A 43712-nucleotide genomic window follows, 5' to 3' on the forward strand; every position below is an offset into this window, starting at 1 on the left:
GCCACGGCCATTGTATCGCTAAGGGCTGTGATCTAAAAGGAATGATGGCAGAAATCTATGGAAAAGCCACAGGTCTTTGTAAAGGAAAAGGTGGATCCATGCACATTGCAGATTTTGATAAAGGAATGCTCGGTGCCAACGGAATTGTTGGAGGCGGCTTTCCACTTGCGTGCGGGGCAGCCCTCACGGCTAAATATAAAAAGACAAACAATGTAAGCGTTTGCTTTTTTGGGGATGGTGCAAACAATCAAGGGACTTTTCACGAAGGAATCAATCTCGCCGCCATCTGGAAACTGCCTGTCATTTTCATCGCAGAAAACAATGGTTACGGGGAAGCGACGCCATTTTCCTATGCTTCAAGCTGCAAATCGATCGTGGATCGAGCCGCCAGTTATGGCATTCCGGGTATTCAAGTAGATGGAAAAGATGTGACAGCCGTTTATCAAGCAGCAGAACAAGCGATAGAACGAGCAAAAAATGGAGAAGGTCCGACATTGATTGAATGCATGACATATCGGAATTATGGACATTTTGAAGGAGATGCCCAGCGCTACAAAACAAATCAAGAAAAAGCAGAACACCAAGAAGAGAAAGATGCCATCGCTCTTTTTAAAAATGAATTATTAAAGAAGCAGCTGCTGACGAATCAGGAGATATCAAGTATTGAAGCGGCTGTAGCAGAAGCGATAGATGAAGCCGTTAGATTCAGTGAAGAAAGTGAATATCCAGATCATACCGAATTACTGACCGATGTGTATGTTTCGTATCAATAAATCAGAAAGGGGAGAGGAAAATGACAAGAGAAATCAGCATGTCTAGTGCTTTGAATGAAGCGATTAAACTGGCAATGAGAAGAGACGAAGATGTCATTTTAATGGGGGAAGATGTTGCGGGAGGCGCTCATGTAGATCACTTACAGGATGATGAAGCATGGGGCGGAGTTCTTGGAGTAACAAAAGGAATCGTACAGGAGTTTGGACGTGAGCGTGTCCTAGACACACCGATTAGTGAAGCTGGCTATGTAGGCGCGGCCATGGCAGCTGCTTCAACAGGGCTAAGACCAATTGCGGAACTTATGTTTAATGATTTTATCGGTACTTGTCTGGACCAAGTGCTGAATCAAGGAGCAAAATTTCGATACATGTTTGGCGGAAAAGCAGAGGTGCCGATCACGATTAGAACGACACATGGGGCGGGTTTTAGAGCAGCAGCCCAGCATTCGCAAAGTTTGTATGCGTTATTTACAAGCATTCCTGGATTAAAAGTAGTTGTGCCTTCTTCACCTTATGATGCCAAAGGGCTGCTGCTGGCAGCCATCGAGGATCAGGACCCTGTCATCTTTTTTGAAGACAAGACGCTTTACAATATCACAGGAGATGTGCCGGAGAGGTATTACACATTGCCGCTTGGTAAAGCAGATGTGAAGAGAGAGGGTTCTGATGTAACCATCTTTGCAGTAGGCAAACAAGTGCATACAGCACTCGAAGCGGCAGAAGAGTTAGCTGCTCAAGGTATTGAAGCGGAAGTGATTGATCCAAGAAGCTTGTCGCCGCTCGATGAAGAGGCCATTCTGACTTCGGTAGAAAAAACAAATCGGCTTGTCATTGTGGATGAAGCAAATCCAAGGTGCGGAATTGCCGCAGATATCTCTTCTTTGATTGCAGATAAAGGATTCGATTTACTTGACGCTCCAATCAAAAAAGTGACGGCTCCTCATACACCAGTACCATTTTCACCACCTCTTGAAGATATATATCTGCCGACACCTGATAAGGTTGTGAACACCGTATTAGAGATGATTGGCAAGAGTCATGACAAGATCTTGAACTAAAGAAAGGAGAGAGGGAGATGGCTGTCGAAGTTGTGATGCCTAAATTGGGTATGTCGATGAAAGAAGGAACGGTATCTGTCTGGAATAAGGAGGTCGGTGAGACCGTAAATAAAGGGGAAAGCATTGCAAGCATCAACTCCGAAAAAATTGAAATGGAGATCGAATCACCTGCTGAAGGAACCATATTGGATATAAAAGTGTCTGAGGGAGAAGGTGTACCGCCTGGCACGGTCATTTGCTATATCGGTGAAGGAAATGAACAGGTGGAGGAAAAGAAAGAAAGAGACGTCCAGTCAAAACCAAAGAAAGAGAGAAAGAAAATCTCCCCTGTTGCTCGTAAAATTGCGAATAGCGCAAACCTAGACATTGATACGCTGGTGGGGACAGGACCGGGGGGAAGAATTACGAAAGCGGATGTGCTTCATGCGCTTCCTGAACGGGCAGAGAAAAAACAAAATGAGACAGAGCATCAACCTGTTAACACGATGCGGAAAACAATTGCCTCAAGAATGATGGAAAGCCTGCAAACAAGTGCACAATTAACCATTACGATGAAAGCGGACGTGACAAAACTTACAAACTTACAACAACAGCTGAATGAAACAGCCATAGCCCGTCACGAGACAAAATTGACCATGACCGATTTTGTAGCCAAAGCAACGATCCTTTCATTACTCAAACACCCTGCGATGAACAGTCAATATCAAAATGAAAGAGTGGAAACTTTTGAGTGTGTTCATCTTGGGATAGCTGCTGCTTTAGAAAACGGCTTAGCTGTGCCAGTTATTCGACATGCGGAGAGACTAGCGCTCATTGAGCTAGCGAAGACCATCAAATTGTATGGCAAAAAAGCACGTGAAGGCAAACTTCTTCACGATGAAATCGAAGGCTCTACCTTTACGATCACCAACCTAGGTGCATATGGTGTAGAGCATTTCACTCCGATTTTGAATCCGCCGGAAGCCGGTATCCTTGGCGTCGGAACAATGTATGAAACCCCTGTTTATCGAGAGGATGAATTGTGCAAAGGGACCATCCTGCCACTCAGTCTTACGTTTGATCACCGCGTGCTGGACGGAGCGCCGGCATCCGCATTTTTATCAACGGTCAAAGCATATTTAGAAGAACCAATATCCATTCTTTTATAGGAAGAAGGTGAACGTATCATGACACTGGTCATTATAGGAGGCGGACCAGCAGGTTATGTGGCGGCCATAACAGCCGCCCGTTTTGGCAGGGAGGTTGTGTTAATTGATCAAGGTCAGCTGGGGGGTACCTGCCTCAATGAAGGCTGTATTCCGACGAAAGCGCTTTTGCAAAGCGCCGATATGTTTGAGCATGTGAAATCGGCTGTACATTTTGGAATTGAGCTTCCAGAACATGAGCCTGTCATCCAATGGGATGTCGTTCAAAAACGGAAACAGTCTGTCGTCAAGCAACTAACTGATGGCGTTCGCTACTTGATGAATAAAAACAAAATCAGCGTGTTGAATGGGAAGGCGTCATTTCTATCGGCACACGAGCTATTGGTAGAAAGTGAAGGGAAGTCTGAAATCATTCAAGCAAAACAAATCATTATTGCATCAGGGGCAGCGCCTGCTGCTTTACCTTTTGCACCTTTTGATGGGGAATGGATCATTCACAGCAAGGATGCCATGTCACTTTCTTCGATACCAGATTCGCTTTGTATTATTGGGGGAGGGGTGATCGGCTGTGAGTTTGCAAGCATATTTAGCAGAATGGGGACAAAAGTTGTCATGGTTGAGCGAGCGGTGCACATCTTACCTGAAGAAGATCGTGATATAGCACAATGTCTTCACGAGCAACTTGAAGAAACGGGTGTAGACATTTTGACGTCCGCCGCAGTCAAACAGCTTGATTCTTCTTCAAGAAAAGTAGTGGTAGAGAAAAATCAAGGAGAGCAGTGTGAAATCCAGTCTGATCGTTGCTTAGTGGCAATTGGCAGAACTCCGCAGCTTGGAGAGTTGAATCTTGATCAGGTCGGCATTGAATTTGACAGAAACGGAATCTACGTCAATGAACATATGCAAACCAATCTCCCGCATATCTATGCGTGCGGTGATGTGACAGGTGGGGTCCAGCTTGCTCATACTGCTTTTCATGAAGGAACGGTTGCGGCATCCCATGCATCAGGTGAACATGTAAAAGTCAATGAACAAGTGATTCCAAGATGCCTCTACACCTCTCCAGAAATCGCCAGTGTTGGTTTAAATGAAGAGAGTGCTAGAAAACAATATGAGGAGATTCGGATAGGGACATGTGCATTTTCTGCAAATGGAAAAGCGTTAATATTAAATCAACCAGCCGGTCAAGTAAAGGTCATTGTAGAACCGCAATATCAAGAAATTTTAGGTGTATCAATCATTGGACCGAATGCAACAGAACTGATTGGACAAGCGGCGGTGATGATGCATACAGAGCTGACCGCTGATACATTAGAGCAGTTTATTGCGGCACATCCGACACTTTCAGAGGCGATACACGAAGCCTTGCTGCAAACAATGGGACGAGCGGTGCACTGCTGAAAAAGACTCTATTTCTATCCGATTGACTTCTTGGGTTAGCCAATGTTAATTGAAAGCGCTTTTATAATTATCTATAATGAATAAAAAGCCCCCAGAGGAGAGGATGGAATGAATCCGACGCCTTGTTATTTAAATACGTGGAAACGTTTTGTTCGTGAAGGTTTGCTTGATCAGTCTCGTCTGAATAAGAGAGTGATGGAATCATGGCACAGGTGTAAACAGGCAAATGTTAATCCGTATTTAGATAAAGGACAGTCGTTGTTAGAAAAGGAATTATTCAGTGCCCAAAAAAAGAAATACTCATTATTCCTCAATGCTGCTCTTCCTTACTTAAATAAAATCAGTCAGCAATTAAAAGAATCTGACATGCTGGCCTTACTTATCGATGCAGACGGTTATGTGCTAAGTCTGACAGGAAGCCAAAGAACGATGGTAGAAGCAAGAAAAATTAATTTTATGGAGGGGTCGCGCTGGACCGAAACAGATGTAGGCACGAACGCTATTGGAACGGCACTCGTCATCGGGGAAGCTGTGACGATCAACGGAACTGAGCATTTTTCTGTCGCCTCTCACCATTGGAGTTGTTCAGCCGCTCCTATTCGTGATGCAGACGGTACGATCATAGGGGTGATTGATATCTCCTGTATGGCGGATAACAAGCACCCTTTTATGCTTGGAATGGCTTCAACAGTTGCTTATGCCATAGAGAGAGAAATTCAAGTCCAGCAAAAAAGGAGAGAGATGGAGCTGATCACTCATTGTCTCCAGCAGGTGGAAGCAGACGAACCGTATGTGGTCTGTAATGAAAAAAAGCAAATTGTTTCTGCAAGCAGGTCGATTAGAGAACGATTTTCTGACTGGTACGGAATGGATGTCGAGCGGCTTAAGGGTCATCCATTTGTTATCCGGGGAACGCAGATCATTCAATCAGAGCAAGATGGAAAGATGCTGGGCATGTCCCTTTCCCTTGAAGAAGCAGCGAAAAGCAACATCACCGTTTCTTTTGCTCAATTTCCCGGGGAATCTGGAACAAGTAAGGTGTTTCAACAGACGCTCAGTGAGATGAAGAGAGCGGCACAAACAGATGCCAATGTATATATTTGGGGCGAAACAGGTACAGGGAAGGAACTGGCCGCTAGGGCCATTCACTCAGCCAGTGAAAGGCATAGAGGACCGTTTATTGCTGTTAATTGCGGAGCCATTCCTGAAAGCCTGTTAGAAAGCGAATTATTTGGCTATGCTGAAGGGGCTTTTACAGGAGCAAAACGTCACGGAGCTAAAGGGAAGTTTGAACAAGCTCATAAAGGAACACTCTTTTTAGACGAAATTGGCGAAATCCCATATGCGATGCAAGTAGCACTTCTTCGGGTGATAGAAGAAAGGAAAGTCGTACCGCTCGGCGGGACACACGAAATCCCTTTGGATATTCGAATCATTACAGCGACTCACCGTAATATGAATGAACTACTGAAGGAAGGAAAAATACGAGAAGACTTGTATTACCGTCTTCATGTCTATCCGATCAACATCCCGCCGCTTAGAGAAAGAAAAGAAGACATTCGTGATTTATATCGTTATTACCAAAAGAAGTACCACTGGAATGCGGCGTTTCCTGAATCATTTTTTCGTAAGCTAGAAGCGTATCATTGGCCAGGAAACATACGAGAGCTTTTTAATCTGTTTGAACATCTAAGGGTCCTCTTTCCTAAAGGCGGATGGATTGGTGAATCGCAATATGTTTCAGTATTAGAGACGATTGATCAGAAAAAGCAGAAGCTGCATCCAGCAGAGTGTACCGAGAGTCCAAAAGAACTCACGTTTAGGGAGCGCATTCAAAAGCAAACAGTGATAGAAGCACTGCATAAAACAAAAGGTCATGTGTCAGAAGCAGCGAAGTTAGCAGGGGTGCCAAGAAGTACTTTTTATAAGTGGATGCGAAAGTTTAAGCTGTCTTAATCTCCTGAGGAAGGCTGCATCAAGGCCCTTGGTCTACGTGAAGAGGTCGGGGGCTTTCTGCCAAGTTAAACAAATGGCATGGAAAAAGGCTTGACTGTTATATTAGTATATGTTAAATTATAAAAGCCGTCGCAAATGGGCCAGGAATGAAACGCTTAAAAATTCTTGACACATTTTTCTGGCATATATATAATGAAACATGTCTTATTATTCCGCAGTAGCTCAGTGGTAGAGCTATCGGCTGTTAACCGATCGGTCGTAGGTTCGAGTCCTACCTGCGGAGCCATAATGGAGAAGTACTCAAGTGGCTGAAGAGGCGCCCCTGCTAAGGGTGTAGGTCGCGTAAGCGGCGCGAGGGTTCAAATCCCTCCTTCTCCGCCATTATTGTATGGCCCGTTGGTCAAGCGGTTAAGACACCGCCCTTTCACGGCGGTAACACGGGTTCGAATCCCGTACGGGTCATGTTTTGTTTTTTGATTCGTTGGGCTATAGCCAAGCGGTAAGGCAACGGACTTTGACTCCGTCATGCGTTGGTTCGAATCCAGCTAGCCCAGCCATTTTTTATATATGTTTTTCTGCATAGCAGATGAGCCATTAGCTCAGTTGGTAGAGCATCTGACTTTTAATCAGAGGGTCGAAGGTTCGAGTCCTTCATGGCTCACCATTGTCACGCGGGTGTGGCGGAATTGGCAGACGCGCTAGACTTAGGATCTAGTGTCTTTATGACGTGGGGGTTCAAGTCCCTTCACCCGCATTGTTTTTCAAACAGTGCACTTATGAATATATGAGCACATCATACACGCGGTCGTGGCGGAATGGCAGACGCGCTAGGTTGAGGGCCTAGTGGGTGAATAACCCGTGGAGGTTCAAGTCCTCTCGGCCGCATCTAAGAAACCAAAGGTTGTAGACCTTTGGTTTTTTTGTGCTCTTTTTTATTAAGAAAGCTATCACAAATAACTCCTAAAATGTGAAAACATATTGATTTAAACTCTATTTTCTATTTAAGAACTGCTACTATAAAACCTTGTGTAAAACTAGAAAATTGGAAATATCGTAAAGTTTCAAAATTCAGATATTCGTTCGTTATATACTGTAGGAACAACAGTAACTATTGAAGGTCAATCTCTTATATCTTCAGCTAGTATAACTTCTGTTTAATCAACCTTCCTGTAAGCATCATCAGTGCAGATTTACGCAATAATTAACCTGTTGACCGATTGTAAATATGGATTTAAGATACTTTAAATATTGTATCTCGTCAAACAATTTTATGAGTTCTTCCAGGCAACATTAGACAATATATTTTTATAATTGTGGTTTGTTTAGAGGAACTACGTGATAATATATTGATCAAGATTATAGTCATAGTACAAATGGCGATTACATAAAGACGTTAGAAATATATACATATTCTATTGAAAAGAAATATACACATCTGGGTTTGAGGTATCATTTATCAAATGATATATTTTCTGGTTCTGGTTCATTAGGATAGTTAATCGTAATATAAAAAATACTAATTATATGGAGCTACCTGTGATGAACATTAATATATATGAGTCTAACTCTTAATTTTTTATTTATGACTTTTGATTGAAATGTAAGATAGATACTTTGTGGTGAATGTGGATAGTCTATAGCAGAAAGGATATTATTATGAAACCTAAAAATCCCTTATTCTTTTTATTACGTAAAATAAAACTGCCATTATTATTAATTTTATTTGCTATAACTATTTCATCTGTAGGGAGTATTAGTGGTTTGTTTATACCTCTATTTACTGGTAAAGTTGTTGATAAATTTTCTGAGAACACTTTTAATTTGGGATTTATAGCGCTTTTTTTATGTATGTTTCTAATAAATGCGGTCTTGAGTGGTATTGGTTTATATTTGCTCAGTAAAATTGGAGAAAAAATGATTATGGCAATTCGTTATATGCTGTGGGAGCATATAATAAAATTAAAAATCCCTTTCTTTGATAATAATGAGAGTGGTTCAATAATGAGTCGTATCACAGAAGATACTAATGTTATCAACGCTTTTGTATCTCAAAAATTACCGAATATAATCCCTTCTATAATAACTGTTTTAGGCTCTATTATTATCTTATTGAGAATGGATTGGCAAATGACTCTAATAACACTTATTATAGTGCCTATATTTTTAGCCATAATTATACCTTTAGGGGGAATGGTGAGAAAAATCTCAAAAGCAGCACAATCAGAAGCAGCTAGCTTTAGCGGATTATTAGGTCGTGTCTTAACCGAAATACGTTTAGTAAAGATATCGAATACTGAAAGTTTAGAATTAAAAAATGCTCATAGTAATCTTTTTGAAATATATAAATTAGGGTTAAAAGAAGCCAAAATCATTTCAATTATACAACCATTAACTAGCTTTATTCTTTTACTGACTATAGGAATTATTCTGGGATTTGGTGGTATAAGGGTTTCAACGGGGGCAATATCTGCAGGTACTCTAGTAGCTATGATTTTCTATGTAATACAATTATCTGGCCCTCTTACTAATTTTTCAACCCTACTTACGGATTACCAACGAGCGATAGGAGCTAGCCAGAGATTGAGCGAAATATTACTCGAACATAAAGAAGAACTAGATTCTAATAGACATGTTTCAAATATTGATTTCAGTAATAGAAATTTGAAATTTTCAAGCGTTAGTTTCAAGTTTGATGATAAACAGATTTTGAATAAAATAACTTTTGATATCCCAAGTAGAAAGGTTACTGCTTTTGTAGGTCCGTCTGGTTCTGGTAAAAGTACTATTTTCAATTTAATTGCACGATTATATGAATTGCCTTTGAGCAATGGGAGCATATCACTTGGAGGAATACCCATTAATGAATTTAATCTATCAGATTGGCGAAATAAAATTGGCTACGTAATGCAAACTAACGCGATGATAAATGGCACGATAAAAGATAATATAGTGTACGGCATTAAAAAAGAAATTAGTGAAGAAGAAATCATAAAATATTCTCAATTGTCTAATTGCCACGAATTTGTTACTTTGTTAGACAAAGGGTATGATACAATAATTGGAGAAAAAGGATTAAAGTTGTCAGGAGGTCAACGTCAACGAATTGACATTGCAAGAAACTTTATTAAAGACCCTGATATCCTATTATTGGATGAAGCAACAGCAAGTTTGGATAGTGAGAGTGAGAGGAAAATACAAGATTCACTAGAAGAATTAATGAAAAAAAGAACCACAGTAATAATAGCTCACAGATTAGCAACTATTAAAAAAGCAGATCAGATCATATTCTTAGACCAAGGAGTAATTACTGGTAAAGGAACTCATGACCAATTAATGCGTAACCATGATAAATACAGGCGATTTGTGTCAGCCCAAAAATTGGTTGACTAAATAAATTTTTGTATCTCTTTATGATTGATTTTAATTAACATTTGGATCATTTATGTTAAATGTATTAAGGAAGATAAAAAGTTTAGTGTAACCTTAAGATATAAAGTAATAAGATTATTTCTGCTAATTGACTGCATATACTTCAATTAAATAACATAAAATGGTTATGGTTTTTCAAGTATTTATCGAAAAAGGAGTTATGATAATGTTAAAAAGGTTTTTTTTGATTTTGCTCACATTAATTATGTCCATAGTATTAGTGCTAGTAGCTGCCAAAAATTCTCCTGGGGATAATGTCATTTCATTTGATGAACCTCGTATCTTAATGATATCAATGGGAATAGTTGCATTTTTATTCATTCCGCCGTTAATTATGTCTTTTTTTAGTAATTTTGTTGTAAGGGTTATATCTGGTGTATACCAATGTTTTATTGTTCTTTCCTTTCTGGGGCTCATTCCAATAGGGTTTTTTATTCCGAACGGCTTTTTGACTATTGTTGTTTCTATTGCAGGAACTTTAATTAGCATATTTAGCGTTATAGTAACCTTATCTATTGATAAAAATAAAGAAGTTAAATCTTAACTGAATAAATAAAAAACTTTAGAAAGCTCTATCCTTATTCGAGGAAAAGGGCTTTCTTTTTTAAGTTTTCTGTTGTGGATGACTAAATCTTTGATAACGTATTGTGCTTGTAGGGGTAGTTTTTCGAAAAGCAAAGTTTTAGAACGTAGCCATTAATACGCTGCAAAGTAGTAAAGAAGCGCTTAATATAATAACTATGTGTTAGTCATCCTCCTATCAATGCTCCAAGTATCAAGGACATCTTCATTAGCACAAGTTGGATAGTTATCTAAAAAAGAAGATATGTTAAACTCAAATTTTTTATAATACTTTTTATAATAGCTATTCTCAATTTTTTGACCTTACACATTTAAAAATTGCAATTATTTCCGATTCATGTTACAATAAGAATAATTATTTTTGTTCGGCGTAAAGGATAGCATGAAGAAAGACTTTTCGTCTTGAGGATACTTTGGGCAAGGATAGTATAATACATTGTGTGGTAAACGCACTAGGAGGCAACAAACATGGAACAAGGTACAGTAAAATGGTTTAACGCAGAAAAAGGTTTTGGATTTATCGAACGTGAAGAAGGCGACGATGTATTCGTACATTTCTCAGCTATCCAAGGTGACGGATTCAAATCTTTAGACGAAGGTCAAAAAGTAACATTTGACGTAGAGCAAGGTTCTCGTGGAGCTCAAGCTGCTAACGTTCAAAAAACTGCTTAATCTTCATTTTTAAAAACAGGTTCTCTGTAGAGAGCCTGTTTTTTTGTGTTTCCAATTATTTCTTCAATAAAAAACCCTACTCAGCGTACAAGTAGGGAGATGTTACAAGGTAATCGTAAAAAAATTCATGCTTCAAAGGTTTATCAACAGTATAGCATATTGGATTTACAATATGCGGAATTTGCCTAAATAAATTCTTTTTTCTTTCATAAGTTGAAGGGTGGATAGGTTCTTAGAGAACATGTATTCAAAAATGGTGAGGGATGCCCAAAAGAGCGGCAGAGTTCTTAACAGAAACTTTTTATTTGCTTTTCTGTAATCCCTTTGATGACTTCTAATTCACTTAGCAAAAATTCATGGGCATCATCTAGCATTTTCTTTTCACTTGCATTTAGTGCTTTCTCTTTCTTCATACGCATCAGGTCACGTACAACTTCAGCACCGTCTTGGATGCTACCCGTTTTTATTTTGTTTGTATTAATTGTATGCCGTTCTTTCCATGTCAGTATTTGATCTGATTTGCCATGCTGGAAAATGTGTATCACACTGTTTAATGCCAGTATATCTGTAACAGGTCTAATACGTGAACCCGACATTTTCCGTGTTGGTATCATCACTTTCATATGACTGATTGACATATTAATCACATAATACTGTTGTTTTTCATCAGAAAATTCTTTTTCTTCTATGGCTTCAATTATACCTGCTCCATGCATTGGATACACAATGTTATCACCAATTTGAAACATATCATCCACCTCCATATTAAGTACCTACTATAAGGGTACCACAAATCGATCCGAAATAATCAAATTTTTAATAATAACATGTTTATTTATTTTTTGTCAATAAATTTAGTTCTAAAAAAGAGAGATTATTTTGAAGAAATTTTGGGTGTGATTGTTTTTTTATTATCCATGATTTTTGAACATACCCTCTAGAATCCTCGCTATAAGAAAAACAGGATATCCACCATTAAAAAAGACCAGCCATTGAGCTAGTCTTTCAAAATAGAATCCGATCATAATGTCGAAATATCAATGACAAACCGATAACGCACATCACTTTTCAGCACACGTTCATACGCTTCATCAACTTGACTTGCGTTGATCACTTCAATTTGTGGTGCGATATTGTGAGCAGCTGCAAAATCGAGCATTTCTTGTGTTTCTTGTATGCCTCCAACGAGTGAACCGGCAATGCTGCGACGGCCAGTAATCAATGAAAAGACGTGGAATTGATCTGGCTCAGGTGGTGCACCGACGTTCACCAAGGTTCCATCCACACGAAGTAGGGACAAATAGGCGTCTATATTGATATTGGCAGAGACTGTGTTGAGAATGAGGTCATACTGACCGGCTAGTGTCTGAAAGGTATGAGGATCACTTGTAGCAAAATAATCCTTTGCACCAAATGACAGCGCCTCTTCTTTTTTATTCAAAGAGCGGCTCAATACCGTGACTTCAGCGCCAAGTGCACGGGCGAATTGAATGGCCACATGACCGAGTCCGCCCATCCCGACGATGGCAACTTTTTTACCTGGCCCTGCTTTCCAGTGCTTTAACGGTGAATAAGTTGTGATTCCAGCGCAGAGAAGAGGACTTGCGGCATCAAGGGATAGTTGATCTGGAATGCTGACGACAAAGCGCTCTGTCACGACAATCTTCTGACTATAGCCGCCGTAAGTCGGTTCCCCGTTATAATCGAGGTTATTATAAGTTTGGACGACCCCTTTCGTGCAATATTGCTCGTCTCCATTTTGGCAATATTCACAGGTGCCGCAGGAATCAACAAAGCAGCCAACACCTACACGGTCTCCGATCTGAAATTTCGTCACATCATCACCAACAGCGGCAACGACTCCAGTAATCTCATGACCCGGAACCATTGGGAAAATACCGCCGCCCCATTCATCAAAGGCACTGTGGATATCTGAATGACAGATCCCGCTAAATTGAATATCGATTAAAATATCATGTGGACGAAGCGCTCTTCGTTCAATGGTTGTCCGTTCAAAGCTCGCTTTTGCATGTGAAACACTTAAAACGTTTGAGTGGTGCGTCTGACACATTCTTGATCATCCTTTCAAGTAAGATTCTTTACTTCTATACTGTACGTCTTAAAGTGAACTCTAAGTCAATAGAGAACCCTCTTCAAGCTTTTCAACATCCTTAAATAAAGAATTGAGCCAAAAGCATCTTGCGTTCTCTATCAAATTGGAGATGATGAGAATAAGGAATTTCATAAGGTAAGAGAAGAAGAGAAGGGTGAAAACAATGAAAATAGCACAAGCCGCAAAGCAGCTCGATTTATCTACTGCTACGCTCAGATACTACGAGAATATTGGTTTAATTCGACCGATCCGGCGTGATGAAAACGGAGTTCGTGATTATGCTGAAGAGGATATTCAATGGATTGAATTTATCAAATGTATGAGAAATGCCGGTCTCTCAATTGATGCACTTCGAGAATATACGGCTTTATTTATCGAGGGCGAGGATCGTACCCTGTCCTCGCGGAAAAGTATTTTGGTCAATGAGAGAGAAAGACTTGTAGAAAAACAAAAGGAAATCGAAGAGACGATTAAGCGGTTAGATTACAAGATAGAAAGTTATGAAGATATTATCCACAGCTATGAACAAAAGCTGGTTCATCAACTAAAAACCAGCTCAATTTAAATGAAGAAAAACCTGTGACTTTTCACAGGTTTTGTGATGTGGTTATCTTTTTGTGTAACGCACCCAGTTATAATGTGCGTGGAGCGGTGTAACACCGTTATAGGAGCCGAGCCATTCATCGACACCTGCACCATTCCAGAGGTTCATCATAATCTTTCCTGGAGTTTGAGGGATTTGAGTAGTGGCAGTATGTTTTAATTGTCCATCTACATACCATTTAATCGAGTTAGGCTGCCAGTCAAATGCATACGTGTGGTAAGAGTTTGCTGCATCAAAACCAAGGTTGACGATCTTTTCATGATTTCCTACACCATTGGTATAGTAATTAAACTGAACCTTTGTCGTATCTTTTCCAAGAAATTCGATGTCAATTTCATCCCAAGGCGTACCATCAGTCGGTCCCGTATAAGTAAAGAACGAAGACACGATCCCAACATTTTTGGCTGGTTTCATGCTGACTTCATATAGACCGTAGCCATATGTTTGAGTGGAGCGGTTTTCTCCGCAGTCAAACTTATTATAGGAGGGACTTGTGAGCGATAATCGCATTTCACCTAATGACGTCATGGAGACATTATTTGCACGCCACGTACAGTTAAACATGTTTCCATTCGAGTACCCATCGGCTTTTTGCCATAACCCCGTATTATAGTTGTTAAAAGGCTCGTAAAACGACCCGCCTGTTTGTGCCGAGGCACCCGCAGTAAATGTGGACAAACTCAAGACTAATCCAGTGACAAGCAGCATCAACATTCGTTTCAAACGGTAAGACATGTAGGCATTCCCCTCTCCCTTTTTGAAAGCGTTTTCTTAATTGATCATACATGATTCTCTCAAAATGGAAAATCGGTCTAATATATGATATTAAAGAGGATTTTTTGCTAGATTCTTCTCTTATTTCATAGGAAGTTACTAAAGAAAATGGTATAAACAGCAAAAGATCATCAAAAACTCATTCGTTAAAATTGAGTTTTTGATCTTTTCATGCCATTTAATAAAGAATGATTGACAAAGCGGACAGTTGTCCGTAAGATAATATCGGGACAATTGTCCTAATGAGAATCAAAAGAGATGAGATTTAACACATAGAGATAAGTGCAATATGGATGAAGGTAAAGAAGGTGAGGCATCATGGAAAAGGATATTGGAAAGGAAATTGAAGAGGTCGCTTTTTCTTTGTTTCAGGAATTTGGCGTGGAAAATGTCAGCATGCATAAAATTGCCAAAACGGCTGGTGTTGGGCAGGGCACTCTTTACCGCCGCTATGCCAATAAAAGTGATTTGTGCCTTTCTATCCTTGGAGAAAGATTTGAACAGCTGATCCCTGCTTTGCATCTTTACTTGAGCAAAATCAGTGACCAGCCGGTTCGTGAACGTTTGCGTTATGTGCTCGAAGAAATTCATCTCATCGTCGGTCATCATTTAGACTGGATTCGGATGCTTACAATCTCTGGAAATTTAGAGCAGACAAGTAAAGTGTATGATTGTCATTACAGTCAATCGCTTAAACAAATCATTCGTGATTTGCTGGAGGAAGCAGAAGAAAAAGGGGAAGCGAACATACAGGATATTGAGCTGACGACATTATGTATGTCCTCTCCGATGACGCCTGAACTGATGTTTTATATTTGTGAATCTGGTTATTCAATCGAAAAAATCGCTCAATTCGCTGCAGAGAAACAGATTTTATCTGTTTTCAATAGACATTGAAGTGGCTCATTTCTCACCAGCCTGACTTCCTATGATTGATCTAAATTGAAAAAGAAAAGGAGCCAACCTACTATGAACAAACAGCAAGCAGCAGCTTCTCATATTCGAACGCTGCCCATTATTATCTCATTTATCACAGCTGGTTTTATTGGCCTGTTCAGTGAAACGGCACTAAATATGGCGCTGAGAAGCTTAACGTTAGACTTTGGTATTGAAGCAACGACAGCTCAGTGGCTGACAACAGGATATTTATTAACACTTGGTATTCTCGTACCAATTTCAGGACTCATTCTTCAATGGTTTACAACAAGACAGCTTTTCATTACGTCGCTCATCTTTTCGATCATTGGAACATTTATTGCGGCGGTTGCGCCAGTCTTTAGTATTTTAATGGTGGCACGTGTCGTACAGGCAGTCGGTACAGCATTGCTTCTTCCATTGATGTTCAATACGATTTTGGTGATCATCCCGCCTCATAAACGAGGCAGATCAATGGGGATTATAGGTCTTGTGATCATGTTTGCACCAGCTGTTGGTCCAACAGTCTCTGGTCTTATTTTGAAATCGCTGACTTGGCATTGGATTTTCTGGATTTCACTTCCGTTATTAATAGCTGCACTCGTCTTTGGTTTTATCTTTATGCAAAATATTACGGAGCCAACAAGACCAAAAATCGACATTTTATCGATTGTGCTTTCAACCATTGGTTTCGGAGGAATTGTGTATGGCTTTAGCAGTGCCGGTGAAGGCGGCGGCTGGAGCAGTATGCATGTGATCGTTGCAATTGTAGTAGGTGTCATTGGGATTCTTGTATTCTCTCTCAGACAGTTGAATATGAAGGAACCGATGTTGAACTTAAGTCCGTTTAAATATCCGATGTTTGTCATTGGGTTACTGCTGATCTTAGTGTGTATGATGGTGATGCTGTCTGCTATGATGATTTTGCCATTGTATCTGCAAACATCCTTGGCACTAACGACATTTACAGCAGGTTTAATGCTATTGCCTGGTGGAATTATCAACGGTCTGCTATCTCCAATCATGGGTGGGCTATTTGATAAGTTTGGACCAAAATGGCTTGTGATTCCAGGGCTTGTCATTGTCGCAGCGACGATGTTTGGCTTCACGAATTTAAGTGTGAATACATCGATTGGATACATTGTGACCCTTCATATTACGTTAATGGTCGGAATCGCGATGATCATGATGCCTGCACAAACAAATGGATTAAATCAGCTGCCGCCAGAGCTATATCCGCATGGTACAGCGATTATGAATACATTGCAGCAGGTGTCAGGAGCTATTGGTACTGCGGTCGGTATTTCGATCCTTTCATCAGGGACCCGCAGCTTTATGGAAAATGTGGCTGATCCCGCAAATCCGATGAACCAGCTGCTCGCCTTTACAAATGGCGTCCAGCATGCATTTATCTTTGCTGTGATCATGACCGTCATTGGTTTGATCATCGCTTTCTTCATTAAACGAGTGAAAGTAGAACAGCAAGTTTCATAAAATAGATGAAAAGCACTGAGGACCTAGCGCCGCAGTGCTTTTTTGATTTGCCCAATGCTTATTTCAAAGAGAGCGAAAATGGGGAGATAGATAAAAAGTGAACCAATGAGAATGTGCTGCTGATTCAGTAGAAGGAAAAGAGGAAAAAGGAACGAATGAGTTAGAAGAAATGAATAAGATAGGAGACTGAGATCATGAACTTAGAAGAACAAATCAAAATCGCTGCGTCATTACGTCAACCAGCTGAAGGTTCATTACCGAGTCAATCGGAACTAAAACCAGTCCATCCTCCTGAAGTAAACAAAATGGAATATGACATTCCAACAAGTGCTGGCGAAACAAAGGTATGGGTATTTAAGCCGGTCAACACATCAAAGCAGCCGCTTCCTGTTTTTGTGAATTTACATGGCGGAGGATTTATCCTAGGCAGTGCTGAAATGGATAACCACTGGTGTCCGGTCATTGCAGACCGAGCGCAATGTATCGTCGTCAATGTGGAGTATCAGCTTGCCCCAGAGCACCCTTTCCCGGCCGCTCTTCATGAATGCTACGATGTGCTGAAGTGGCTGTATGAACACCCTGATGAGCTTCAAATAGATCCCAAAGCAATAGCCATTGGCGGACATAGCGCAGGAGGAAACTTGGCAACGGCTGCTTGTCTCTTAAATATTCAAAAAGGGAACAAACTCCCGATTGTCTATCAAGTGCTTGATTATCCGCCGCTTGATTTAGCCACTGATCCAGCACAAAAACCAGCGTTTGAAGAAGCGATCCCAGTTGAAATGGCGAGACTCTTTAATGCCTTCTATCTGCAAGGCCAAGGTCCGCACAATCCGCTCGTTTCTCCGATCTTTGCCGATCGTTCATCCTTGGCACAAATGCCACCAGCTCTCGTTATCACAGCTGAAAGAGATTCGCTAGCTCAAGAAGCCGAACAATATGCGGAGAAGTTAAAAGAAGCAGGGGTAGATGTCACGTACAGACAGTTTAAAGGAGTCCCTCACGCCTTCACGCATGCCGGAGATTTAGCAATAGCTGAAGAGGCTTGGCATCTGATGAGTGATCAATTGAAGAAGGCATTTGAATAAGATAAGAACAGTGATGTAAAAGCACAGAACCCAGCGGGTCTGTGCTTTTATTGTTGTTAAGTGAATGAAAAAGATCAGATATCTGCCTTCATTGTCGATATAATAGAAAGAATAGAAGACGACTTAAAAAAGGAGCGAATCTAATGGAAAAAGAGAAACTACAGGCATTTTGTCTTTCTTTAAAAGGAGTAACCCATGATTATCAGCCAGAATGGCATGCAGATCGTTATCATATTGGTGGAAAGATGTTTGCTATGATGGGCGGAGATGCGAATCGAAAACCTGTCATCACTTTAAAATGTGACCCTCAACGAGCTGAAGAACTAAGAGAGGCGCATGAGGGGATTATTCCGGGCTATTATATGAATAAGACTCATTGGAATTCGATTTACCTTGATGCGGACATTCCATCTTCATTTGTAGAGGAGTTAATCGAACATTCCTACCAATTGGTTTTTCACAAATTAACAAAAAAATCTCAACATGACATCCTCCAACATGATGAATGAAGTGAGACAAGTTAATAAACCGTGTGATTCTCTTCAAAATTGACTAGAGCGAAGTGCTGTCGTTATAATTTAACCAGTTAGAAGACGTTAATAGGGGGATATAATTGAGCTATACAGTCATTACAGGAGCAAGTTCAGGTATTGGGTATGAGGCGGCGCTAGCCTTTGCAGCACGAGGCAAAAACCTTATTTTAGCTGCACGCCGGCTCGAGAAACTCCAAGAACTGAAGAAAGAGATTCTTGATCAATATCCCGAGATCAAAGTAAACATACAGCCTGTCGATTTAACCGACATGGAGCAAGTGTATTCATTTTATGAATCGTTGGCTGAATATGAGCTTGACACCTTCATTAATAATGCAGGGTTTGGCCATTTCGGTTCAATAGGAGAACAGGATGTAAGTAAAATTGGGGATATGCTTCATCTGAATATCGAAGCCTTAACGATTTTATCCACTTTATTTGTTCGTGATTATGAGCAAGTAGAAGGGGCTCAGCTGATCAACATTTCTTCAAGAGCGGGCTATACAGTCGTCGGCAATGCCGTCACCTATTCAGCCACGAAGTTTTACGTGAGTGCCTTTACAGAAGGACTGGCACTAGAGTTGAAAGAAAAAGGAGCTAACTTACAGGCAAAAGTATTAGCGCCTTCCGCGACAGAATCAGAATTTGCAAAGCGTTCATTAGATGTAGACCAATTTGAATATGAAGGCAATATCAAGAAATATCATACATCAAAAGAAATGGCAGCTTGTCTGCTCGAGCTTTATGATCATGAAAAAACAGTCGGTATTGTTGACGGCAAGACATTCGACTTTGAATTGAAAGACCCGATTTTTACACATGCTGGTCCAAGTATGAAATAGAAATGACACATCACTGAGGGCAGATTTCCTCGGTGATTTTTTTATGGCATGATTGACTGTGTGGTAACCACATGGTTTAGAATGTGTACAAAAGGAGGGAATCTAGTGACGTATGTAACAAGTGGAGAAGTATGTAAGCTACTAAACATCACAAAGTATACGCTTCGTCATTATATAGAACAGGATCTCGTACGCCCTGCGAAGGTTGCTCAAAATGGATACCAATTATTTGATGAAAAAGAGATTTACACCCTTTATCAAATCCTCTTCTTAAAAAAGGCGGGCTTCTCTTTAAAAGATATAAGCGAGACCTTTTCGAATGAACAAAGTATCACTCTGTCCTACCAAGAAATGCTGGATCAGGTCGAGAAGCAAATACAGGAACTAAGCGAAGTGAAACAGCGTCTGGAGCATATGCTGTCGATTCAAAACAGCCTTCAGCTTAATAAAACAACCATCCAAGATCGGCCAATTCGGTATTTAAAACAGATCCCGCATCATCTTCTAAAGGGTGAAACAGAGCTGGACTTTAAACAAATCGTTCATCAAAAGGAGCTGGATCTGTCTCTTTTTGAGGAGAGATATTATGTGATCAATCTGCAAGATGACACAACAATTTCTTATTATGTATCAAATGAACGTGATTATGATGTGAGACTGGATGCAGGTTCTTACGCGGTCAAAAGCTTTTTAGCTGGAGATGAAGAGAAGGTCATTGAAGAAATTGAGGCTTTTCTACATGAAGTACCTTTTACACAAGAGAGTGCACAACCTTCTTCTATCATCTTATATGAGAATGTACCAGTCTCTGTCACGTACCAAAATTCAATGGTGTACACAGTTGAACAAGGAGCGGGGAATAGAAGATGAAAAAAAGGATTTGGCTGATCATCGCAGCAGCAGTACTCATTTTCATCGCAGCATTTGTAGTTTATGAAAACAGCTTTGCTATGAATGAAAAGGAAGTCGTCATGGAGACTGAAAATGGGACATTATCAGGTATCGTGACCACGCCTAAGAAAGCGCCAATCAAAGGAGTTGTGCTTTTTATACACGGAGATGGTCCTCAAAATGCCACATATGACGGAGGATACAGACCCTTAATGGAACGCTTTGCAAAGCAAGGCTATGCATCTATATCATGGGATAAGCCCGGGGTGGGTCAATCAGAAGGAAACTGGCTCCATCAATCCATGGAGGATCGTGCAAAAGAAGTAGACAATGTGATCAAATGGGCGAAAAAAGAGCCTGATCTTCAATCAAAACAAATCATCTTATGGGGAGCAAGCCAAGCAGGCTGGGTGATCCCAAAAGTAATGGCTGATCGAACAGATATCACAGCCTCCATTCTTGTCGGGCCTGCTGTCAATTGGATGAGACAGGGAAGGTACTATACACTTCAAACATTAAAAGAAGCGGATGCATCTAAAGAACAAATTCAAAAAACACTCAAAAAAGAAGATGAGCAAAACAAATTATTAGTAGAAGGCGCAGCATTTCGCACATATCAAAAGAAAACGGACGATCAAGAGATGACAAAAGATCGATTTGAATTCATTCAAAAGAACATGAAAGCCGATGCCACTTCAGATATCAAGTGCATCCAATCACCGACCTATTTGGTTTTGGCGCAGAATGACCGAAATGTAGATTCTGCTGAAACAAAAAGGATCTACGAAAAAGAAGTAGCACCTAAATGGTTGCATGTTCAAACAATTAGAGGCGTAGAGCATTCAATGCTGAATCCGCTCATTCATCATTCAAATACCCTGGTCACATTAGCAGCGATCGCCGCACCGAAAGACTTCCTGCTTAGCCAAGCGTACTTGGATCACTGTGAAAACATACTAGAGCAGCTAAAAACACCTTTGCATTAGGTGTTTTTTTCATGCGTTCTTTGATAAAACAAAGAATCAAAGATCCAGTAGATGAGACTGCTCATGATGACGATAGGCACAGATGCCGAGCTCCCAATACCATCAATGACAAAAAGCATGACAACCATTGCAATCAGTAAATAAGCGGCTAAATAAAGAGGATGGAAAGCCTTTGGCTGCAAAGAAAACAACAACTGCAAAGGAACCGCAAAAACGAAATAATAAACAAAAAAGATGGGAATGTAAAATACCAGGAACGCAGGCTCTCCCTGAATCGGTGGATAGAAGCATACGAACAGACTGAGTAAAATCGAACTAAGGAATAGTGTTATTAGGATTTTGTGAAATGATTGAAGCATTTGCAATACGTATACTCCTTTTTTGTAAAATTTACTATATTTTATCATAAATTGATGATCTAGTATTGTTTACTTTTATTGATTGAACAACCTCAATATCTCCTCTTTTAAAAGTAAAGTTAGGTATTTAGATGTAAATAAATGATTGTGATAATGACCATTTTTCCTTTATTTGGTTCTGTATCTTTCGCCTCATGCCGATGAATGAAGGAATGGTATAAAGTAAACCCTATAGAAAGAGATCTAGCTTTGAATCCATCACATTTAAGAAGAGAGATGATCGAATGAACGTAACAAAATGGTTAGGTGCTGTCCTTCTTTCTGTTTTATTACTGTCGACAGCAGCTTGTGCCAATACAAGTACCCAAGAGAAAAATCAAAGCGAAAAAGAAAGCGCAACTAATCAATCAAAGGACAAAACGACAGCCGTAGAAACAGGGAATAAGTCCTTATCTAATATTAAGGTATTAGCGACAGGCGGGACGATTGCTGGCAGTTCGGACAGTAATACAGATACGACAGGATATAAATCCGGTTCACTTGGCATCGATAAAGTCATTGCTTCAGTTCCTCAGCTAAAGGATATTGCAAACGTTACCGGTGAGCAGGTAGCGAATGTTGGCAGTGAAAATGTTGATAATGCCCTTCTTTTAAAATTAGCCAAACGAGTGAATCAACTCTTAAATGATGATCAGGTGGATGGCATAGTCATCACGCATGGAACAGACACACTTGAAGAAACAGCTTACTTTCTACATCTGGTTGTCAAAAGTGATAAGCCAGTTGTGGTCGTTGGCTCAATGAGACCAGCGTCTGCTATCAGTGCGGATGGTCCGCTGAACTTGTATCATGCTGTCAAAATTGCCTCTATAAAAGAAGCAAAGGGCAAAGGTGTCATGGTCACGTTAAATGACCGAATTGCATCAGCTCGATTTATTTCAAAGACAAACACGACCACAACCGATTCCTTCAAGTCTCTTGAGCATGGCTACATTGGAGAAATTGCTGGTGAAGTGGTTTCCTTCTATAACGAATCAACAAGAAAACATACGACTGAAAGTGAATTTGATGTATCAAAAATAAAAGAATTACCGCAAGTTGATATTTTATACGGCTATCAAAATGATCATAAATACATGTATGATGCAGCAGTAAAAGCAGGAGCGAAAGGCATTGTCGTTGCCGCAGCAGGAAATGGAACGATGTCAACAGAAGCCATCAAAGGGGCAACAGATGCAGTGAAGAAAGATGTGGTCCTCGTGAGATCAAGCCGTGCGGGAAATGGAATTGTGACCCACGAAAAAATGGATGATGAACATCACTTTGTGTCATCGGATTCATTAAATCCACAAAAAGCACGCATTCTGCTTATGCTCGCTCTAACGAAGACAAAAGATCCAGATAAAGTACAGACATATTATGAAAAATATTAATGAAGAAAGGGACCCGAAGTTTCGGGTCTTTTTTTATGCATGTTCCTGATGATACTTTTCAGCACGTGTTTTTAAAGAGAGTAAAATATCTCGCCATATATCGTCTACATCTGTAAGAAAATGTCCCGCTTGATCTATATAATAGGTTTTGACGTTTGGAATCGTTGGAGCCATTTTTTCTATTTCTACAAATGGAGCCATTGTATCCTCTTTTCCATGCCATACATCAACAGGGATTTGTATATCTTTCATATCGAATGCCCATGGCTGCGAGAGCAAATATGGTTCATGAATACATTCATCCACCGATTGACGAGTGGCTTCGTGTAAATGCATCATCATCATCTCTAACTGCTCATCGGTTTGAAGGAATTGACGGTCCCATGGATGTAAATGTTTGTTCCCATTTTTGGCCAGCTTCTTAAATTTCTCTGGTTTTTTCTCAATCATTTTTTTCTGGGAACGATAGCTTGCTTTCAATAGCCAAGGGAACTTCTTACTGAGGAAAAAAGCCAATTTGTTCTCTTTCAGCATACTTTTAGGCGGTTTTCCGTCCTGAAAAGGAGTTGTACTTGAGATCAAAGCGGCTGAAAGGACTCGATTCGGCAATTGGTAGGCACAGCCAGCAGCGAATGCGCCGCCTCCAGATACACCCATCACTGAAAAATGGTGAATGCCTAGATGATCTGCTACTTCCAGCACGTCTTTTGCCCAGTCTAAAATCGTACGGTCAGGTTGAGGGGTAGATAAACCAAATCCAGGTCTGTCTAGACAGATGAGGCGAACACCGAGCTCTTTAGAGATTGGGTCATCATCTAAAAACATGACTCTTGATCCAGGTGTTCCGTGAAAAAAGAATACTGGAAACCCTTCAAGATCACCGTATTCACACAAACCAATATGACGTCCATCTTGTAAATGAATCCTACCCATATTTTCATCCCCTTAATAGTTTATCTAGCTTAAATGTTGATGAGAGAAACACCGAATTAAGGCGCTTCTTTTGCAATCTGATAGATTTTTTCGTATAGAGATAATAATGTTTTTAAATCTTCTTTTGGAAGCCTTGCATAGTATTTTTGAATAAGGTGCAATTGAATTTCTTCCGTATTCTTGTGATAGTCATGACCCTTTTGAGCAAAATCAACAATGATTTCTCTTCGGTTATGTGGATTAATTTCTCGTTTGACATAGCCAAGCTGCTCAAGCTTTGATACAAGCTGGCTAGCGGCACTTGCCGAAATTGAAAAGTAATCAGCTAGTTCGTTGATTGTTCTCGTTTTTGTCCGTAATAATTCAAGTGTCAGCTCTTGTTTGGCTGATAAATCTGCATACTCATGTTTTAAAAATCGTTGATACTCTTCAACATAGATAGAGCCTAGTGCATTTGAGTATTCAATGATTTTTTTACCGTAATGAATGATTTCCTCATCCAATAACATCACCTCTATTCTATTATAGGCAATCCTTATTGTTAAGTGAAGTTAAATATTAAGAATTATTAAATGATGAGAGGGCATAAATGACTGTATTGTTTGTTTTCACATGATTCACTCCTTATGAATTCGATGACTTTTTCATTGTATTTTGAAAAAGATCCATTTATAATAAAAAAATAAACCAACTGGTCGGTTTTGATTTGTCCTTGCAAAGAAAAGCAAGGTAGAAGGGATTGTGAAAGATGACAAGTACACAAAGCGGGGCTGGAAAGAGCGAGAAGACGAAGCAAAAAATCGTCACCGCTTCTCGTGATTTATTTGCGAAAAAAGGATATTCAGAAACATCCGTGCGGGATATTCTAGAGGCTGCTGAGGTTAGTAAAGGCAATCTCTATCACCATTTTAAAGGAAAAGAGTTCTTGTTCCTTCATATCATGGAAGAGGATCACCGTTTGATGATGGAGACGTGGCATCAGGAGAAACAAACGATGACCCGGGCCATTGATAAACTCGCCGGATTTGCAGAGCTGCTCAGTCAAATGGGGATTAACTACCCATTAATGAGAGCGAGTGAGGAATTCTGTGCAAGTGCCTTTACATCAGACGAGGTCATGGAACGGCTGAACAAGATTGATGCCGATTTTGATGATGTGATGAGAGACATCTTACTTGAAGGAAACGAAGATGGCAGCTGGTCAATTCAGCATGTGGAGTCAAAAGTGAAAATATTACTTTCCGTTTTTTACGGATTAGACGTGTTATATAAAAGTGACACCATCCAACAGAAGAAAGAGTTACAAAAAGAGGCGATCTCATTGTTTATTCACGGAATCAACCATCATGAGTAACAAGTGAGTCAGTAAAGGAGAAACAAACATCATGCAAAAACCGATTCGTGAGCAAAAAGCTGTACTCGTTATTTTATTAAGTAATATATTTATTGCGTTTTTAGGCATCGGTCTCATCATTCCTGTCATGCCGTTATTCATGAATGTAATGCATCTAACAGGGAGTACGATGGGATACCTTGTGGCGGCATTTGCCGTGGCTCAGCTCATTGCTTCACCTATTGCAGGGAGATGGGTAGACCGCTACGGAAGAAAGATTATGATTGTGTCAGGACTGTTTCTATTTGCGTTATCAGAACTCGTCTTCGGTCTTGGGACACACGTGTATGTGCTGTATTTTGCAAGGCTGCTAGGCGGCATTAGTGCGGCATTTATCATGCCGGCTGTCACTGCTTATGTCGCAGATATCACGACCGTTCAAGAAAGATCAAAGGCAATGGGCTATGTGTCAGCGGCCATTAGTACCGGTTTTATTATTGGCCCGGGCATTGGCGGATTTATCGCAGAATATGGCGTACGCCTGCCATTCTTCTTTGCAGCAGGGATTGCGTTTATTGCCGTCATTTCGTCTATGTTTATGCTGAAGGAGCCATTAACAAAAGAAGAGCGAGCGAAACAAATGGGTCAAGTGAAGGAATCTACTTTCTTTAAAGATTTGAAAAAATCGATTCATCCAAGCTATCTCATCGCCTTTATCATTGTGTTTGTCCTCGCTTTTGGACTATCTGCGTATGAAACAGTCTTTAGCTTGTTTACAAATCATAAGTTTGGATTTGGACCAAAAGATATTGCCGTCATCATTACCGTCAGCTCGATTGTGGCGGTCATCATCCAAGTACTTGTGTTTGGTAAACTGGTTAATGCCCTAGGGGAGAAAAGAGTCATTCAGCTATGCCTGATTGTCGGAGCGGTCCTTGCTTTCGTTTCGACAGTCGTTTCAGGCTTTTTGGTTGTACTGATTGTCACATGTGTCATTTTCCTTGCGTTTGATTTATTGCGACCAGCATTAACGACCTTCTTATCCAAAATCGCTGGAAACCAGCAAGGATTTGTCGCAGGGATGAACTCCACCTACACAAGCCTAGGTACGATTTTCGGCCCAGCACTTGGCGGCATTTTATTCGATCAAAATATACATTTTCCATTTCTATTCGCAGGAGTTGTCTTATTTCTCGGATTAGGCTTAACCCTTATTTGGAAGGGGAAGGCAGAAGAGCCTGCGGCAGAATAACAGACAAGAGACCTTTATTGAGGTCTCTTTTTTTATGACTGTGGCTTCAGACGATTCAATGCCTGTGCCATTTTTTGATTTTGATGCTTTTTGTAAAACAGAAAGGCGATGATATGACCAGTCAGTGTCAGAAAGGCAATGCCGATGAAATAAGGCATAATCAATTGCAGTAAAGCAGTCGAATATAACGCGGCCGCCCCTAATTGAAAGGCTAAATTGATGGCGGTGAGATGAGAATGTTGACAGGTGCAGGGATGGTAAAGTAGTTCCACAGTAAAGGGTAAAAAGAGTCACTGCATGCGCGCAGCTTTTTATTTATAATGGAAGGAAAGAACATGTTCGTGAAAGGAGGGAGCACTGTGCATCTCTTGGAGAAGCAAAGGTCACCATCGATGAAAGAAGGAATTCGCCAGATCGACCCGGCATATCCAGTGTTTGTAGATGCGGTCATGGATGGTTTCATACAAGGGCATCTTTATGTAGATGATGTAGAGCACCCTTTTGTTTTTTTTCTTGAAGCTGCATGCGGCATTTATTATGTTGCAGGCAAGAGAGAAGCGGAGCTGTCACGCTGCTTGGCCTTCATTGTGGATGTTTACGAAAGACAGAGAAGACAAAACGGCCGGTTTACCGTATTTTCAGCGAATCAATCAACAGATGTGATGATGAAAAAATGTCTTGGTTCACATCTAAATGAGATGGAAAGACATGCGTACGTTTTTCCGCAGGCACATTCTTATGTCCATGTGCCTCATCCGGGCTATAGAGTAGAGCGGACAAATGAACAGGTGATCAATGCAAGCAGGGCTTTTCCTCCTAGCTATTACGAAGCCTATTGGGGGAGAGCGGCTTGCTTTCTATCAAAAGGAATCGGAGTGGCCATCTTAGATGGAGAGAACGTGGTGAGTGAATGTGTCTCCATTTTTTCAAGTGAAGATCGTGTGGAGATCGATATTTGGACAGAAGAAGCCTGCCGGGGGAAAGGTTTGGCGCAGCTGGCAGGTCAGCATATGATCAGGAGCTGTCTTGAAAATAAGAGGACACCGCATTGGGATTGCGATGTCCATCACCTAGCTTCGATCAAACTGGCAGAGAAGCTAGGCTTTCAGCGGACAAAAACCTATCGAGTGTTTTATGGCTCATGATGAGAAGGTTTTGAGATACCAAGCATCCATCGCAGAATGCTCAGAGCCATCAATCGGTTCAGAGAGAAGAGAAAAGCCATATCGCTGATAAAGGCCGGTGGCTGCAGTTAATTCCTGGCGGGTTTCTAAATAACATGCTTCGTAGTATGAAGAGGCATATTGCAGCGCCGTATCCATCAGTTTTTTGCCCGCACCTTTTCCTTGTGCCTTTGGACTTAAATAAAGCTTTTGTAATTCACAGATGTCGTTTGTAAATGGAGCAATGCCTACGCCGCCTACAATGTCACCATTCTCTTCAGCAATCCAATAGGCTGCATGAGTCAATGATTGATAGTATTCGAAAAGCTGGTCAAGGTGGGGATCAGTGTAGGCGGTTCCTTCAATCGCCAAATTCGCCGATTCTAGTGACTGGCGGATAATCGCTGCGATATACGGATTGTCTTTTTGCTCAATGGGTCTAATGTTCATTGGAAGTACCTCCATTGTTATAAGATAAAAAAGAGAATGGGAGTTGAAACAACATGTTTTGGCTGCAAACCGCTATTTTTACAATCGTTGTATTGTGTCTCTCATGGTGGGCAGGGAAAAGACGCAGACACCGTCATGCGGGGCTAATCCTCCCTATTTGCTTCATTCTATTTGGATTGGTTTTATTGATATCCAGTTTCTTCATTGGCAGATGGGAAGGCATGGCGCTTAGTATATCAAGCGTCTCTATCGTTCTCTCTTCCATGATTTGTTTGACCATCGTCACAGCGATTCAATTTTTTAAAAAAGATGACCCTTCTTAAGCGGGGGCATCTCCACTGTTCATCTGATTGTATTCTTCACGAAGGATGCCCATGATGATCACATCTGAGTAGGTTCCATTGAAATAGAGTGCTTGGCGTCTTTTCCCTTCATATTGAAATCCGGCTTTCTCATAGCTTCTGAAGGCTCTTGGATTATGGGAAAAGACTTCGAGCTCAAGACGATTGAGTTCTAATGTATCAAAGGCGAATGCTTGAACCATCCGGACAGCTTCTGTACCATAGCCCTTTTGGAAATGTTCTGGTCCATGAAGCGCAATGCGGAAGCTTGCCGTATGATTAATTGGATCAATGTCCACAATCGCCGCATCCCCAATCATTTCTTTCGTGTCTAGCAGACAAATGGCGAAATCTCGTCTGCTGTCATCTTGTAAAAATCGGGTATAGGCTGAACGAATCTCTTCTAGTGTGAACGTTTTGCGTGTGCCAGTCATATAAAGAGTTTCTGCATGCTGGCATCCTCTTTGAATACCAGGATAATCCTGCTCTTCGATCGGTCTCAAAAATAAGCGGGTCATGACGGATCACCCTCCTCTATATATCGAGAAATTTCAATTAAATTCAGATCAGGATCACGGATATAAACAGATTCAATCGGACCTAATGTACCTGTGCGCCTGACTGGCCCTTCTTCAATAGGAACCACTTGCTTGCGAAGGTGCAGCAGCAGACTATCCATATCTAAATCGGTGATAAAGCACAAATCACTAGAGCCAGGAAGTGGGTGAGCCGCTGCCCGCTCAAATTCATGACCAGCTTCATGAAGGTTGATCTTCTGTAAACCAAAACGAAGCGCTTTACGGCCTTCTCCAAAGGTTTCTTCCTTCATTCCTAATACGTTTGTATAAAAGCGAATGGTGTCCTCCATATGTTGTACAGTCAACACGATATGATCAAGTCGTCGTATCATCAGTCTCTCCTCCAAGTATGATCATTGATTGAACTGACTTTATTATATCATTACCTGAAGAGGATACCTTATTGAATCACGGTGTTGAAGACATGAAAATGGAAGATGGCAAACCCTTGTATCCTTTGTCTTTCCTTTCTGATACAATGGGGATAGAATATATGTTCTTATTTAGGGTAAGGAGTGATGGGATTGAGTCAGAAAAGGAAGCTGCTTTTTTATGGGGCGATGAGTATCGATGGCTATTTAGCGAGAGAGGATCACCGGCTCGATTGGCTAATAGGGACAGAGGGTGAAGAAGATACGAACTATGATGACTTTTATGCGTCAGTTGATACGCTGATCATGGGGCGCAATACATATGAACAGGTTCTTCAGCTGTCACCAGATGAGTTTCCTTATGAAGGAAAGACTTGTTATATCATGTCACGTACTTTACAAGACAGTCTGAAAGGAACTCATATCATTCGAGAAGATATCTTATCATTTGTGAAAAAATTAAAAGATGTACCAGGTCAGCATATCTGGATTGTCGGCGGCGGGGAACTGCTTCAGTCTTTCATAAAAGCAGGATTGGTTGATGAGCTTTACCTTCAAATCGCACCTGTCATGATTGGGAGAGGCATTCCTCTGTTTTCCCCAGCGGATATGGAATCCAGGTTTTCATTAAAAGAAGTACGACAATACAAGCAGATAGCTGAAATGCATTTTGTCTTAAAAGAAGAGGATCACTGACCTGAGGTGGTCTTTTTTTATGAAACAAACTCGTTGACAATAAAATATCCTAGTGTTAGGATAAATTTATCCTAGTTTTAGGATTTCTTGAAAAAAGGAGTAGTTGCCATGGTGCAGCATGAATATGAATTAGACTTAAGGCTATTCCGCGTGTGGATGAAAGCCTATCAAGCTCTTTTTACAAATATCCAAACAGACATTGAACGTTATGATATCGGATTTGAGAACTTTCAGATCCTTGAATTGCTCTATAGTAAGGGGCCGCATCCTGTCCAAAAGATCAGCGACATCCTGTCAATCCCAAGTGGAAGCATGACATATGTCGTGAACAAACTAGAAAAACAAGAGCTGGTGAAAAGGCAATGTGCACCCTCTGATAAACGTGTATTTCATGTATTGCTGACGGAAAAAGGAAAGCAATTGTTTGATGACATTTTTCCTAAACACACAGATGTCATTTCGCAAAACCTATCCTTTATTGAAAAAGAAGAAAAAGAACGGCTCATTGAATTACTAAAAAAAATCGGTTTAGGTGCAAAACAACTTCACGAAAAGGGGAAACACGATGACACTCAGCTTTGATACATTGGTACGTGAAAGACGATCCGCATCAAATTTTTTGCCAAATATCTCGATTTCGAGAGAAGAGCTTAACAGCATATTTGAAGAAGTCAAAATGGCACCATCTGCTTTTAACTTACAGCACACACAATATGTCGTCGTCCAAACAGAAGGTCTCAAAGAACAAGTAAGAGAAGCTGCATTTGGACAATATAAAGTGCATTCCGCCTCAGCAGCAATTATTGTACTTGGAGACCCAAATGCTTATCAACAAGCGGGGAACATCTATGAAGGTCTGAAAATGCTTGGCATTTTAAACACGCAGCAATACGAAGAAATGGTCAGAGAGACGATGAGCTTTTATGAACAGAGAGGAGCGGATTTTCAGAAAGAAGAGGCGATCCGCAATGCTTCATTATCTGCGATGCTGTTTATGCTCGCCGCCAAAAACAAGGGATGGGACACGTGCCCAATGATCGGTTTTGACCCTGAAGCAATGAAAAAGGTGTTGAACATCGATTCGGATTTGGTTCCTGTGTTAATGATCACACTCGGAAAAGAAAAAGTAGAGAGCAGACAAGCGAGAGGCTACCGAAAGCCTGTCTCTGAATTTGTGACATATTTATAAGATAGGGGGTTCCACTCATGGAACTAGGAATTAGTACATTTGTAGAAACAACACCTGATTTTCAAACAGGAAAAACAGTCAGTCACGCACAGCGTATTCGAGAAGTAGTCGAAGAAATTATTTTAGCAGATCAAGTCGGCCTTGATGTATTTGGAGTGGGTGAGCATCATCGACAAGATTTCGCTGCATCGAATCCAGCTGTCGTCTTAGCGGCTGCGGCAACACAAACAAAGAATATCCGCCTGACAAGTGCAGTGACAGTCCTTTCATCAGCAGATCCTGTTCGTGTCTTTCAGGATTTTGCAACATTAGATGGACTATCCAACGGGCGTGCAGAGATCATGGCAGGCCGTGGTTCATTTATTGAATCATTCCCGCTCTTTGGCTATGACCTGAATGATTATGAAGAATTATTCGAAGAAAAGCTTGATTTGCTGCTCAAATTACAGCAGTCCGAGCGTGTAACATGGAGCGGACAGCATCGCCCATCTATTCAAGATGTTGGGGTATATCCAAGACCCGTTCAAGATCCGCTTCCAATCTGGATCGGCAGTGGGGGAAACCGTGAATCTGTTGTACGTGCTGGATTATTGGGGCTGCCGCTAGTACTTGCTATCATTGGCGGGAGTCCTAGACAGTTCGCACCGCTTGTACAGCTGTACAAGCAAGCGGCAGTGCACGCTGGACATGACCCAGAGAAATTAACCGTAGCGTCACATTCGCATGGATTTGTTGCGGAAGAAACAGATCTTGCAGCAGACCAATTCTTCCCTTCCACACAGCATGTGATGAACACATTAGCAAGAGAGCGAGGCTGGGGTCCATATACTCGTTCTACATTTGATGCAGCGAGAACGTTAGAAGGCGCCCTGTATGTAGGAGATCCAGATGCAGTGGCAGAGAAAGTGATTCACCTTAGAAAAAATGTAGGAATCACGCGTTTTATGCTTCATGTACCGGTTGGTTCCATGCCGCATGATCAAGTATTAAAAGCCATTGAGTTATTTGGAAAAGAAGTCGCTCCTAAAGTAAGAGAAGAGATTGCCCGCTGGGAAGCAGAGCAAGCATAACGAAAAAGGTCGATCAAGCCTATGCACTTGATCGACCTTTTTGATGCTTAAGGATCAATAACACAAGGTTTCACTGTAGGACATGAAGCAGCAGAAGCAAGTGGTGTGGTCGTCAAGGTGAAGAGGAAAACAAGTTGAAAACAGATGAGCCATTTTTTCATGAAATCACCTCCGTTCACAATTGTTTGACGGAATGAGATGAGGATAAAAGCATAGAAGTATAGAACACTCTCTATCCAACATAAGACAATCATATCATAATTTTCAAAAAAATGAAAAAATAACTTATAAAAGGACTAAATTATGGTATGGTTAATATGTTCAACAAAAAAAGGGAGGGATTTTTTTTATGAAAAAGGTCATGTCTTCAGTTTTGGTTGGAGCAATTGTCTTAACAGGTGCCGGGGTCACAGCTGCTCCAGTGGAAGCAAAGGAGCAAACAAAAAGTGAAATAACCGTTCAGGCGAGTCGAACTGTCTCAGAAACAAGAACGTATACGACCTCGAACATCCCAGAAAGTATTGTCTATGCAAAGGATGGCTGGGTCGGTATTTTAAAACAAACCTCTATTGAAGAATTAGGATTAGGAAAATACAGAGTCACTTTTACTGGAACGGTTGTACGTGATCCGGGATTTAATTAAATAAAACGCAAAGCTGACAGGTGGACAAGCCTGTCAGCTTTTTTCATGAGGATAATAAAGAATCATTTGCAGCCGTACCATTTGTTCTCCGGTTTGTTTATATGCATGCGAACGGTCCGCTTTAAAACGAATGGAGTCGCCGGCCTTTAAGCTGTATTGCTCATCACCAATGGATATATCAAGCGCTCCCTCAAAAACAGTGATCAATTCCTCTGTTCCGCCAATATGTTCATTCGCATGCAGCGACCCGCCAGGATCAATTTCTACTCGGTACACTTCAAATTTTCCCCGGTCATCAAAGGGAAAAGTCGTATACACGCGATATCTCCCGTCATCTTCCGTTAAAATCTGTGCATCTTCCTTGCGTACCACCTTGATTTCAGGCTGTGGTGCGTAAATGAGCTCACTAAAAGACACCTTTAATCCGTTGGCGATTTTCCACAAAGTCGTGATGGTAGGGGTTGATTCTCCTCTTTCAATTTGTCCAATCATGGTTTTACTGACACCAGTTAATTCTGCCATCTTTTCTAGGCTTAATTTTTTTTGATCTCTAAGAAGCCTCACATTTTTAGAAATAATCGATTGTACATCTTCCATGAAAAAACTCCTTTCTCTATTTACTTTATAAAGACCGAACGTTACAATAAAACGTAACATACGCAATGAAGTAATTAAAGTCTTAATAACGCACGAGGGGGGCGGCAACTTGATTCTTTCTATGTTGATCTATGCTTTTGTGAGCAGCTTTACCCCGGGGCCAAACAACATCATGGCCATGGTCTTTACGAATAAATATGGGGTCAAGCAAACATTTCGATTTTGTTTAGGTGTGGGCATCGGATTTCTCGTCATTTTGTGTTTGAGTTGCTTCTTTAATATCATTCTTTATCAAGTGATGCCGAAAATAGGCTGGGTCATGGCGTTCATCGGAGCCGCATACATGATTTATTTAGCTGTCAAAATCATGAAAAGTAAAGGCGGGGATGACGAAACCCTTGACCGCTACAATCATTTTGTTCCTGGTATGATGCTGCAATTTATCAACCCAAAAGCGATCTTGTATGGGTTGACCGTGATTTCAACCTTTGTTTTGCCATATGGACAATCTAATATGCAGTATGTGATATGGACATTGATTCTCGCACTTATTGGCTTTCTCGGTACATTCAGCTGGAGCCTATTTGGCTCTTTATATAAGCGCTTTTTGACTGCTTACGAAAAACCGTTCCAGTTTGTCATGGGGCTGCTTCTGATATACAGTGCGATTTCAATGGTATGGGGCTATGTGATGTAAGTAGTCAGAAGCTTGGCCTCTGCCTGCCCATCACAACAGTATTGTAATAAAGTCCATCTGCCAGCCGTTTATCATTTTTTAATACCCCTTCAATCAGAAAGCCATGGCGCTCATATAACCGAATGGCTTTTTGGTTGGTTTCCAGCACGTGAAGTGACATCTTCTGGATGCCTTGCTGATCAGCCCAGTCAATAGAAGCGGCTAAAAGCTCTTTGCCAATGTGATAGCCCCAGGCATCCTTTTGTATGGCGATGCCAAATGTCACTTTGTGAGCAGAGCGCTTGAGTGAATGTCCCTCACATCTAGAGAAACCGACAATCTCTCCTTCAATATCAGCGACCAAAAATAAATGCCTGCTTTGTTTGGCATCCTCTTGAATCAAAACCTCAAAATCTTTTTCATGAAGAAAGGCTTCGCCTGGTTCACGGTCTAAATATTCTGTTTCACCATCAATTTTCAGTCTGAGAGCTGATAACTGCTTGGCATCGCCAATTGCAGCAGACCGAATACGATAGGTCAAACCACGAACGGTGAATATGTTTTCAGAGATGATCATTGAACAGAGCACCAACCTTTCTTTCCATTATGTCTATCATACCTGAAACGTGTACATTGCAGGTTAAAGCTTTTAAGCCTGTCTTATAGATAAGTATTTTTTAATCCAGCTGACCCTGTCTGGATCTTCATGATTTAGACTGAGAACTTAAATAAGCTTCTCTCACAACTGTTAAAAAGTGGTCAGCGACGGTTGATGTATCATCTTGTCTCCATGAAACATATAAATTTACTTTTGGTGTAGTTTCTTGGATTTTTCTATAAACAACCCCTGCGCGTTTTACGCTTTCTACTGAGGATGGAACCACAGAGATTCCCATTCCTGCAGCAACTAAATTAACAATCGTATGCATTTGAATAGCTTCCTGAACTACGTTTAAACTTATGCTATTTTCCCAAAAGTAGCTGATAATTAAATCATAAAATGCTGCACCTAGATGACGTGGAAACATGATAAATGGTTCATTGGCTAATAAATGAATTGGAACTTTGGGAAATGAAGCTAAAGGATGATTTTCTGGCAAAACCAAGCTTAATGATTCCTCACAACAAATTTCTGAGGTAAGTATCTTATTATTTTGGTTAGAACGAATAAATCCTATTTGAATTTCTTTCTTATATAGTGCTTTTAACTGCTGTTCTGTAGCCATTTCACATAAGACAAGATGGATGTTAGGAAAATTTTCTCGAAACCTTTTAATAATATCGATCACAATATCAGTAGAATCTACGAAACCGATCTTTAACTGACCTATCCTTCCGTCATCTGCAAGTTGTGTTGCTTTAATCGTTCTATCTACTTGAAGAAGCGTACGGCGGGCTTCTTCTAAAAATACTCTCCCCGAATCTGAAAGTTTAACCTGTCTTTTCGTTCTATGAAAAAGCGTAACACCTAACTCTTCTTCTAATTTACGAATTTCTTGACTTAATGGAGGCTGTGCCATTTTAAGACGTTCAGCTGCCCGGCTAAAATTTAGTTCTTCAGCAACCATTATAAAATAACGTATTTGTCTCAGATCCATTTTTTATGCCCCCCTATAAATTTCATACTTGCTTATTGTGTAAAATGATTACAAAGGATTGTTATTAAACAGTTTTGCGCTTTTTTAATGGAAATATTTTTAATTATATAAAATATATATATATTTATCTGAATATATATATTATACATATTAACGACCTCTTTTTATAATGAAAGTATTCTTTCAAAAGGAGGGCATTGTTATGGAGTATAGTAAACTTGGATCTAGTGGATTAACAATTAGTAAACTTGCTTACGGAAACTGGATTAATCATGGTGGTAAGATAAATGAAGAAACTGCCCATGATTGTGTGAAAGCTGCTCTTGATGTTGGTATTACGACGTTTGATACTGCTGATGTTTATTCAGACACCAAGGCTGAAGAGATACTAGGCAGGTCTTTAAAAGGGATCCGGCGGGAGAGTATTGAACTTTGTACAAAAGTATGTCATCCAACTGGTACTGGGAAAAACGATAGAGGATTATCACGCAAGCATATTTTGGAAAACTGTAATGCCTCTTTGCGACGTTTACAAACGGATTATATTGATATTTACTATGCACACAGGTTTGATCCAACTACACCTCTGGAAGAAACGATGTTAGCTTTCGCAGATCTAGTAAGACAGGGTAAAGTGAACTATATTGGTGTAAGTGAGTGGACAGCAGAACAAATTACTCGAGGGGCAGCGCTTGCACGAGAGCTAAATGTCCCCCTTATCGCCAGCCAACCTCAATACTCCATGTTATGGAGAATCATTGAAAGTGATGTAATACCGACCTGCCAGCGTGAAGGACTTGGCCAGGTAGTATGGTCGCCTTTGGCGCAGGGGATCCTTACTGGAAAGTATCTCCCAGGAAAATCACTTCCGACTAATTCGCGTGCTAACTCATCTGCTGGAAAACCTTTTTTTAAAAACCTTGCTCAACGCTGGATGAATAATAACACCTTAGAGGCGATCCAAAAGCTTAAGCCCGTCGCACAAGAGGTTGATCTTACTCTCGCTCAGCTTGCGATAGCATGGGTACTGCAAAACCAGAACGTTTCTGCAGCAATTATTGGTGCTTCTAGTCCAGAACAGGTGAGGGAGAATGCTTTAGCATCTGAGGTGAAAATTGAAACTGAGATGATGAATCAGATTGACGAAATTCTAGGTGATCTGGTTGAATACGATCAGAGTAAAACAGGTTAAAGCTTTTAAGTCTATCTTATAGATCATTATTTTTAATCCAGCCGACCTTGGCTGGATTTTCATGTTGCTGTAGTTTCTTGGATCGCACACTCAGATGTTTTGTATCTCTCAAAAAGGCTAAATGAATAGTATCAAACGTGGAGGTGGAACAAATGCGTGAAGAAAAAGGACATATGGATAAAGCGAAAGGAAAAACAAATCAAGTCAAAGGTCAAGTGAAAGAAAAGATTGGCGAAGCAACAGATCATCAAAATCTGAAATCAGAAGGGAAAAAGGATCAGGCAAAAGGAAAGCTTCAAGATAAAAAAGGGGATTTGAAAAATCACCTCAACCAGTAAACCCGAAAACATGGCACTGCTTCATGTCTCCATCATGACATGTCTTTCATCAATAAAATGAATAGATGTGTGAAAAGAATTGATTATACGCGCTCGCTATCATCATGTAGACTTGAAACAGAAGACATGATTAAGGGAGATGGTTGAGATGAAGCAAGTGTGGGAGAAAGTTGACGAGTATCTCATAGACAAGTTGATTCCTAAAGATGATGTTTTGGAGCAAGCTCTTACTAATAATAAGCAAGCAGGCCTGCCAGAAATTGATGTGTCACCAGCTCAAGGGAAAATGCTTTATTTATTAGCAAAAACCAAGAATGCAAAGCGCATTTTAGAGATCGGGACACTCGGTGGATACAGTACCATTTGGTTGGCGCGTGCTCTTGAAAAGGATGGAGAACTCATCACATTAGAGGCTGTCAGCCACCATGTACAGATTGCGCAGCAAAACATCAGCAGAGCGGGCTTATCGGAACGGGTGAGCATTTTGCAAGGAGAAGCATTGGATACGCTATCTCAGTTAAAAGAGAGGGATGTGCTTCCATTCGATTTGATTTTCATTGATGCAGATAAACCGAACAACCCGAAATATCTAAAGTGGGCGTTACATTTCTCGAAAAAGGGAACAGTCATTATTGCAGACAATGTCGTCAGAAATGGAGCAGTCCTTCATGAATCTGATGGGGATGAACGAGTGCAGGGAACTCGTGAATTTTTCAATTTACTCAAACAAGAGTCAAGAATAGAGGCTACAGCCATTCAAACTGTTGGTGAAAAGGGTTACGATGGATTTGTATACGGAATCGTAAAATGAAACAAAGCTTAACCACATGCGGTTAAGCTTTTTCTTTTAGAAAAACCATCTAGCAGTTCCCATCAGCATGACGCCTACAAGAACAGTAAGTGACAAGCTTTTTGTCCAAATAGCGATCAGTACGGTCGGAACTAAGACAGCAAGGTACATCCAGTGAATGGTGACGCCTGTTGTGGTATGAATGAACAGATGCTCTGCAATCAAAGCTGTAAAGATACAAATGGGAATAAACGATAACCACTTAAGCACCACTTCAGGCAGCTCGATACTTCGTACAAATAAAAAGGGAACGACCCTTGGAATGACGGTTACAATCATACAGCCGAGAATCAGCCATATCATAAAACTGCTGATCATTTATCTGTCACCACCCCAATGGTTGCGACAATCATGGTGGCTAACAGAACAGCCACGTGTGAGGGAACAAAATGAAGCAGAACAAACATTGCAACGACCATATACAAAACAAGTGACAGGCGATGGGTTAACTTACTTTTAGGCACAGTTTGCAAAGAAAGAACCAACAGCGCAGCAAACATAGCGGAAAGGGCAAAATCAAGACCAAGGGCTTCAGGATTTGAAATCCAGTGTCCAAAAATGCCGCCAAGTATACAGGCAGCAATCCAGCACAAATAAGCCGTTATGTTCAGCCCATGCATCCACCGATTATTCAGCTTGCCATGCTGAGCTAATTTATTCATGGCTACGCCAAAGGATTCATCAGTCAGCAATAGACCGAATCCAATGTTTTGTTTCACAGAGTAGCGTGTAAAATGAGGAGCCAGCGTCAGGCTGAGCAATAAATGACGCAGATTCACAATAAATGTAGTGAGAATAATAGCGGAAAGGGGACTTCCAGTGACAAGCAGTGCACAGATAATAAACTGTGAAGCACCTGCATAAATAAAGATTGATAGAAGCGCAATGTCCCATAAGCTCAACTGTGCGCTAATTCCAACAATTCCGAAGGCAAACCCAATACTCATATAACCAAGCAGGGTTGGCACACAATCTTTTATTCCCTCGAGAAATGGTTCATGCTCCGTGCTGGGAATGTGTTTTCTAGCTTCAATATCCAACGACCTCTACTCCTTTTCTGCGTGACCACCTATAGTTTTACTTACTATATGAAAACGAATTCAGCATGTCAATAGCCGCTTATCTTCTATTATATGAAGAAAAAAGGTGACAAAAAAGGATTGAAGTCAACCAGAATTTGTTATAAAGTATCAGAAAATAAAAATAATTGGAGTGACGGCAATGCTATGGAAGCCTTTGTTTGAACATGATGTTCCAAATGCCCTCCGTCCATAACGGAGAGTGATCTCCGTTTGTGGATATGGTCATCAAAATATCCAGTAACGGAGGGAAAAAGATGAATGAAAAATATATAGGCGCCCTTTACCTAGCAATCGCTGCAAGTATTTGGGGCGGAATGTACGTTGTTGTCAAAGTAACAGTAGCGGTTGTTCCGCCACTTGAGCTCGTTTGGATGAGATATGCTGTAGCAGGAGTCGTTTTGGTGTTCGCCATTTGGCGCTTGGGCTATTCCTTTCGATTAGATAAAAAAGATATCCCGCTTATAGTGGTGATTGGGCTGATCGGAAATTTTCTTTCCATCGTGACCCAAGAAATCGGGACGATGTATACGTCTGCACAAATGGGGGCCGTTATCACATCTGCAACACCTGCGTTTATGGTGCTGTTTGCGTTCTTTCTATTAAAAGAAGCCATGACTGTTCGAAAGTGCGCATCCATCCTGCTTGCTACAGCAGGTGTATTGCTCATGATTGGACCAGTCGCAGTGCAAACAGATGAATTTGTTGGCGGTCTTTCATTGGTCATCGCTGCTTTAACATGGGCGCTTATGTCTGTTTTGCTAAAACGAGTTCCAGGAAAATACCCTCAGGTGGTGACAACCACATATGCGATCATCATTGCATTCATTGTTTTAACACCGCCAGTATTATTTCGTTTACCTCACCTAGATGTGGAGCAGATGGCAAGGCCAGAGATTTGGGGCGGTATTCTTTATCTAGGCATCATTTCAACAGCTTTAGCATTCTTTTTGTGGAATAGAGGGCTTCAATTGATGGATGCCTCAAGCGGAGGTCTATTCTTTTTCTTTCAACCGATCGTAGGTGCCATTCTTGGCTGGCTGCTTTTGGGAGAAGAAATGGGATTACGCTCATTCATTGGAATTCTATGTATATTTGCAGGGGTCTATACTGTGCTGCGTCAAAAGGAATAAGAGGAGATGTCCCTTGTAAAAGGGGCATTTTCTTTAAAATGGGTAGGTTTGAGAGATTGAGAGAGGATGGGGGAAACAGGATGATACAATTTCCGCATTTACAAAAAGGACAAACGATTGGTGTCACAGCACCTTCCTCAGGTGTACAGCCATCTTTGCATGACATGTTTCAGCTCTCATGTGAACGAATGAAAAACAGAGGCTATGATGTCATATGTGGAGAGACGGTATGGCACCAGGAAAAGGCAAAATCAGCGCCTGCCATAGAACGAGCAAACGAGCTTCAGTATATGATGACGTGCGATGAGATTGACCACATCATCCCGCCATGGGGAGGACAGCTTTTGATGGAAGTGCTAGAGCACCTTGATTTCTCAACGATGCACAAAAAGTGGATTCTTGGTTACTCAGATACGAGTGCACTCTTGCTGGCATTTACATTAAAAACAGGCATTGCTACAGCACATGGCCCAAACTTAGTGGATTTACGAGGGGAAGAGTCTGATCAAACGACTGCTATGTGGGAAAAAGTGCTTTCCACAGAAGAGGAGATGGACATTACTCAGTTTTCTTCATATAAGTATCAAAAGGAATGGCAGCATGACACCCCGAGTCAACATGTCTTTCATTTAACAGAGCCTACAAGATGGCGCACGGTTCATCTGCAGGAGATGGCGGTGAAGGGGAGACTGATGGGAGGCTGCATTGATATCATACGTCACTTAGCGGGGACACCTTTTGGAGACGTTAAAGCTTTTCAGGAAACATTCATAAAAGGTGAACCGATTCTCTGGTACTTCGAAAACTGCGCATTAAATGCTGCAAGTATGAAGAGATCACTTGTTCAATTAAAACTAGCCGGGTGGTTTGACCACTGTTCAGGTATCATGTTTGGGCGAAGTGCAGTTGATGTGCCAGTGGAAGGGTATCAATATCGGGACGTATATGAAGAATTACAAAAGGAATTACAAATCCCCATTTTCTACGATATAGATTGTGGGCATGTCCCGCCACAAATGACGCTGATTAATGGCGCATATGCAGAAGTGCAGCTGCAACCTCAAGGCAAAGCGGTCCTAAAGCAAGCATTTTTATCATAAGAAAAGGAAAGGGGAAGCCCTTTCCTTCATATAACATTACATCCCTTTTGTTTCCTCACCTGCTTTTGGAACTTCCCATGCGGACTCACGGAATACTTTTTCCCATTTCGATACGACAATACATGCAACGGCATGCCCTGGAACATTCACACCTGTTCGTGCCATATCCATAATTCGATCAACACCGGCGATAATGGCGACGCCTTCTGCTGGAAGACCTACTGCATGGGCGGTTGCTAAAAGAACGACGAGTGAACCAGATGGCACCGCTGCAATCCCTTTACTCGTTAACACAAGAACAAGCATCATCAAAAGCTGCTGTGACAGACTCATGTCGACACCAAACGCTTGTGCAAGAAACACACAGGATACCGATAAATATAAACTGGACCCATCACAATTGAGAGAAAGACCAGATGGAATGACAAAGGAGACGATTCTTTTTGGACACCCGTATTTCTCCATTCGTGACATAAGCTGAGGAAGGACAGTTTCTGTACTTGTAGTAGAGAAGGCAACTAAGAACAAATCCCAAATCATTTTTAAAACTTCGAAGTAGTTAAAACGGAAGATCAGTGCGACCAGAGGGAACAAAGCAAAGAGAATAATGAATAATCCTAAAAATACAGTCCCGACAAGCTTCATCATTGGGATTAATAAAACAATGCCATATTGGCCAACGGAAGCAGCCATTAATGCAAGAACTCCAATAGGTGCTGTCACCATGACCATCTGCGTTAGCTTAAACATAATTTGTGCCACTGATTCAAAGAAGGTGAGAACAGGAGCGGATGCTTTACCGATGCCGCTTGCGGCTACACCAAATAATATGGCGAAGAAAATGACAGCAAGTAAATCATTCTGAGCCATGACATCGACGATATTCGTTGGAATGATATCGAGTACCATTTGTTTAAAGTCGACGACTTTCTGCGTATAGCCATCTAATTCACCAATATCTTTCTTAGCTAATTTAGAGAAATCAAGGCCAACGCCAGGCTTTAGAACATTAGCCAGCAATAGACCAATTCCTAGAACGATGGTTGTGATGACCTCAAACCAAATGATCGTCTTTAATCCTAGGCTGCCCATTTTCTTCATACCGCCACTGCCAGCTGCACCAATAACAATGGTAGAGAAAACGATAGGAACAACGATCATTTTAATCAATCTGATGAATCCATCTCCAATTGGCCGCAGTGCCATCCCGAAGTCAGGAAAGAAATGGCCGATAAGAGCTCCTATCACCAAAGCGATCATGATTTGAAAAGCGACGAACTTTTTCATCATCTCCTACCTCCTTTAAATGCTTGGAAAATATTAAGAATTTTCCAATAAATAAAAATTCTATGTGACCATGTTTTGTCCTCCTTTGGATTTAGAAAGATTTTATTTAAGAATCATTAGAATTATGAAGAAAGAGAAGAAAATAGGGCTATTGCATCTCTATTTATCTAAGAAAAAACCACTTCTTAAAAAATATGAAACTTTTTTAGAAAAATGTATTGACCCATTTATGTGATCCATGGTATATTTTTATTCGTCGCTGATGACGTATTTGAAACAAAGACATTCAAACACATGCGACAAACAAATTTTAAAAAGATGTTGACTTGATAAAAACGATATGTTAAGATAATTAAGTCGCCTGATTAAGCGCCCGTAGCTCAATTGGATAGAGCGTTTGACTACGGATCAAAAGGTTAGGGGTTCGACTCCTCTCGGGCGCGCCAATACAAATCACGCGGGTGTAGTTTAGTGGTAAAACCTCAGCCTTCCAAGCTGATGTCGTGAGTTCGATTCTCATCACCCGCTCCATTTTGAAACGTGATCTTTGAAAACTAAACAAGACAAAACGTACCTGTTAATTCGAGTTTTTATAAAAAAATCCTATGAAACATCATAGGTAGTCAGTCAAACGCTGACGAAAAACAAAACTTCGGTTTTGTACTTTTTCGGAGAGTTTGATCCTGGCTCAGGACGAACGCTGGCGGCGTGCCTAATACATGCAAGTCGAGCGGACAGAAGGGAGCTTGCTCCCGGATGTTAGCGGCGGACGGGTGAGTAACACGTGGGTAACCT

At 40.8% G+C, this 43712-nt stretch carries 47 protein-coding genes, 9 tRNA genes and 1 rRNA gene (1 of these 57 only partly in view); 42 read left to right on the forward strand and 15 right to left on the reverse strand.

Translation table 11 applies throughout. The features are described from left to right. The 15 genes from C6347_RS13970 to C6347_RS14040 all read left to right on the forward strand — a co-directional run. Window positions 1–773, forward strand: the 3' portion of a protein-coding gene (locus C6347_RS13970; protein ID WP_060595598.1) for a thiamine pyrophosphate-dependent dehydrogenase E1 component subunit alpha. The gene continues 205 nt to the left of window position 1, outside the view; only the last 773 of its 978 coding nucleotides appear in the window; its start codon lies beyond the left edge, outside the window; the stop codon is at window positions 771–773. A 20-nt stretch (window positions 774–793) separates the two neighbouring features. Continuing rightward, entirely contained in the window at window positions 794–1831 is a 1038-nt protein-coding gene (locus C6347_RS13975) for an alpha-ketoacid dehydrogenase subunit beta (RefSeq protein ID WP_060595599.1), read from the forward strand. 17 nt (window positions 1832–1848) lie between these two features. Continuing rightward, window positions 1849–2979: a dihydrolipoamide acetyltransferase family protein gene (locus tag C6347_RS13980; protein ID WP_060595600.1), complete on the forward strand. Its 1131-nt coding sequence runs from the start codon at window positions 1849–1851 to the stop codon at window positions 2977–2979. 18 nt (window positions 2980–2997) lie between these two features. Next, window positions 2998–4377 carry a dihydrolipoyl dehydrogenase gene (lpdA, locus tag C6347_RS13985; protein WP_060595601.1) on the forward strand — a complete coding sequence of 460 codons (1380 nt, stop codon included), beginning with the start codon at window positions 2998–3000 and terminating at the stop codon, window positions 4375–4377. A 108-nt stretch (window positions 4378–4485) separates the two neighbouring features. Continuing rightward, window positions 4486–6333 carry a sigma-54-dependent Fis family transcriptional regulator gene (locus C6347_RS13990; protein ID WP_060595602.1) on the forward strand — a complete coding sequence of 616 codons (1848 nt, stop codon included), beginning with the start codon at window positions 4486–4488 and terminating at the stop codon, window positions 6331–6333. 211 nt (window positions 6334–6544) lie between these two features. After that, a tRNA-Asn gene (locus C6347_RS13995) sits at window positions 6545–6619 on the forward strand. Between the two features lie 4 nt (window positions 6620–6623). Then, a tRNA-Ser gene (locus C6347_RS14000) sits at window positions 6624–6714 on the forward strand. A gap of 9 nt (window positions 6715–6723) precedes the next feature. Beyond that, window positions 6724–6795 (forward strand) — tRNA-Glu (locus C6347_RS14005). Window positions 6796–6815: 20 nt separating this feature from the next. Further along, window positions 6816–6890 (forward strand) — tRNA-Gln (locus tag C6347_RS14010). Between the two features lie 31 nt (window positions 6891–6921). Beyond that, window positions 6922–6997 (forward strand) — tRNA-Lys (locus tag C6347_RS14015). 7 nt (window positions 6998–7004) lie between these two features. Then, window positions 7005–7087: transfer RNA gene (locus C6347_RS14020), tRNA-Leu, on the forward strand. Window positions 7088–7134: 47 nt separating this feature from the next. Beyond that, a tRNA-Leu gene (locus tag C6347_RS14025) sits at window positions 7135–7218 on the forward strand. 771 nt (window positions 7219–7989) lie between these two features. Then, window positions 7990–9723 (forward strand): ABC transporter ATP-binding protein, encoded by a 1734-nt coding sequence (locus tag C6347_RS14030; protein WP_106071751.1) that lies wholly within the window; start codon window positions 7990–7992, stop codon window positions 9721–9723. Window positions 9724–9928: 205 nt separating this feature from the next. Beyond that, the gene (locus C6347_RS14035) at window positions 9929–10306 is read left to right on the forward strand and encodes a hypothetical protein (RefSeq protein WP_060595603.1); all 378 of its coding nucleotides are present in this window, start codon (window positions 9929–9931) and stop codon (window positions 10304–10306) included. A 506-nt stretch (window positions 10307–10812) separates the two neighbouring features. Beyond that, window positions 10813–11016, forward strand: a complete 204-nt coding sequence (locus C6347_RS14040) for a cold-shock protein (protein ID WP_003214229.1) — start codon at window positions 10813–10815, stop codon at window positions 11014–11016. Between the two features lie 287 nt (window positions 11017–11303). Here C6347_RS14040 and C6347_RS14045 read toward each other — a convergent pair whose 3' ends face one another. After that, window positions 11304–11765 (reverse strand): CarD family transcriptional regulator, encoded by a 462-nt coding sequence (locus C6347_RS14045; RefSeq protein WP_095286254.1) that lies wholly within the window; start codon window positions 11763–11765, stop codon window positions 11304–11306. A 272-nt stretch (window positions 11766–12037) separates the two neighbouring features. Next, window positions 12038–13087: an NAD(P)-dependent alcohol dehydrogenase gene (locus C6347_RS14050; RefSeq protein ID WP_106037133.1), complete on the reverse strand. Its 1050-nt coding sequence runs from the start codon at window positions 13085–13087 to the stop codon at window positions 12038–12040. A 205-nt stretch (window positions 13088–13292) separates the two neighbouring features. On the opposite strand from C6347_RS14050, the gene C6347_RS14055 reads away from it, so the two are divergent. Further along, window positions 13293–13694 carry a MerR family transcriptional regulator gene (locus C6347_RS14055; protein WP_060595605.1) on the forward strand — a complete coding sequence of 134 codons (402 nt, stop codon included), beginning with the start codon at window positions 13293–13295 and terminating at the stop codon, window positions 13692–13694. A gap of 42 nt (window positions 13695–13736) precedes the next feature. Here C6347_RS14055 and bglS read toward each other — a convergent pair whose 3' ends face one another. Beyond that, complete coding sequence (gene bglS / locus C6347_RS14060; protein ID WP_060595606.1) at window positions 13737–14468, reverse strand: beta-glucanase; 732 nt, start codon at window positions 14466–14468, stop codon at window positions 13737–13739. A 357-nt stretch (window positions 14469–14825) separates the two neighbouring features. On the opposite strand from bglS, the gene C6347_RS14065 reads away from it, so the two are divergent. From C6347_RS14065 to C6347_RS14095, 7 genes are all read left to right on the forward strand, one after another. Then, window positions 14826–15404 carry a TetR/AcrR family transcriptional regulator gene (locus tag C6347_RS14065; RefSeq protein WP_034666049.1) on the forward strand — a complete coding sequence of 193 codons (579 nt, stop codon included), beginning with the start codon at window positions 14826–14828 and terminating at the stop codon, window positions 15402–15404. Between the two features lie 72 nt (window positions 15405–15476). Next, complete coding sequence (locus C6347_RS14070; RefSeq protein WP_034666046.1) at window positions 15477–16916, forward strand: DHA2 family efflux MFS transporter permease subunit; 1440 nt, start codon at window positions 15477–15479, stop codon at window positions 16914–16916. 194 nt (window positions 16917–17110) lie between these two features. Beyond that, window positions 17111–18004 carry an alpha/beta hydrolase gene (locus C6347_RS14075; RefSeq protein ID WP_060595607.1) on the forward strand — a complete coding sequence of 298 codons (894 nt, stop codon included), beginning with the start codon at window positions 17111–17113 and terminating at the stop codon, window positions 18002–18004. A 143-nt stretch (window positions 18005–18147) separates the two neighbouring features. Next, window positions 18148–18513, forward strand: a complete 366-nt coding sequence (locus C6347_RS14080) for an MmcQ/YjbR family DNA-binding protein (protein WP_060595608.1) — start codon at window positions 18148–18150, stop codon at window positions 18511–18513. Between the two features lie 104 nt (window positions 18514–18617). Continuing rightward, window positions 18618–19379, forward strand: a complete 762-nt coding sequence (locus tag C6347_RS14085; RefSeq protein WP_106071753.1) for an SDR family NAD(P)-dependent oxidoreductase — start codon at window positions 18618–18620, stop codon at window positions 19377–19379. 105 nt (window positions 19380–19484) lie between these two features. Next, window positions 19485–20249, forward strand: a complete 765-nt coding sequence (locus C6347_RS14090) for a MerR family transcriptional regulator (RefSeq protein ID WP_164847192.1) — start codon at window positions 19485–19487, stop codon at window positions 20247–20249. Next, complete coding sequence (locus C6347_RS14095; protein ID WP_106039288.1) at window positions 20246–21256, forward strand: alpha/beta hydrolase family protein; 1011 nt, start codon at window positions 20246–20248, stop codon at window positions 21254–21256. Before C6347_RS14090 ends, C6347_RS14095 begins: the two co-directional genes overlap by 4 nt. Here the strand turns inward: C6347_RS14095 and C6347_RS19655 are convergent. Then, window positions 21253–21438, reverse strand: coding sequence for a hypothetical protein (locus C6347_RS19655; protein ID WP_248065149.1), 186 nt, complete (start codon window positions 21436–21438; stop codon window positions 21253–21255). The genes C6347_RS14095 and C6347_RS19655 overlap by 4 nt on opposite strands. Window positions 21439–21899: 461 nt before the next feature. On the opposite strand from C6347_RS19655, the gene C6347_RS14105 reads away from it, so the two are divergent. Next, entirely contained in the window at window positions 21900–23048 is a 1149-nt protein-coding gene (locus C6347_RS14105) for a type II asparaginase (RefSeq protein WP_106071754.1), read from the forward strand. 33 nt (window positions 23049–23081) lie between these two features. On the opposite strand, the gene C6347_RS14110 is transcribed toward C6347_RS14105, so the two are convergent. Both C6347_RS14110 and C6347_RS14115 read right to left on the reverse strand, forming a co-directional pair. Next, entirely contained in the window at window positions 23082–23981 is a 900-nt protein-coding gene (locus C6347_RS14110) for an alpha/beta fold hydrolase (RefSeq protein WP_106037140.1), read from the reverse strand. A gap of 56 nt (window positions 23982–24037) precedes the next feature. Then, the gene (locus C6347_RS14115) at window positions 24038–24490 is read right to left on the reverse strand and encodes a MarR family winged helix-turn-helix transcriptional regulator (protein WP_106071755.1); all 453 of its coding nucleotides are present in this window, start codon (window positions 24488–24490) and stop codon (window positions 24038–24040) included. A gap of 239 nt (window positions 24491–24729) precedes the next feature. Between C6347_RS14115 and C6347_RS14120 the strand changes: the two genes are divergently transcribed. From C6347_RS14120 to C6347_RS14135, 3 genes are all read left to right on the forward strand, one after another. Then, window positions 24730–25335 (forward strand): TetR/AcrR family transcriptional regulator, encoded by a 606-nt coding sequence (locus C6347_RS14120; RefSeq protein WP_106071756.1) that lies wholly within the window; start codon window positions 24730–24732, stop codon window positions 25333–25335. A 31-nt stretch (window positions 25336–25366) separates the two neighbouring features. Continuing rightward, window positions 25367–26566 carry an MFS transporter gene (locus tag C6347_RS14125; RefSeq protein WP_060595617.1) on the forward strand — a complete coding sequence of 400 codons (1200 nt, stop codon included), beginning with the start codon at window positions 25367–25369 and terminating at the stop codon, window positions 26564–26566. Between the two features lie 359 nt (window positions 26567–26925). Next, the gene (locus tag C6347_RS14135) at window positions 26926–27711 is read left to right on the forward strand and encodes a GNAT family N-acetyltransferase (protein ID WP_106048621.1); all 786 of its coding nucleotides are present in this window, start codon (window positions 26926–26928) and stop codon (window positions 27709–27711) included. Here the strand turns inward: C6347_RS14135 and C6347_RS14140 are convergent. Next, on the reverse strand, window positions 27706–28179 hold the full coding sequence (locus C6347_RS14140) for a GNAT family N-acetyltransferase (RefSeq protein ID WP_106048622.1): 474 nt from the start codon (window positions 28177–28179) through the stop codon (window positions 27706–27708). The genes C6347_RS14135 and C6347_RS14140 overlap by 6 nt on opposite strands. A 53-nt stretch (window positions 28180–28232) precedes the next feature. Here C6347_RS14140 and C6347_RS14145 point away from each other — a divergent pair, with 53 nt between their 5' ends. Then, window positions 28233–28502 carry a YesK-like family protein gene (locus tag C6347_RS14145; RefSeq protein ID WP_106037142.1) on the forward strand — a complete coding sequence of 90 codons (270 nt, stop codon included), beginning with the start codon at window positions 28233–28235 and terminating at the stop codon, window positions 28500–28502. On the opposite strand, the gene C6347_RS14150 is transcribed toward C6347_RS14145, so the two are convergent. Both C6347_RS14150 and C6347_RS14155 read right to left on the reverse strand, forming a co-directional pair. Beyond that, window positions 28499–29038 carry a GNAT family N-acetyltransferase gene (locus C6347_RS14150; protein WP_034666010.1) on the reverse strand — a complete coding sequence of 180 codons (540 nt, stop codon included), beginning with the start codon at window positions 29036–29038 and terminating at the stop codon, window positions 28499–28501. The two genes, C6347_RS14145 and C6347_RS14150, sit on opposite strands and share 4 nt — an antisense overlap. Beyond that, window positions 29035–29430 carry a VOC family protein gene (locus tag C6347_RS14155; RefSeq protein WP_034666005.1) on the reverse strand — a complete coding sequence of 132 codons (396 nt, stop codon included), beginning with the start codon at window positions 29428–29430 and terminating at the stop codon, window positions 29035–29037. The genes C6347_RS14150 and C6347_RS14155 overlap by 4 nt, the downstream gene beginning before the upstream one ends. Window positions 29431–29622: 192 nt before the next feature. Between C6347_RS14155 and C6347_RS14160 the strand changes: the two genes are divergently transcribed. The 5 genes from C6347_RS14160 (at window position 29623) to C6347_RS14180 (ending at window position 33067) form a co-directional block, all read left to right on the forward strand. Next, on the forward strand, window positions 29623–30165 hold the full coding sequence (locus tag C6347_RS14160; protein WP_106031699.1) for a dihydrofolate reductase family protein: 543 nt from the start codon (window positions 29623–29625) through the stop codon (window positions 30163–30165). A gap of 108 nt (window positions 30166–30273) precedes the next feature. Beyond that, on the forward strand, window positions 30274–30747 hold the full coding sequence (locus tag C6347_RS14165) for a MarR family winged helix-turn-helix transcriptional regulator (RefSeq protein ID WP_060595621.1): 474 nt from the start codon (window positions 30274–30276) through the stop codon (window positions 30745–30747). Further along, window positions 30731–31354: a nitroreductase family protein gene (locus tag C6347_RS14170; RefSeq protein WP_106031701.1), complete on the forward strand. Its 624-nt coding sequence runs from the start codon at window positions 30731–30733 to the stop codon at window positions 31352–31354. Before C6347_RS14165 ends, C6347_RS14170 begins: the two co-directional genes overlap by 17 nt. 17 nt (window positions 31355–31371) lie before the next feature. Beyond that, on the forward strand, window positions 31372–32424 hold the full coding sequence (locus tag C6347_RS14175; RefSeq protein WP_060595623.1) for an LLM class flavin-dependent oxidoreductase: 1053 nt from the start codon (window positions 31372–31374) through the stop codon (window positions 32422–32424). A gap of 349 nt (window positions 32425–32773) precedes the next feature. Further along, window positions 32774–33067, forward strand: a complete 294-nt coding sequence (locus tag C6347_RS14180; RefSeq protein WP_034665989.1) for a hypothetical protein — start codon at window positions 32774–32776, stop codon at window positions 33065–33067. Between the two features lie 33 nt (window positions 33068–33100). On the opposite strand, the gene C6347_RS14185 is transcribed toward C6347_RS14180, so the two are convergent. Beyond that, window positions 33101–33664 carry a helix-turn-helix domain-containing protein gene (locus C6347_RS14185; protein WP_034665985.1) on the reverse strand — a complete coding sequence of 188 codons (564 nt, stop codon included), beginning with the start codon at window positions 33662–33664 and terminating at the stop codon, window positions 33101–33103. Window positions 33665–33773: 109 nt separating this feature from the next. Between C6347_RS14185 and C6347_RS14190 the strand changes: the two genes are divergently transcribed. Next, entirely contained in the window at window positions 33774–34361 is a 588-nt protein-coding gene (locus C6347_RS14190) for a LysE family transporter (protein ID WP_060595624.1), read from the forward strand. 4 nt (window positions 34362–34365) lie between these two features. Here the strand turns inward: C6347_RS14190 and C6347_RS14195 are convergent, their stop codons facing one another. Together C6347_RS14195 and C6347_RS14200 are read right to left on the reverse strand one after the other, a co-directional pair. Next, the gene (locus C6347_RS14195) at window positions 34366–34917 is read right to left on the reverse strand and encodes a GNAT family N-acetyltransferase (RefSeq protein ID WP_060595625.1); all 552 of its coding nucleotides are present in this window, start codon (window positions 34915–34917) and stop codon (window positions 34366–34368) included. 127 nt (window positions 34918–35044) lie between these two features. Continuing rightward, complete coding sequence (locus tag C6347_RS14200; protein ID WP_060595626.1) at window positions 35045–35938, reverse strand: LysR substrate-binding domain-containing protein; 894 nt, start codon at window positions 35936–35938, stop codon at window positions 35045–35047. 202 nt (window positions 35939–36140) lie between these two features. Between C6347_RS14200 and C6347_RS14205 the strand changes: the two genes are divergently transcribed. From C6347_RS14205 to C6347_RS14215, 3 genes are all read left to right on the forward strand, one after another. Continuing rightward, complete coding sequence (locus C6347_RS14205; protein ID WP_060595627.1) at window positions 36141–37130, forward strand: aldo/keto reductase family protein; 990 nt, start codon at window positions 36141–36143, stop codon at window positions 37128–37130. Window positions 37131–37282: 152 nt separating this feature from the next. After that, entirely contained in the window at window positions 37283–37468 is a 186-nt protein-coding gene (locus tag C6347_RS14210; protein WP_106071757.1) for a CsbD family protein, read from the forward strand. Between the two features lie 148 nt (window positions 37469–37616). Beyond that, window positions 37617–38279 (forward strand): O-methyltransferase, encoded by a 663-nt coding sequence (locus C6347_RS14215; RefSeq protein WP_106048626.1) that lies wholly within the window; start codon window positions 37617–37619, stop codon window positions 38277–38279. Between the two features lie 36 nt (window positions 38280–38315). Here C6347_RS14215 and C6347_RS14220 read toward each other — a convergent pair whose 3' ends face one another. Next, on the reverse strand, window positions 38316–38636 hold the full coding sequence (locus C6347_RS14220) for an AzlD domain-containing protein (protein ID WP_034665961.1): 321 nt from the start codon (window positions 38634–38636) through the stop codon (window positions 38316–38318). Next, window positions 38633–39358 (reverse strand): AzlC family ABC transporter permease, encoded by a 726-nt coding sequence (locus tag C6347_RS14225; RefSeq protein WP_066031263.1) that lies wholly within the window; start codon window positions 39356–39358, stop codon window positions 38633–38635. Before C6347_RS14225 ends, C6347_RS14220 begins: the two co-directional genes overlap by 4 nt. Window positions 39359–39654: 296 nt before the next feature. Here C6347_RS14225 and C6347_RS14230 point away from each other — a divergent pair, with 296 nt between their 5' ends. Together C6347_RS14230 and C6347_RS14235 are read left to right on the forward strand one after the other, a co-directional pair. Then, window positions 39655–40530 carry a DMT family transporter gene (locus tag C6347_RS14230; protein ID WP_066031262.1) on the forward strand — a complete coding sequence of 292 codons (876 nt, stop codon included), beginning with the start codon at window positions 39655–39657 and terminating at the stop codon, window positions 40528–40530. A gap of 80 nt (window positions 40531–40610) precedes the next feature. Next, on the forward strand, window positions 40611–41630 hold the full coding sequence (locus C6347_RS14235) for a S66 family peptidase (protein WP_066031261.1): 1020 nt from the start codon (window positions 40611–40613) through the stop codon (window positions 41628–41630). A 36-nt stretch (window positions 41631–41666) separates the two neighbouring features. Here the strand turns inward: C6347_RS14235 and gltP are convergent, their stop codons facing one another. Next, window positions 41667–42917, reverse strand: coding sequence for a glutamate-aspartate/proton symporter GltP (gltP, locus tag C6347_RS14240; RefSeq protein WP_034666069.1), 1251 nt, complete (start codon window positions 42915–42917; stop codon window positions 41667–41669). A gap of 369 nt (window positions 42918–43286) precedes the next feature. Here gltP and C6347_RS14245 point away from each other — a divergent pair. From C6347_RS14245 to C6347_RS14255, 3 genes are all read left to right on the forward strand, one after another. Further along, window positions 43287–43363, forward strand: a tRNA-Arg gene (locus C6347_RS14245). A gap of 11 nt (window positions 43364–43374) precedes the next feature. Continuing rightward, window positions 43375–43448, forward strand: a tRNA-Gly gene (locus C6347_RS14250). 134 nt (window positions 43449–43582) lie between these two features. Next, window positions 43583–43712, forward strand: a 16S ribosomal RNA gene (locus C6347_RS14255); the annotation flags it as partial.

Origin of the sequence: Bacillus sp. NMTD17, assembly GCF_002998735.1 — a bacterium.
Lineage (GTDB): Bacteria > Bacillota > Bacilli > Bacillales > Bacillaceae > Bacillus.

Excerpts from the sequence above, each read along its gene's own strand:
- C6347_RS13975 (WP_060595599.1), top strand. The coding sequence starts at position 794 with ATGACAAGAGAAATCAGCATGTCTAGTGCTTTGAATGAAGCGATTAAA.
- C6347_RS13980 (WP_060595600.1), top strand. The coding sequence starts at position 1,849 with ATGGCTGTCGAAGTTGTGATGCCTAAATTGGGTATGTCGATGAAAGAA.
- lpdA (WP_060595601.1), top strand. The coding sequence starts at position 2,998 with ATGACACTGGTCATTATAGGAGGCGGACCAGCAGGTTATGTGGCGGCC.
- C6347_RS13990 (WP_060595602.1), top strand. The coding sequence starts at position 4,486 with ATGAATCCGACGCCTTGTTATTTAAATACGTGGAAACGTTTTGTTCGT.
- C6347_RS14030 (WP_106071751.1), top strand. The coding sequence starts at position 7,990 with ATGAAACCTAAAAATCCCTTATTCTTTTTATTACGTAAAATAAAACTG.
- C6347_RS14035 (WP_060595603.1), top strand. The coding sequence starts at position 9,929 with ATGTTAAAAAGGTTTTTTTTGATTTTGCTCACATTAATTATGTCCATA.
- C6347_RS14040 (WP_003214229.1), top strand. The coding sequence starts at position 10,813 with ATGGAACAAGGTACAGTAAAATGGTTTAACGCAGAAAAAGGTTTTGGA.
- C6347_RS14045 (WP_095286254.1), bottom strand. The coding sequence starts at position 11,765 with ATGTTTCAAATTGGTGATAACATTGTGTATCCAATGCATGGAGCAGGT.
- C6347_RS14050 (WP_106037133.1), bottom strand. The coding sequence starts at position 13,087 with ATGTGTCAGACGCACCACTCAAACGTTTTAAGTGTTTCACATGCAAAA.
- C6347_RS14055 (WP_060595605.1), top strand. The coding sequence starts at position 13,293 with ATGAAAATAGCACAAGCCGCAAAGCAGCTCGATTTATCTACTGCTACG.
- bglS (WP_060595606.1), bottom strand. The coding sequence starts at position 14,468 with ATGTCTTACCGTTTGAAACGAATGTTGATGCTGCTTGTCACTGGATTA.
- C6347_RS14065 (WP_034666049.1), top strand. The coding sequence starts at position 14,826 with ATGGAAAAGGATATTGGAAAGGAAATTGAAGAGGTCGCTTTTTCTTTG.
- C6347_RS14070 (WP_034666046.1), top strand. The coding sequence starts at position 15,477 with ATGAACAAACAGCAAGCAGCAGCTTCTCATATTCGAACGCTGCCCATT.
- C6347_RS14075 (WP_060595607.1), top strand. The coding sequence starts at position 17,111 with ATGAACTTAGAAGAACAAATCAAAATCGCTGCGTCATTACGTCAACCA.
- C6347_RS14080 (WP_060595608.1), top strand. The coding sequence starts at position 18,148 with ATGGAAAAAGAGAAACTACAGGCATTTTGTCTTTCTTTAAAAGGAGTA.
- C6347_RS14095 (WP_106039288.1), top strand. The coding sequence starts at position 20,246 with ATGAAAAAAAGGATTTGGCTGATCATCGCAGCAGCAGTACTCATTTTC.
- C6347_RS14105 (WP_106071754.1), top strand. The coding sequence starts at position 21,900 with ATGAACGTAACAAAATGGTTAGGTGCTGTCCTTCTTTCTGTTTTATTA.
- C6347_RS14110 (WP_106037140.1), bottom strand. The coding sequence starts at position 23,981 with ATGGGTAGGATTCATTTACAAGATGGACGTCATATTGGTTTGTGTGAA.
- C6347_RS14115 (WP_106071755.1), bottom strand. The coding sequence starts at position 24,490 with ATGTTATTGGATGAGGAAATCATTCATTACGGTAAAAAAATCATTGAA.
- C6347_RS14120 (WP_106071756.1), top strand. The coding sequence starts at position 24,730 with ATGACAAGTACACAAAGCGGGGCTGGAAAGAGCGAGAAGACGAAGCAA.
- C6347_RS14125 (WP_060595617.1), top strand. The coding sequence starts at position 25,367 with ATGCAAAAACCGATTCGTGAGCAAAAAGCTGTACTCGTTATTTTATTA.
- C6347_RS14140 (WP_106048622.1), bottom strand. The coding sequence starts at position 28,179 with ATGAACATTAGACCCATTGAGCAAAAAGACAATCCGTATATCGCAGCG.
- C6347_RS14145 (WP_106037142.1), top strand. The coding sequence starts at position 28,233 with ATGTTTTGGCTGCAAACCGCTATTTTTACAATCGTTGTATTGTGTCTC.
- C6347_RS14150 (WP_034666010.1), bottom strand. The coding sequence starts at position 29,038 with ATGACCCGCTTATTTTTGAGACCGATCGAAGAGCAGGATTATCCTGGT.
- C6347_RS14155 (WP_034666005.1), bottom strand. The coding sequence starts at position 29,430 with ATGATACGACGACTTGATCATATCGTGTTGACTGTACAACATATGGAG.
- C6347_RS14165 (WP_060595621.1), top strand. The coding sequence starts at position 30,274 with ATGGTGCAGCATGAATATGAATTAGACTTAAGGCTATTCCGCGTGTGG.
- C6347_RS14170 (WP_106031701.1), top strand. The coding sequence starts at position 30,731 with ATGACACTCAGCTTTGATACATTGGTACGTGAAAGACGATCCGCATCA.
- C6347_RS14175 (WP_060595623.1), top strand. The coding sequence starts at position 31,372 with ATGGAACTAGGAATTAGTACATTTGTAGAAACAACACCTGATTTTCAA.
- C6347_RS14180 (WP_034665989.1), top strand. The coding sequence starts at position 32,774 with ATGAAAAAGGTCATGTCTTCAGTTTTGGTTGGAGCAATTGTCTTAACA.
- C6347_RS14185 (WP_034665985.1), bottom strand. The coding sequence starts at position 33,664 with ATGGAAGATGTACAATCGATTATTTCTAAAAATGTGAGGCTTCTTAGA.
- C6347_RS14195 (WP_060595625.1), bottom strand. The coding sequence starts at position 34,917 with ATGATCATCTCTGAAAACATATTCACCGTTCGTGGTTTGACCTATCGT.
- C6347_RS14200 (WP_060595626.1), bottom strand. The coding sequence starts at position 35,938 with ATGGATCTGAGACAAATACGTTATTTTATAATGGTTGCTGAAGAACTA.
- C6347_RS14205 (WP_060595627.1), top strand. The coding sequence starts at position 36,141 with ATGGAGTATAGTAAACTTGGATCTAGTGGATTAACAATTAGTAAACTT.
- C6347_RS14210 (WP_106071757.1), top strand. The coding sequence starts at position 37,283 with ATGCGTGAAGAAAAAGGACATATGGATAAAGCGAAAGGAAAAACAAAT.
- C6347_RS14215 (WP_106048626.1), top strand. The coding sequence starts at position 37,617 with ATGAAGCAAGTGTGGGAGAAAGTTGACGAGTATCTCATAGACAAGTTG.
- C6347_RS14220 (WP_034665961.1), bottom strand. The coding sequence starts at position 38,636 with ATGATCAGCAGTTTTATGATATGGCTGATTCTCGGCTGTATGATTGTA.
- C6347_RS14230 (WP_066031262.1), top strand. The coding sequence starts at position 39,655 with ATGAATGAAAAATATATAGGCGCCCTTTACCTAGCAATCGCTGCAAGT.
- C6347_RS14235 (WP_066031261.1), top strand. The coding sequence starts at position 40,611 with ATGATACAATTTCCGCATTTACAAAAAGGACAAACGATTGGTGTCACA.
- gltP (WP_034666069.1), bottom strand. The coding sequence starts at position 42,917 with ATGAAAAAGTTCGTCGCTTTTCAAATCATGATCGCTTTGGTGATAGGA.